Genomic DNA, 56,113 nt, shown 5'->3' with positions numbered 1-56,113 from the left:
AGGGGGCATGGCGGCAGGAGTTGTCTCTTTCATCGCTCAAACTTTAACGTGAAATCTATGCCATGCTTAGATTATACCTTTATTGCTTCTCGATTTTTGTTTAAGTCCCGTTATCCGGGAATTGCTGGATGGAAAACACATTCAAATGGAGGAAATGGGCACCTAGAAATATCGAAGCTAGGCAAGATTCAAATGCGTGGACAAGCAAGGGCGTGGGGAACACCCACAACTTGCACCATCGTTTGGAAAAACAATAAATGGTACGCATCCATAACTGTTAAATGCGATATTCAACGCCAAACTGGAACTGGAGCTGTTGGAGTTGACATTGGCACACTAACGGCTGTTGCTTTCGATAATGGGGACAAGATTGATAATCCTCGTTTTTTAGCCAAGGCTCAAGTAGACATCAGGAAAGCTTCCAGGGAACTGAGGCGTAAACGTAAACCGGAGAAGCGCAAAGCTAAAGCATCTCGCAGGTGGAAAAAGGCAAGGAAGAAAGTCTATAAACTCCAGAATCAAGTGGCAGCTCGGCGTCAAGACTGGGTTCATCAAGTAGCAGCACAAATAACTAGCGCTAATAGCTTGGTTGCTACCGAAACCTTAAAGGTCAAAAACATGACCGCCAAAGCTAAGAAAGACAAAAGAAGACGCCAAAAGACCGGGCTAAATCGGTCAATTCTTGATGTAGGTTTTGGGATGCTACGCAGTGCTATCAAGTACAAGGTAGAGGAAGCTGGTGGATTCTTCGTAGAAGTTCCAGCCCAGAAAGTAAAACCTTCTCAAACCTGTCCTCAATGCTTGGCTCAGAAGAAAAAAGAGCTGAGCGAACGCATTCATTGCTGCGAACAATGCGGATACACGTCCGATAGAGATGTAGCATCTGCATTGGTCTGCATCAATTATGTAAAGGGGTTAGGAACTAGCCTCTTAGACGTAGATGATTCTAGCTCTACTGTAAAAACTCGCAAATCTACGGGAAGCTTACAGCAACTAGGTCAAGCGAAACGTCAGAAACCTCGGACGTAGCGAATGCGGAGTCCGTAGGTAGTTCATAGTTAGAAAAAGTTGCTCACCGATGCAGAATTTTCTCAAATAGGTTATTCTCAACATCTGGACAGTTCTGGCGCGAAAACAGGTGGTTCAATCTTTCCGGGTGAGGAGAGTCCGCTCCAAGAGTCGAGCATCTGACCGTACAAAGTCGCCACTTCCCATGCAATTCGGGCATAAACCATCCCTCTAGCTGAATCTTTCTCGCACTGCTCGATCAGATCCAATCCCATCGCTAGATGATGCAGGTCTACCTCAGAGTGGATTTGCCAATAGCGTCCTACTGGCAGTCCTAGTTCTTTAAGCTTGGGAATCACAGCACTGAAGAAGTCATAAGACACTCCTTCTGAGATTAAATTCATCGTGATGATTTGGTGGGCATTGGATTCACACAAGATAGAGCGCAAGCAATAAGCCTTTAGTGCTAGTGTTTCTTGGGTGGCAGGCACGGTAAGAGGACTCTCGTCTGGTTTGAGAAATTCCTGTTGGCGCATCCAATCCACTAACTGTTGAAAGTGATTGTCTTCTTCCATGGCATGTTTAGCGAAGCAGGCTTTGAATTGAGGCTCCCGGCACATGGCATGGCGTAGTGGTAGCGTCAAGCTGGTGAAGTTGTGTGATTGGTAGTATAACTGACGAACCCATCCTCTAATGTCGGCTGGCGTGGTAGCTCCACCTAAAGCTTTGTAAAAAAGTCCAGAGCGGAGGTTATTTCGGTACTCTTGTGCTAAATCCAGCAGCCATTGCATTTGTTTCGTTATCCCTAAAATTGTGAGTCAACTGGAGAGATTATAAGAGGGTCTGCTCTTGAGGCGTAACGGTGCATTTACTGAGATAGGCTTGTTGGACACAATCCATTCTCAGTAAATTTCAGTAGATGATCGATTATTTCACTGTGCCTGTCAGGAGCAACTAACCCATAGCTTTAACCCACTAGCCAACTTACTACCCGAACGCACCTCACCGGAATTACTTTACCTGAAATCCAAGTATCTTAAGGGGAAGATGGGGGCTTATTGACAGCTTTATTGAGAATGAGCTTTTGGGCGGGTTGGAGGCGGTGAAATAACGTGGTTATAAGGATTTGTAGGGTTGAAAGGGAATAACCCCTTCTTCACTGCCAATCCGGATAAGACACGAAAGTGTTATCCCTCACCCAAAAACGCGATCGCAGGTTTATTGATGCAAAGAGATGCCATGTGAGTAAGGAGTTGACCCTGACTGTATACTTCGACATCCGTCAGCTCAATAAACGTGCGTGAATTATTGAGTAAATCTGAAATCTGGCAAGAATAACCATCATCAAATAGACTGGTTCTCATCTCTCCTAAAATTTCGAGATCATTGTTCGTCAGAACCTTAACTCTCACCTGACTCATGATAAGTCATTCCTCTACTGCAAGCCTCTATGGCTTTATCACGGAGACGGATACAGTTTATGCAGGAATTAGAATATCGGCTGTAAAAAATTACATTTTTAATCATATTTTTGCATTTAATTTTAATATTTAATTTATCTTTATTCACTCTTGCCAGATAATAAAGCTAGAGATTGTTTCAATTTTTTAATTAAAATGTTTTTATGTAAGTCAAACTTTTTCTAGGATAATTTCGGGGTTCTAAATAGAATTTAATAAGAGAAAAATAAGCGGTTTCGCTAACACTCCGCTATCGCTCCGTTCAGAAAGACACATTATAACCCTGCGGAGTATATCTACCGAGAATGTTACAAAACCTCAGATCGAGGAAAATAGAGTTGTAGCCTGTCTTTCCCGGTCTAACCTTGAGTTACTCCAAAACCTCCCCAACCCGAAACCAGCCACAAGAAACACTCTTCAACCGCACTCGTACCAGTTTGCGCGACGCCCTCTCCTGGTATTCCAACCTGCGCCGCCACGGTGACAATCTCCCCGATGTGGAACTGCAAGCGGCGCTACGAACTGAAATCGAGAGTTTAAAATCTTCTCTCGACAAGCTAGACCAGGGAGTGATTCGCATTGCTGCCTTTGGTTTGGTCAGTCGCGGAAAATCAGCCGTCGTTAATGCCTTGCTGGGACAGAAGATTCTGCAAACCGGCCCCTTGCACGGTGTCACCCAATGGCCTAGGTCTGTACGCTGGACACCGGGCACAGAGGGGAAAGTGCAGGTGGAGTTAATTGATACCCCCGGATTGGATGAAATTCAGGGTGAGTCACGGGCGCAGATGGCGCGGGAGGTGGCCTCGCAAGCGGATTTAATTTTGTTTGTGGTGGCGGGTGACATTACGCGCACCGAGTATCAGGCGCTTTGCGAATTGCGGCAAAACCAAAAACCGATCATCCTAGTATTCAACAAAATTGACCTCTATCCCGACCAAGACCGGGAGGCAATTTACCGCCAGCTGCAACAACTAGGTACGGGGAGTCCCAAAGACCGTCGGCTGCAAAAGACGTTGACCGAAGATGAGATTGTGATGGTTGCGGCAGAACCCGCACCTTTAGAAGTGCGCGTCGAGTGGCCTGATGGTCGCGTCACCTATGAATGGGAGACGCCGCCAGCGCAGATTGATGAGTTGAAGCAGAAGATTTTTAAGATACTCAACCGGGAGGGGCGATCGCTGCTGGCCCTTAATGCCCTGTTTCAGGCGCGGAATGCAGAGGCGAACATGGCGAAGAAAACGCTTGAGTTCCGCAAAGCCGAAGCGGAAGAGTTAATCTGGCGTTTTAGTAAGTATAAATCTCTGGCGGTAGCGCTCAATCCCATTGGGGTGGTGGATGTCTTAGGCGGTGCGATCGCAGATTTAGCCCTAATTCGTTCTCTTTCGCGGCTGTATGGTTTACCCATGACCAGTTACGAAGCCGGTAAACTCTGGAAGAAAATTGTCGTTAGTTCCGGTGGGTTACTACTCGGTGAAATGGGTAGCAGTATGGTGTTGGGGTTGGGGAAAAGTGCCTCTGCCGTCACTAGTGTGTTTGACAGTGCATCAGGGGTGACAGCGTATACCGGAAGTGCGATCGCACAAGCGGGGATTGCAGGTTACGGCGCTTATGCAGTGGGTCAGGCGGCGCAAGTTTATCTGGAACAAGGTTGCAGTTGGGGGCCAATGGGGCCAAGTACAGTCATTCAAGATATTCTCAATCAGGTTGAACCCGATACTATTCTCTATCGCTTGCGTCAGGAATTAGGGCAACAATTGGATAAAGTTGGCGAATAAGAATCAATCTATAGCAGTCCTAAATGATTCATAAGAACCTCCCTTTCTCTCCTCTGCGGCCTCTGTGCCTCTGTGGTTTGTTTAAAAAAGCCAATCTCACAATTGATTTAAACTGGCTATATTTAAGGAACCATTACACTAAAGGCTGCATCATCAATACCTTTACGGGGTTGATAAACACCTTTATAAACCTTAGAGAAAAGCATGAAAACGGGCTGTGAATCTGGCAAAAAATACAGTTTACCTATCGCGCCGATAAAGGAGGGTTGAACTAATTTTTTATCATTCCTTCTCAAAGGATAATCCCAATCTTTGAACTCTTTTTTAAGAGCCACAATAGGCTGGTTTGGTTCAGATAAGGATGAAATCTCAAAACGCATAATTCCTGAATAATATACTCCCGTATGCCATCCTCTAGGCTCATTATTCACAAACACAGTACCGAATCGTCGCCGAGTTAGTCTTTTAAAATCTGAAACCGAAAGTTTTGCCTCATAAGTTTTATTGGAAGTATTAAATCTAGTTACCTCCATAATCATCTTTGAAGAAGGAGCCTTTTTGGGGATTTCATAGTCAAGTTGCTGCTGTAAAATCTTCTCTATAGGAGTTGGCAGTTCCCCTGGAGGCTGGGGGTTTAACGCCATAAACTTATCATGAAGAATTGGCTGTATCGATAAGGGATTAAGATTTAATTTCCAAACATATCTACCTTCTTCTTTCCCTGGAGGAAACCACGGAAAAACATAGAAGGGAGAAGACGGACTAAATACAAATTCGTTGTTCTGAGCGGGAAGAGTATAAAGTCTTGCATCTTGGTCAAACCAAGACAAAAATTCAAAACGGGTAACTTTCTCCTTTCCTGTTATTATTTCCCAAGAACTTTCCCTAGCTGGGAGAGGTCTGCTATACAGATAAAAAACTAACAGGAGAGGAAGTGTGAATGAGAGGATAAGAGCGGGAATCAATCTACGCCTAACCTTAAGGATTTGCAAATTTATTCAACTCCCCCTATACAATAACCAAGGAAATTCAACAGTGAATAAACTATCGACCTTCAAACCTGAACTCAAGATATCTAAAGCTCTATAGAGATTTTGTTCGGCAAACCTTGGATATCGAGTTCCAGTCGCGGCTTTTTAGCATCACAGATCAAGCCACCACTGTAGGCGCTTGTGGAAAGTGCAAATGCTAATTGATTCCCACCCACAACTTCTACGGTTGCGTCCCCAATAATGACTTTACATTGTGCCCCATCCACTCGTACTTCTCGACTATTGAGCACATCTTTAATTAAAACTTGTTTACCCTGTCTCATCACCTTGATTACCAGGTGACGAACCCCAAACCGAATGACTCCATCCCCTAGTTGCTCAATCTTGGTTCCATTCGGCAAACCTTTAATCACAAATTTTGTAGGCGTTGACGATTTGGATAGTTCTGGGGAGGTAGCCGTAGACTGAGAAACAGAAACTTGGGGGGTTGGACGCTGTTTGGGTGCGGCTGGGGGATCAAGCGGCACTGAGTCTGGAGAAATTGCCCATTTAACCGCTTTTTTGAGCAATTCTGAGTGATTTTTTGCCGCTTCCTCCATTTGCCCATGAGTTTGGGCGTAATCTTCCTGTTTTTTCTTGATAGCCATCCAACGCTCTTGGGCAAACTGGCGTAATTCGAGGTTGGATTGAGAGACAAATTGCTCGTAAAATTCTAGGGTTTCGACTAGTGAACCAATTTTTTCTAGAGCAATTCCCACTTGCTGCATCAACAGAGATTGCTGCCAGTCAGAGGTTGATAAAACTTGTTCCTTGAGGAATTTTTCATAGAGCTGACGTTGCTCATTGATAAGGTCATTGGGAGTTAATTCTGAAACGGCAATTTCATAGACAAAATCAAATTTTAAATCTGCTTTTTGCCGCTTAGAGCCAATAACTTTATGTGAGTATTTTTCAATGGCTTCAATAGCATCAAACCAACGCTTATTACGATAAAAATACTGCAATAAAACAGTAAATAACTTGATTGTAGGTACCCCCTGACATGCCTTTTCAAAGCATTCTTTAACCTTGGTTAATTCATCCAGCCAAATATAGACAACAAAAGCTTGTTGATATTGCTGGTTGATTTCTAACGCGGTGGCAACGTAGGGGAGCCAGTTGAGCAGACGTGGCTTTCCTGCCTTCTCCCATTCGGCGATGATACTATCATGTTCCCCAACTTGCGCCAGATATTCTAAGCCTTCAGGAATACCTAAAAGTTTTGCTTTTGCACGGTGGTACTCAGGATTTGGGGTGACACCAGATTCTTCCCAAATCCGCACCGCTTCTTCATAGTTTTCGGCACGGTAGAAACACTCAGCCACTAGGGAATTGAGTTGAGGGTTAGGCTCAGAGACAGGGTTATAACCGTGTGTTTCTAAAGCTTGTAATATCTCGCCAAACTGTTGCCATTGAGTTGCTGGGATGTTGGGAACGTTCAGTAAGCCTTCAATGCGGTTCACATATTCTTCGAGCGCTTTTTTCCATTGTTTACTATGAATGATTGACGGTTGAAGGTTCGTCGGTTGGTTAAAATTTTCCGCTATCAACGACTCATTATTACTAATTAAAGAAGTAAACGTGCTAAGAGCCTCTACATCCTTGGAATAGGCAACCATAAACAGGGCTAGAGAACGCTCAATCGCCTGATTGTCAGGGTATATTTTGTACCAAGAGACTAACTCTGACCAGCACATCCCCTGCCAGTAGCAATCCCAAGCTTCTTCGCTTTTGTTTAAGCTGAAAAAGTAGTTCCCCGCCTCCAAAAAACTCTCTTCAAATTTGAGCGCCCAAGCTTCACAAAAGTCGGCTTTTTCAGTGCCGCCAAGATCGTTGTAGAACTGTCGGGCACGTCTAAGTAAATCTGGGTTTTGTGTGTTTAATCCCTTTGTCTCAAACTCATCAGCGATCACGTCTGGGTTATCTTCGCGTAGTTCCTGCACGGTTTTGGGAGTACCTGTACTGAGGGTACGCACATTCTCTTCCCAAGGCTCTTTGCTTTTGGCGTAATAGAGCATGGCTTGCAATAAGGCTTCATCACTGGCGTATTGCCACAACTGGCGATCGCCTTTTTCCGAATCCACCACAAACAGATGTTCGGTTGCTCTTGATGCAGCCACGTAAAGCTTATTGAAAAAGTATTCCACCTTAACTCGTTGGTCGATCCCTTTCCCACTGAGATTCCAGACGTTTTGGTTGCAATCTTCCCCAAACTTGTAGAGAATAACCTTTTTAAACTCCAATCCTTTCGCTGCGCTCGCACTCAAGACATTCTTCAGCGGTTTAGGAGTGTTGGAATTGGGGACTTCTACCAGCGTCATGGTGTCCCCCTCTTCCCCTCGATCAAACTGGGGAAAAATTTCTGAGAGTACCTCATCGGCTTGGGCATAAGCCACTTCTTCCCCTTCTTCGCACGGCACAATAATAATCGTGTCTCTGATATAGTCAGCTAGTGCTTCAGGACTAATATTTCGGTTCAAAATGAACTTTTGCGGTTCGGGGAAATTGCCCTGCTGCCATGCCGTCTGAGGCTTGAGTTCAGGGATGTCAAACAAAACATGACGCCACAACTGAATTAAGTTGGTAACTTGCACGATAGGTGGAGTAGAGCGGTAATTATTAGCTAATTCTTGGAAATTAATCATAAGTTTTAACTGCTCCGCAGGGTCTAGTGCCGTAATCACTTCCGCATCAAAGATAGCTTGTACACTAGACCAATGGAATCCTGTTGGGTTTAAGGTCTGAAAAGGGTCTCCCGCAAAGGCAAAAGGTAGACTCTGAAGCGGCTGGTATCCCAAATGATATTGGGAGAACATCGACAGTCGCATAATTAGCTGAAGTTCCAGGCGGGTAAAGTCTTGGGCTTCGTCGCAGAAAATCGCCGTATACTCAGGACGATAACACTTCAGTTGGAGAACTCTAGCAATTAAATCTTGGTCATCCCAGTAGCCTTGCTCAGTGGTGATGCGCTTATACCAGCGTTCCCAGATTGTGTCATAAATGCCTTGGAATTTCTCAAAAGAGACCGTGTGTTCCTTGCGGGGGACTTCCTGCTGGTAGTCTTCGGGAGTCATGTACTCTTCCAAACCATACCCTTTGATGAAACTGCGGATAACATGCCAGCAGGTTTCTGGGGAATAGCGCCTCCCCTGAGGCAGGTGGAGAACGACTTTGGCTAACGATTCACAGGGACTTTTTCCCTGATACAGTTGTTTGAAGCGATGGAAAGAAATATATTTTTCCGGGTCAAACTGCGCTTTTTCCTGTGACGGTAACAAGTCAAACAAAAATTTTTGGAACGGTTGGAAACAGTGATCGATGTTATCTTTCTCGTTCCCCGGACTCCTCTCGGCGACAAAGCGATAATGGGAGGACAGCAGCGTACTTACTGCATCCCGCGCCACCTCCAGCAATCGCTCGTTATAGGTTAAAAACAAAGGCTCCCCAGGCAGAGGCTGCTCGCGGCGATGTCCTTGCTTGTCGTAATACTTCCGGTAGCAGTAATCGGCAAACAGATAAAGCAGCATGGTAGACTTACCGCTACCCGCTCGTCCATTGATGAATAAGGGCAGCGAACCTTGACCGGGTGCTGCACTGGAAACGGACTGAAGAATCTGCTCTTCTTCTACGGAAAGAGCCAGATTCGCCTCTTTTCCCCGCTCAATCGCTAGCCAACTTCCCTCATCGGCAAGCAGATAGGAGGGATAGGAACGTTGAGCAAAGGGGGTCAACTCATGCAAACTTAAGAGACGTGCCAAGACGTTGCTGGTAGTAGAGCCATCAAATAAGGCGGTTTTCTGACCGATTTGGATAATTTCTTCTCTGGATGGTCGGTGATTAAAAGGTGCCAGTAGAAACAAGACACCCCCAACAAAGGTGTCAGTGGTTTGCATCTCGCTATAAAGCACATAATGTTGGTTCAACGTGCACAACTTGACATTCAGCAGATCAGGAAACCCTTCACAAGGATGGGTTCCGCTTCTAATTCCTGTAACCAGTTGATAATAAGTTTCCCAAGCGTCTCGGATTACGGGTTGTCTAAACCGGGTAACCCATTCTTCACTTTCGTAAATCAGCCAGTCTTCTGTGAGCGTTTCCATCTCCCAACCCGGAGGTTCTAACCAAGGGCGCAGTTCTGGCTGGAGTTGTGGGAGTTTCTGAGCGGGATGCTGCTTATTTTTTTCACGGGTGAGCCAATCTCGGATGTGTTGCGGATTGAGTTGAGGATCGAGGTGCGTTCTGCCATACTCTCGCGGATCTTCGAGGAACTGTTCGTAGTCGTTGTCACCCCGTTTAAAGATATCGAGCAAGCATAACAGTTGCTCGTCACCCACTCTCAGAATGCGTGCAATGAGTCTTCGGTTGAGGATTCGGCGCTTTAAGTAAGGATAGACTCGTTCAAAACGTGCCTGTACCTCATCAATTCTTTGAGTTTCCAGTTCCACACACAGATCATCAATTCGCTCTTGAAGACCATAGAGTTCTGCCTTATCGTTGCATCCAGAGGTGCGATAGACGTACATGGGTGAGTCTCCGCTGTTTCTGCCAAACACACAGCTATTACCGCTATCCCTATTGTCGTCTAGCGCCGAAATTGGTACGGGGATTTTTGGTTAAAGATGATACAGTTAGCAAAATTTTGTCAGTTAGTTGCTTGACTATACTTCAACTTGAACTTACTGCAGGGTGGCGAAAATAATATGCATTTGAAAAAGGTTAAAAAGCTTTCTTTCCTTCTGCCTTCTGCCTTCTGCTTTCTGCCTTCTGTCTTCTGCCTTCAGCCTTCAGCCTTCAGCCTCCTGCCTCCTGCCTTCAGCCTTCAGCCTCCTTGCACTTAGCGACTTCGGAGAACTGCATCCAGGGTTTTCAGTAACTCCTTTGTCGTGTATGGCTTATACAAAAAGGTTTGCACACCAAGGTGACGCGCCTGTGCCAACTTATCATCAGATACGAGTCCTGTCACCGCCACAATCTTGCCTTGAGGGTTCATTCTTCGTAAAGTACGAATCGTCGTAGGGCCATCCATGACGGGCATCATCATATCAATCAAAACCACGTTAATGTCTTCCTTGTGCTGGGCATACACCGCCAGCGCCTCGATGCCATCGCTAGCCGTCAGTACTTTGTAGGAATAAGTCTCCAGCGAGGTTTGGGTAATCTGGCGAATGGCGGCCTCATCATCAACCACGAGAATCAGTTCGCCATGACCTCTGGGCATTTCAGAGTCTTCACTGGTGGGTATAGGTGTTTCCTGTAATGCGGGCAAATACACCTCAAATTTGGTACCTTGCCCCAGTTTGCTCAATACATTGACAAAACCCCCGTGACTTTTGACAATGCCGATCACGGTAGAAAGACCTAATCCTGTCCCCTTACCTACTTCTTTGGTGGTGAAAAACGGCTCAAAAATTCGATCCAAAATCTCCGGCGGGATGCCCGTTCCTGTATCCGAGATGGTAATGACAATATAAGAACCCGCTTTCGCATCAATATTCATCCGAGCCGATTGTTCGTTTAGGAACAAATTGTGGGCGGAAATGCCCAAAGTCCCGCCATCGGGTAGGGCATCGCGAGCATTAACACACAAATTCATCAGTACCTGATGCAGTTGGGTGGCATCTGCGGAAACCGTCCATAAATCCGGTGCTAGATCGGTATGCACTTCAATGGATTTGGGAAACGTCTCTTTGGCAATCTGTCTAATTTCTGAGATGATGTGCCTGACCTGTACCAGGGTGCGATCGCCTTTAACTCCTCGTGCAAAGGAAACCACTTGCTTGACTAATTCTGCTCCCCGTCTGGCATTATCTTCTAAAATTTTCAGCCACTGCCGAGCTTGCTCATCGTGGAGTTTGAGCGCCAAAAGCTGAACCGACATTAAAATCGGGGCGAGGACGTTGTTCAAGTCATGGGCGATACCGCTCGCCAGTGTGCCAATACTCTCCATGCGTTGGGCACGCAGAAACTGAGCTTCGAGTTGCTTCTTTTCGGTGATATCCGTATTGACGATTAAGATTGAGGTGGGCTGCTCCTGCTCATTTTGCACCAATGTCCAGCGACTTTCGACAATGATGGCAAAGCCATCCTGGGTGACTTGCTGCAACTCCCCATACCAGTTACCTTCGAGAGCCACTAGGGTTTGCACCTCTTTGAGCCGAAGGCAATTTTCATCTGAACACAATAGCTGATGGGCATCTTGGCCCATTACTTCCTCTGCCTTCCAGCCGTACATGCGCTGGGCACCTTTATTCCAAAATAAGATTTGATTTTGCAGATTTTGCACCAGAATGGCATCGGTCGCAATATCCAAAAGAGCCGCCTGTTCGCGAATTTTTCGTTCAGCTCGCTTACGCTCGAGCGCGTAACGGATAGAACGCTCTAACAGTGGCGCTCTGAGCTGACTTTTGTCCAGGTAATCTGCCGCTCCCGCTTTCATCGCTTCGATGTCAATTTCGCGATCGCCTTGCCCGGTGAGTAAAATCATCGGTGCTCTACATCCTTGGGCAACCGCTTGCTGCAACAGTTGCAGTCCATTATGCTCGCCGAGACGATAGTCCAGCAGATAGATATCATGCTGATTTTCCCCCATCATGTCTAAGGCACAATCCCAATCACTCGCCCATTCCACCTGGAAGCGAGTGCCCTGGCTTTCAGAGAGTAAATCGCGGGTCAAAATATAATCATCTTCGTCATCATCAACCAGTAAAACTCTGACTGGGTGGTTGTCCATCTCAGTCCCTAGCCTCTTTAGATGGTCGTTCAACAATCTCACAACAGCATTGGCTCAAGGTCTTCACCTTAATTAAGCAGCTAAATGTAAGGATCGAAATCTCTCAGAGTAGAGAAGTTCTTTTATTCCATGGGTTTTTCTCCTTTGGCTAGCTGTTCAATCATCCAAGCCTCACCTACCATTACAAGTGAGAAACCGTTGCCCGACTTACCAGCCCTGTGTGTAAGTGCTATTGACGTTGTTGCAGGGGCAGCGTGACGATAAAGGTTGACCCTTGCCCTTGTGTGCTGTGGGCGCTGATGCTGCCTTTATGGCGTTCAGCAATCTTACGGCAGATCGCCAAACCCATGCCAGTGCCCTCATAATCGTTACGACCGTGCAGCCGATGGAAAGCTTGGAAGATGCGCTCCAGATACTGGGTATCAAAGCCAATACCGTTATCTTCGACGCAGATTTGACAATGTGTAGGCTTAGCCGCATCTCCTAAGGCTGGCTGGTTTTCACCCTTGAGCGGTTGACTATAAATCCTGACTTTCGGCGGTTCGCCCTTGCGGTGGAATTTCAAAGCATTGCCAATTAAGTTTTGCATCAGTTGACGCATCTGTAAGGGATCAGAATTAAGGGTTGGCAACTCACCGACTTCTACCTGTCCCTGAGTCTGCTCCAGGCAGACTTCCAAATCGGATAACACCTCTTGCACAATCTGAGCCAAATCCACCGCAACGAAGGGTTGAGCCTGGGTAGTAATGCGCGAGAGCGTGAGCAAATCATGGATTAACGTTTGCATCCGTTCTGCGGCTTTGTGCATCCGCTCTAGGTAGTCGTATCCTTGCTCCGTCAACACCTCACCATACTTGGTTTGAAGTCGTTCGCCGAAGGTGAGAATCTTCCGTAAGGGTTCTTGCAAGTCGTGGGAGGCGACACGGGCAAAGTTTTCCAGCTCGGTATTAGAACGAGCCAGTTCCTGACGCTGATGGGTTTCTTGTTCTAAAAGTTGAGCTTGAGCTAAGGCAATGCCAATTTGATCCGCTAGCTGTTTGAGCAGATCGGTTTCAAAACTAGACCAATGCCTGGGACGGTTACACTGATGAGCCACCAGTAAACCCCAGAGTTGTTCCTTCAACAGAATCGGTACAGCTAGCTTGGCCTTGATATCGAAATTTTGCATAAATTCCATGAAACAAGGTGGCACATCCGCCTTTTCTACGTTATCAATCGTGTAAACTCGGCCTTGACGATACTGACTTAAGTACTCCGATGCTAAATAACCATCCGTAACCTTGTGGCCTAAAACAGAAGAATAGCCAGGAGCCACCGCTTCTGTAACGATTTTGCCCAATCCATCCGATCCCAATTGAAAGATCAAGACGCGATCGCTCGCGAGAATCCGTTGCACTTCGTTGACAGCGGTTTGGAGAATGTCCTCAATATGCAAAGACTGGCGAATCTTGAGCGTCACTTCAGCAAACAATTGCGATCGCACGTTCTGTCGCTGTAATTCTTCTTGGGCTTGCTTGCGGTCGGTAATATCCATATTAATTCCGGTCATCCGCATAGGCTGACCCCGTTTGTCGTAATAAACTTGACCTTTACTCGCGACCCAGTGGATACTACCGTCAGGCCAAATCACGCGGAACTCAATATTATAGTCGGCTCCCTCCACCAAGGTAGACCTTAGTGCTTGAGTGACTCCTTCCCGATCATCCGGATGAAGACTTTTGAGGAAGCTTTTAAACGTACCCTCAAAGGAACCTGGGGCAAGCCCATGAATGGCTTCCGTCGTCTCAGAGTGAATCACTTCGTCGAGTTGGAGATCCCAATCCCAAGTCCTCATCTGAGCCGCCTCTAGAGCTAACCGGAGTCGCTCCTCGCTCCGTTGTGCCCGTTCCGTCTGCTGGCGTAGTTCCTCTACCGCACGACTCGAAAGAAGCAGACGGCGCACTCGTTGGCGCAGAACCGCCCAGTGAATCGGCTTGGTAATGTAATCCAGTGCCCCGGCCTCAAAGGCTCGATCCACCGATTCTCGGTCTTCAAGAGCCGTGATCATTAATACGGGGATGCGATCGCCACCCGGAAGCGATCGCATTTGAGTACAACAGGTAAAGCCATCCATCACTGGCATGAGAGCGTCCAAAAGCACAATATCGGGCTGTAGGCGCTTGTAGGCCGCTAACCCTTCCTCGCCATCACACGCTTCTGCTACCCGATAGCCGACTTGTTCCATCGCTCGCTGTAACTGAATCCGCATGAACTTGTCGTCCTCAATCACGAGGATTAACGGATCATCTTTCTCTGGGGGGGTGATGTTCATGTTTGAGCGTTTTGGCGTTCTAATTGCAAAGCTACCTTGACTCTTTCATACTCAGCTTCTAGCTGTGGCAACTTATCTACCCCATACTCAGTATTGCCAATCCGACTCATAACTTCTAACTTGCGGCATATATTCGAGAGGGTGATAGCACCTAGAGTTGCACTGCTGGCTTTGAGATTATGTGCGCTCGATCGCAACTGTACGGCATCGTTTTGGGCAATCGCTTGGGCGATCGCACTTAGGAGTTTTGGCGCTTCTTCGAGATAGCAATCAATCATCTCTACCAAGACCAAATCAGCCATGTCACCCGCCATTTCCCGAAATGATTGCAGCACTTTGGCTTCAATCGGCTCAGAGGGTGTAGGTGGATTGAGGTGCGTGGGTTTGACTGGCGAGAATTCCCCCATCTCCCCATCTCTCTCCAGGGTTGTCTTTGGGTTCCCTTTTAGAGTACGTCCCACGCCACTCTCACTTAACCCCCAACTCTCCATTTCTCTCTCTCTCAGGGGTTGACACTGGCTCAACACCCGGATTAAATCTTTAAGGCTTATGGGTTTGCAGAGGTAGTCATCCATACCTGCATTCAGGCACTCCTCCCGATCCCCTTGCATAGCATTTGCCGTCATGGCAATAATCCGAGGGCGCTTGTTAGCTCTTGGAGGTTGGAGGTTAGAGGGTGGAGTGTTAGATTGTTTGTTCCTATCTGAGTTTTTGGCCTTCTCACTGACCTCCCCTAATTCCCCATCCCCAAGCGCCTCTTGACAAATACACCTTGCGGCGGTTAATCCATCCATCAGCGGCATTTGTACATCCATCAGCACCACGTCATAGAACTGGCGTTTTACAGCATCGAGTACTTCTAAGCCATTACTCACTACATCTGCTTGATAGCCGAGCCGTTTCAACAGATGCAAGGCAACCTTTTGATTCACGCCATTGTCCTCCGCTAACAAAATCCGCAAGGGCAACTGTGCGGCGAGTTGCACAGGGTTCTGCGGAAGAGGCGCGGGGGGAGGATTCACCGAGATGGACGACCCAGCTAAAATCTGATTCAAGACGGGGTAAAGCTGGGACTGTTTAATGGGCTTTGTCAGAAAAGCGGCTAAATCTACAGGTGCAGGGGTCTGTCTAGCCCTTTCTAACCCGTTGATCGAGGTCAACAGGACAAGGGGTAATGTTTGATAATGAGGATTGCTGCGGATTTTCGTCGCCAGCGTCAGACCATCCATTTCGGGCATCTGCATATCTAGAAGTGCCATATCCAGAGGTTGCCCTTGATTGAGCCAGTCGATCGCTTCCGTTGCCGATGCCGCCGCATAAGTGAGCATTCCCCAAGACTGGAGTTGCTGGGTTAAAATTTGCCGATAAGTCTCGTTATCATCCACAATCAGCAGGCGCTTACCCTGTAATTGAAGCTGAACGTTGTCACAATTCTTAGGGGATAAATCGGGAGCCGCCGCCGCCACCAGGGTGAAATAAAATGTGGAACCGCGCTCTACTTGGCTCTCAACCCAAATCCGACCGCCCATCATTTCGCTCAACTGTTTGCCAATCGCTAGTCCCAATCCGGTTCCCCCATATTTACGGGTGGTGGAAGCATCCACTTGACTGAAGGATTTGAACAATCGGTCGATGCGATCGGGGGGAATGCCAATGCCTGTATCTCTAACAGCAAATTGGATCTCGAACCTGGTTGCAGGTTGCCGATGAGAAGATGGGGTGGAACCTTCCACCTGCGCTTCATCCTGTTGCTCTAATAACGTTTCACCCTCCAACTCTCTGGCTGTCACTGAAACCACCACTTCTCCTGTCTCCGTGAACTTAACGGCATTACTGACTAAATTCACTAAAATTTGGCGTAAACGAGTGACATCTCCCACAATGAGACGGGGCGTTTGAGGATGCATCCAGTAAGCCAATTCGATGCCTTTTTCTGCGGCCTTAAGCGCTAAGATATCGAGGGATTCTTCAATGCAACTTTGCAAATTAAACGCCTGTTTTTCCAGTTCGACGCTGCCGGACTCAATTTTTGAGAGGTCAAGAATATCATTAATCAGGGCAAGTAAAGCCTCACTACTGCTCTGAGCGGTTGTGACAAAATCTTGCTGCTGGGGTGTTAATTCTGTGGTCAAAAGCAGACCCGTCATGCCGATGATCGCATTCATGGGAGTGCGAATTTCATGGCTCATATTAGCCAGGAATTGACTCTTGATGCGAGTAGCTTCTTCAGACTTGGCCTTGGCCTTTTCCAGTTCTTGATTCGTCTGAGATAATTTTTGGGTGCTAGCCACGAGATCCAATTGGGCCAAATACGGTTCGGTAATATCGTCTAATATCCAGAGACGACCGGGTACATCGCGTATACGGGTGGGAGCACTAGAGATACTCAGCACTTTAGGTTCTGGCTGAGTGAAAATCCAGTTCCAGTTACGAATCTCGGCCTGAGGCTGGGAAAAAAATTGTGCGGCTTGTGCCACAATTTCAGTCTGATTATCCGCACGGGTACGTAACATGGCCATCGCCTGAGCGAGCATCGGGGGTTCTACAGCTCCTGGGGACAGCTCCAATTGCTCGGCGGCGGCCTGATTGAGCCAGCCTTGTTCCCCACTTTCATCAATGAACACCACGCCTTGATGAATTGTTTGTAACATGGCCCTGAAGCGTGCGCGTAATTTGTCCAGCCGTAAGGTGGTATCACTAAAGCTCAGCAGGGTGCGTAACTCACCCTGTAAGGATTCGATAAAGTCTTGCAGGTGGGAGGGAAAATCCGTCGGGCGCTTCCACAGCAGCAGAATTGCACCCTCTCTCCCATCGGATAAGGTGAGGGGCACGACTGCAAGAGACTGGATGCCTTGGGCGAGCAGAACATGGGAAGCCCCCGGAGTTGCGGAGTAATTGGAATAGTAGAGACAACGGTTTTCCCGCGTGGCTTCTTCAAAAAGTGTGGGTGTCGTCAGTGGATCGGGAAGAGCATTGGGGGGCAGACAGACCAAGGCTTCAGCGGTTACCTCATCGAGTCGGCGCAGAGCGATCGCGGCGTCGGCACAGACAATGTCACGTAGGAGGGCGACGGCTTGACTAATCAGGGTATTGGAGGTATCTGTGGTGTCGGGATGGGTGAGGGTCGTGAGTACCCATTGAGAGGCTAAGCGCCACTCCAATCCCAGGAAAAACTGGCGTAGCCCCATGCCCAGCCCAGCCGCAATCCCGAATTCCAGGGATGGGCGTACTGCATTCACTCCATCCCCATGCAACAGTCCCACCAGCAGGGTACATAGCCCCGCTAAGGGTATTACTTGCATAAAGCGTAAGGGCAACAAGGTAAAACCGAGCAAACCCAGCAAGGTTAAAATCTGCATCGGTGCCCATCCATCGAGGCACGCCCAGGCGCTTAGGACGAAGGTTAGTCCGAATAGGATCGGTCGAAATGTAGGTAGCCCGTCAGGAGGACGAAGCTGTAACCATGACATAAAGGATTTCCGATTAAGCGGCAAGACATGAAGCGATCGCATGGGTGACCACATCGGGTGCGCTGATATGCGGTAAATGCCCCCGTGCCTTGATGGGAATCAGTTGACTGTCCGCAATCTGATTAGCCATATACTGACCGACCTCAAGTGGTACCGCGATGTCATCACTCGCTTGTAGAATGGTTGTGGGTAATGTGAGTCGCGGCAACTCCGCTCGGTGATCAGATTGGAAGATCACGCGCGCGACCGCTTGCGCGATATCGGGGCGGATTGCTGCCAGGGTATTGGCAAACTCTAGCGCTAGTTCGGGTTTTTCGGGGTTGCCCATGGCGATGGGCGCAAAACCACTCACCCAAGCATAGTAATTGGATGACATCGCAGCATACAGGGCATCCAGGTCAGACTGCTCAAAGCCACCGAAATACCCCTCATCGTTGAGATAACGGGGAGACGCACTAATAAAGATCAGTTGGCTGAAGCGCTGGGGTTCAACCAAGGCTGCAAGCAGACTCACCATGCCGCTCACCGAGTGACCCACCAGAATGCACTGGGTCAACTTTAATTCGGCGCACAAATCCAGCAAATCCTCAGAATAGCTGTAGAGGCTACTGTAGCGGCGGGGACTATAGGCCGAAAAATCTGACTTCCCTGCTCCAACATGATCGAATAGGACAATGCGATAATTAGACGCAAATGCGGCGACCTGATGCCGCCAAGCGGTTTGGTCGGAGCCAAAGCCGTGGGCAAAGATCATGGTTTTACTACCATTACCGAGTATTTTTACATTATTCCGTTCAAGGATGCTAGTTCCCATTACCGATTCTCGATTCCCGATTCCCGATTACCCGCCTCCTATCAGTCTCCACCCTCTTGGGAGGGCAGTTCAACAATTTCAAACCAGTATTTACTTAAGGTCTGCATGACTTCGATTAAGGAGCTAAAAGTCACAGGCTTGGTGATGTAAGAGTTTGCGCCCAGATAATAACTACGAAGAATATCTTCTTCCGCCTGCGAGGTGGTCAGTACTAAAACGGGAATTTGTCGCAAATGCGGGTCTGATTTCAGCTCGTTGAGTACCTCACGCCCATCTTTTTTCGGCATGTTCAGGTCTAGCAGGATGAGGCTTGGACGCGGCGCACTGCCCGGAACTGAATATTTGCCACGTTGGTAAAGATAATCCATCAGTTCTTCGCCATCACTGACGATGTGCAAATCATTGGCTAAGCGGCTTTCAGCCAGGGCTTCTTGGGCTAACATGCAATCATCTGGATCGTCATCTGCCATCAAAATCGTCACAGGGTGTCGCCGTCCTCTCACTTTGCCCTATCTCCTTGACGTTGTTGGAGGGGTAGTGTTATGATAAAGGTCGATCCACGGCTGGGTAAGCTTTGAGCCGTAATACTGCCATCATGGCGTTCGACAATCTTACGACAGATTGCTAAACCCATTCCAGTGCCTTCGTATTCGCTGCGACCGTGCAGGCGTTGGAAAGCGTTGAAAATTCGGTCAAGATACTTTTCATCAAATCCAATGCCGTTGTCTTCAATCAAGATTTGACAACGTTCCATTTTGTTAATCCCCGGAGTGGGTGGTTGTTCCCCATCGGTTAGCTGTCGGCTATAAATTTTAATAACGGGGGGTTCCTCTTTTCGGTAAAATTTTAGGGCATTGCCGATCAGGTTTTGCAGCAACTGACGCATTTGGATGGGATCAGCTTCTAGGATGGGGAGTTCGCCGACCTCAATTCGTCCAGCCGCCTGCTGAATGCTGACTTCTAAATCCGATAAAACTTCTTGTACCACCTGCGTTAGCTTCATTGTCACAAAAGGCTGCGCCCTGGTTGTTACGCGCGAAAGAGTTAGCAAGTCGTTGATCAAAGCTTGCATCCGTTCGGCAGCATTTTGCATCCGTTTCAGGTAATCGCGCCCTTGCTCGGTTAACACCTCACTATACTTGACCTTAAGCCGATCGCCAAATGCCTGAATTTTGCGTAACGGTTCTTGCAGGTCGTGGGAGGCAACATAGGCAAATTCTTGCAGTTCTGCATTGGAGCGTGCAAGTTCTAATCGCTGGCGAGTTTCTCGTTCCAAGAGTTGGGCTTGAGCCAAAGCGAGGCCAATTTGCTCGGATAACTGTTGCAACAGTTCCGTTTCAAAACTCGTCCACGGTCTGGGACGGGTACAATGATGGGCAATCAGCAGACCCCAGAGTTGTCCGGAGAGCAAAATTGGCACGACTAACTTAGCCTTAACTCCCCAAGGTTCGAGAAATTCCAACAAGCAAGGCGTCATTTCTGCATAGGCTTGTTCTACATCCGCGATCGCACGAATCTGCCCCTGTCGATAAAGTTCCTGGTACTTTAAAGGAAAGACTTCTTCAGCAAAGGAGATGCCGAGAATTGCAGGCCATCCAGGCTGAACCGCCTCTGTTACCGTACACCCCGTACCATTAGGCCACACACGATAAATTAACACCCGATCAACCTGAAGAATTTTTTGCACCTCTGTGACAGTGGTTTGCAGGATGTCTTCAAGCTGTAAGGATTGCCGAATCTTCAGCGTAATTTCGGTAAACAGTTGCGATCGCCGATGCTGACGCTGTAACTCCTCTTCCGCCTGTTGACGTTCCGTGATGTCATGACCAATTGCCAAAAATCCGGTAATGTTGCCCTCTAAATCCCGAACAGCCGTGATGGAAACCAATACGGGAAAGCGCGAACCATCTTTACGGATGTAAGTCCATTCGCGCTCATCGATTTTCCCCAAGCGAGTTTTGGCGACAAAGGATTCAAATCCCGGTTCATGGGGAAATCCCAGTTCCTCAGTTAATTCTTGCGCCCGTTGCACCACTTCTGAATAATCGTGGATGACAAGAGGCGTAAGTTTACCCACCACTTCTTCTGCGGTATAACCCAACAAACGCTGAGCCGCCGCGTTAAAGGTGCGAATGATGCCATCGGGGGTAGTGGAAATAATCGCGTAATTGGCACTGTCTAATATCGCACGCTGAAACTGAGTCGTTTCGATCAGCGCCTTCTCGGCTCGCCTGCGTTCCGTGACATCGTTAGCTAAAACAAGTTGAGCTTGTCTGCCGACGAAAGTGAGCCTGTAGGCGGTAATTTCAACCTCAATCAACGAGCCATCTTTCTTGCGATGTCTCCAGACCCCTTTTTGGTTGAGTCCAGGAGTAACTTTAGCCATATCCGCTAAAGCCGGAATGTTGACGGCAGGGCCAATATCCGCGCTCGTCATGGCGAGAAACTCCTCTCGCGAGTACCCGTAGTGCTGAATTGCCGCTTCATTTACGGCTAAAATCGCTAAAGTTTCCAGGTCATTCACCCACATCGGGTGAGGATTGTTTTCAAATAGCAGCCGATAGCGTTCCTCGGAACTCCGTAGTGCTTCCTCTGCGTGTTTCCGCTCGTTGATATCCTCAAAATAAACCGATAATCCTTGCTTTCCAGGGTAGGCATGGACAGAGAACCAAGTTTTGAGGGGAGGATAAAAGGCTTCAAATTCAACGCTAACTTCTTCTATTACGGATCGGTGATACTCCTGATAAAACAGGGACGTGACAGCTTCCGGAAACTTATCCCAGATGCATTGTCCCAAAAGTTCTGAGCGCTTTCTTTGTAACAGACGTTCGGCTTGCTGATTGACATAGGTAAATCGCCACTCACGATCTAAAGCAAAAAAGGCATCGGTGATACTCTCTAGAATTTTTGTAATCTGGTTATGTGCTGCCTGCTCCCTGTACAAAAGTTGAAGCCGCTCTTGCTCAGCTTGCTTGAGTTGGGTAATGTCGCGGCCTACACAATAGATGAAACCGTCTTGAACATGGGGAAATGCCGTCCAAGCGAGCCACTTGTACGAACCATCTTTACAGCGATAGCGATTCTCCAAGTAGATGGTGGGCGCACCGGTCGCCAGCTTCTGCACTTCGGCAAGGGTTGCGGCTTTGTCGTCCGGATGAACAAAATTTAGGAACGGTTGGCTTTGAATTTCTTGACAACTGAATCCCAGCGTTTTTTCACAGGCTGGGTTTAAGTGTTTGAAATAGCCATCCAGACCGGCTATACAGAGTAAATCAAGAGATAGGTTGAAAAATCCTTGCAAAGCTGTCTGTAAGGCATTGCGTTCTTCTTGTGCTTGCTGATACTCCGTAATGTCACGAGTCAACTTTTGAAGTTGCTGGCTCTGTTGCTGAGTCTGCGCCAATTCGACTACGGTGCGTCTGAGTTCCAGTTGCGCCATCACTTGGCGGCTTAAACTTTGTAAGGCTCTTAACTGCTGGGGACTCAGTTCTCGTGGCACGTAGTCAATGACGCAAAGTGTACCCAGTGCATAGCCACTAGCCGTCATAAGAGGTGCGCCTGCATAAAACCGAATGTGAGGCTCAGCGGTGACTAAAGGGTTCGTGACAAATCGTTCGTCAGTCCAAGCATCTTGGACAACCAAGATTTCATTTCCTAGGATTGTATGGGCGCAAAAGGAATTGTCACGGCTTGTTTCCGGGATTGTCCAACCAATTTTTGATTTAACCCATTGACGATGATGATCAACCAGCGTAATCAGAGCAATTGGCGTTTCACAAATTTGCACGGCTAAACGGGTGAAATCATCGAATGCCTCTTCAGGAGCCGTGTCGAGAATGTTGTACTGACCAAGAACCTCAAGTCTTGCTATTTCATGAGCAGGCAGGGGGGCTTTCATTCGGTTGAAACATATTTCCTGAGTTGAGAAACTGTAATAGGTATGATTTTAAATGTCATATTTAAACCCTGGTACTCTTCAGTATATTTCAGCCCTCAGCAAGTCAACACGAGCAGGATGAAGTATACCAAGAGTGAGTGAAAAACAATTAAGAAATTTAGGATTAACCATGTCTGTTGTCTCTCCCACTCAACAACATACTCAAGATAGTTTTTCTATTACTTTTGCACCATTATCCGTGGCAGAAATCTATGCACTCGCCGATGATCCAGCCAATGGGGCAGTTGTAGTGATGAGTGGTACGGTTCGCAATCAAACCGATGGAAAGCCCGTCGTCGCCCTAGAATATCAGGCTTATGAACCGATGGCGGTGCGAGTGTTCGAGGTGATCGCAGATGATATCCGCAACAGGTGGACAGATGTCAATCGCGTGGTGATTCACCATCGCACGGGGCGGTTACAAATTGGCGAGATTAGTGTCATCGTTGCGGTAGGCTGTCCCCATCGCTCAGAAGCGTTTGCCGCTTGCAAGTATGCGATCGATACTTTGAAACACAACGCCCCCATCTGGAAAAAAGAACACTGGGCGGATGGTTCCACTAGCTGGGTGAGTATTGGGGCTTGCGAACAGGTTGAGACTCCATGCTAGTGTTCAGTACTTACTCCCTTGGGAAGTAGAACAATACCGATAGTTCAAGTGTTTTTGCATTTCCAAGTAGGGTAGGTCATGCCCACCCTACTGCAAGGAGACTCTTCGATTAACGAGGACGAAGCACTATGCCTGGGCTAGAAAAGGAATCAGCGACCAACGCTTGACCCTGAAGAGTGGTATTAGCCGGGACTGCTGGCTGTACTGAGGGATTGCCTGGATAACTGCGACCATTAAACCGGGTGCGGGTATACTGCGTGGTTGCGCCACCTCCGCTGACTAGGGTGACTAGGTCTTTCCAGCCTGCGGTTTTCTGAGGTGTTACTACAATCGGAGCGTTGACCACCGTATGCTCGGAGAGCAAGCGATAGCCCTGACGTGTTGGCGTGAAAATCAGGGTTGTGCAGCCGCCAGAGCCACATCCATAAGAGCCAACTAGATAAACCACTACTTCACGCTTACCATCGTCATTGAGGTCAGCCCGATTGTAGTAGTAGCGCACATACTGATCGGGACTGCTCGGACTGTAGCCCTGTAGCTCTCGCAGGATCGCTTGTTCTAGTTTTGCATCTTTGGCAGTCTCTGAGTTTCGGTACTGAATCTTGCCAATTTTGACACCGCGAACGACAGGAAGGGGTTCTGCTAAGCTTGCGATCGCTCCTAGCGTCAACTGCATTATTGCGGTGGTACCGAGTGTCAGTGCTGCTAACGTGAACTTTCTCATCTATCTAAATAATCCTTACCTCACAGGAGGCATTGCCCACTGTAATAAGACACAGTTTCCCAGGACAGTTTTTCGGACTGGAATACACTTTTTCCTTAAGGTTCTTCTGCACCTGAATCCTGCCGATCCAGTGCTGCGTAAAATGCGATCGCCTCTAGCACTGGCAGAACTCATCGCAAACCTGATCGTTAGCACCAGTGGGCACAGGACTAGCAGATACTCTTTAAGGCTTCCATTTTGCCGGTGAAATATACTCGCCTGTAATGGCATCTAAAACGGTAACTGCACCTTGCGTGGAAACATGAAACCAGTCAAGAGTTGTGATGTGATCGGGACGCTCTTCAAATAATTGAATGACATAATAAGGTTCAGCAGTTGTAGGGGAACGATCAACTCTCAACCTGGCGCGTGCCTTTCCATTCGATAAGCGATTAATCGTCTGAACTTTTTGTTGGACTTGCCGCAACCGCCAGACAGCATCAAGTGCGCTCTTTTCATTGATCTTACGTTGGGCTTGAGAAACCTTTTGAGAAGCAGGCGGCTGGATTTGGCTGGCATCCGCTTGAGTGTTGATTGATTTGCCAGTGATGGCAGTAACCACCATAATTGCAGCACTCGCGATCACAACAAAAGATGTTTGTAGTTGACTCATATCAATTATTAATGTTTTAGGATGCATGGAGTTGTACTGGTAAGGCACCCTACAATCAATAAAATTAGCTCGTCTTCTCAACCCTGAGAAACTTGCGTTCAGCGTTTCAAAACTTGAGCGATCGCCTCTTCTAATTCACCTTTACTCAAAAGGGTAATAATAAATACCTCTTGATAGGTTTTCCCAGACCGAGCAATAATCTTAAAGCCCCCGCGAATCGGCACCGATACTTTTAATTGCATCCGAGGGCAATGACTTTTAGCCCGTCCAATAACGGCAGGGGTAATCGTTTGAATTCCCGTGTATTTGGTGAGACGTTCGAGAACTGGTATCAAACCCGGAATGTGAGTTGAGTGATTCCAAACCAGCCTGCCGTTGTTGGTATTGCTCATTAAGTTATGCTGCTTCTATGGGAGCCATCGTTAACCCTGCACGGCTCAACTGTTGGTGGTAAAGTTCCGCCTGTTCTTGCGGGCCAACCCAAACAATGGCTTGGCCTTCAAAATGAACCTGATTGGTGAGTTCCCAGGCGCGATCGCTCGTCATTCCAGGAATATACTTCACCAAACAGTCGTGAACGTGCTGAAACGTGTTGAAATCATCGTCGAGCACAATCACCTTGTAATTGGGATAGTGCTGGCGAGTCACTTGACCCGATTTTTCAGGAGCTATAACTGGCGATGCAGATGTCGCGTAAGAAACCGCTAATTGTACCATAGTCATAGGGCAGTTACGAAAATCTTTCACCTTAAATTAAGCAACCTGCATTCTTTTCTAGTTTACCTACCTATGGTTGTTTCTCACCCTAAAAAGGGGATAAGAACTTCCAACGGCTAATCGGTTGGATAGCTTCAGGATGGGTAGTTCATTGAGTCGTGTCCAAAAACGTTGCTTATAGGCTTCGAGAGACTGGCTTGCGTCGCCTCATCTGCCGGAAACAGACTTTCAATCCGCAACTCCTGCAACGTAATATCATGAGGGGTGCCTAACGTGGCGATTGTTGAAAATAAGTTAAGGCTCAGTCCGTCTTTGACAAACTGTACTGTCAATAAGGGTAATTGCCAGGTGCGAGGTAGGGATTGCTGCCACAAGTGGGGGACATCTGGATAAGCTTCTAGCTCTTGGAAAAGAGCCATCGATTCGTCGCTATGTCCATCGACGAACGCTTCTCGATACACCCGTTGAATCAGATGGCTACTGATTTCTTCCCAATTCGCCACAAACCGCTTGAACCCTTGAGGATGAAACATCAGTCGCATCAAATTGATTTTGCCGTCGATGCAGAAGCGGCGTTGCAACTCGTCTGGATGAATTAACCAATTGGTTAGTCGTTGCGCTGACGTATTGCTCTGGAGCAAATTCCAGTAGCGATCCATCACTAATGCCGGATAGGGTTCTTGCTGGCGCAAGATAAACTCTATCGCTTTGCGGATGGGTTCAACTTCAGGCGCTGATAAATCGCTTTGGGAATAAATCGGCGCAAAGCCGGCTGCCGTCAGCATGATGTTTTGATCGCGCAGGGGAACATCTAGCACAGCCGCCAGTTGCAGCACCATATCCCGGCTGGGATTGGCTCTACCTGATTCTAAGAAACTGATATGCCGCTGAGAGACATTGCCAGCTAAAGCCAAATCGAGTTGACTCAAACCCCGTTGATTGCGCCAGTGTTTCAGCAAATTAGCAAAGGAGGCATCTCGGTTAGGAGACAATGGTGTTGAGGTTGAAGCGATGCCCATTTCACTGTCCTTATTACCTGGCAGGTAATTGTTTCTATTATCTCCTGGGGTCACAATCAAAGCAACAGGATCGATAGCGAACTTTTTAGGCTTCGCCACACCAAGTTCCTGTTGAAGTGTTGATCACAAAAGGAAGTGAACTGATGTCCAATGCAACTTATTTACAGCGGCAAATCCCTACAGGTCAAAAAAATCTATCAGTTAAATCCCTCTATCTGCTGCTGACGATTGTTGGTGCGATCGCACCTTGGAGCGTTCTGCTGACTTTCTTTCTCCAGAATGGTCTTGCTATCGATTTGTTTTTCCAGAATGCATTCGCTAATCATGTCGCTTCTGCCATAGCAATAGATTTGCTCATTTGTGCAGATGTCTTCTTCTGTTTCTCATTTATTGAACTGAAGCGATTAGGTTTGTCTCGTCGCTGGTTGTCTATTTATGTTGTCGTTACCTTTGGGATTGGTGTATCTTGTGCCTTGCCTTTATTTTTATATTGGCGGGAGCGAACGTTAGAAACCATGACCTTTAAGGAGGCGTAAAACTTAGCTAAAAACCCAACCTTGTGACATCCTCAATGCCTATCTGTCCTACTCCATGCCTGCCATAAATTAATAGAACTTTGGGTCATGGGTAATCGAGAATTGGTACACTGTGCTGGTTTTCTTATTACCCATTACCCATGCCCTATTACCCCAACAATTGATGTGTAGCAGGCTTAAACGATCAAGCTATCACTGCCATTTATCCCAAGTTTCATTGAAAATCGAAGTATCAGGAAACGCCGTAGGATTGCCAGTTTTTTCGATTCGCTTGCGTAACTCTTGTAGTTGCGGTTCTTGTCGTGGCAGTTGATCCACCAGTTCATAAGGGGCTATCCCCTTGTCTAAGGCAAACGCGGCTGTAATCCCTGCGGCTGCACCGGATGACCATTCAAAGGAATGTACTCGATAAGCGGCGGCGGCAATGTGACTGGTGGCAATGCTTTTCCCAGCGACTAACATGTTGTTGATTTTTTGAGGAATCATCGCCCGCAGGGGAATTTGGAACGGGTATGCTTGACCGGCTCCCTGCCTTTCCCCCTCACGCTCTTTGTTCCCAGGGGCTTCCGGGGGACTCATCACCATACAGGGATGGAAATCGATCGCATAATGCCCAATCCCCACAGAATCGGGATAAATCGTGGATCGAGTGCGTCTTTTAACCTCTTCCGGCGACTTTTTGTCCCCAAGTACAGAGATAGTTTCGAGTCCAGCCAGAGCTGCCCGCAAGTTGCGATACATGTCCGGCGGGAGCGTCTTGCGGTAATACTCATCCTTGTAGTCGCGGCGGGAGATATCGATTTCCCAAACACTAAAACCATTGGGATAGCCAAAAGCAGGGCGTCCAATTAGTCGCCGTCCTTCCCGCATGTAGGGATACTTGGATAAGCCATGTACCGTTCCCATGGGGGACTCTAAGCCAGAGAGGAACTTGTGGTTGGGTTGTGGCTGCTTCACACCCGCACCGAGTTGAGAGTCCGTATTTCCCGCCACCAGCCAGTGGAAATAGCCTTGGGAAATTTCCTCCCCCTTGCGTAACGCATCGGTTCGCAAGCCACCCATCCAGCCTCCGGGTTGCAACTGTCCCGCCGCTTGCAACTGATCGCGAGTGTAAACCAAGTTATCTTGTGAGGTGCCTGGACGGTAGTCGTTACCCCACGTCCAGTTTTGCATGGAAATATCGCCGGGAGTGGGAGCGGTGTACGTGATGCCACCAAACTTTTTGGTTTCACCCTTTTGGGGACTCCAAATGCGCCGATAGGTGTACACCAACCCAAAGTCTGCCAATCGCTTGAGCTCATAGCTGTAGTAAGGTTCGTACTGAGGATAGAACGAGGGCATCTGATGGGTTTGAGGCTCCTTGGTGGCTTGCATGGCAAAGGTATAGGTAAAACCTTGGGTGCAATAGGCATCACCCGTCGCGCTAGAGGAGGATGGTTCTACGTAGGAGCGAGGATCGATACCCAGGCGGTGGGGAACGTCCGCCAAACCAATCAGTTCCCCCGTTTCAGTGGCATCGATCACGTACCAAGTCAGTGCTGGGCCTTTCAGTGCGCGTTTGGGGACGAAGCGGATAATGTTTTTATCAAAGCGGGAGGAATTGTTGTAGCTGTACGCATCTTCAATGGTTTGAGAGAGGGGGAGGGTGTTGAGGGGAGGGGCACCTTTCGTGGGTTTATGCTGAATCGCGATCGCACTATTAATCCGATCTCCATTAATATCCAGTTCCTTCACCACCGTGGACGGGTACCACTTGAGCGTGCCTTTGCCGCGTTTGGCGGCATCTCTTAAAATGCCCTCTAGAATTTTGTCCGCATCGCGAGGAAGAAAGCAGGATTCACTCACCCAGCAGTCTCCAGGATTGAGTTTGCCATAGTAGCGTTTGATGTGCTCCCGCAGTTCCAGGTAGCCGCGAGAATAGAAAAGGCGCGATCGCTGGGTGGGGCGTTCGTCGAGTGCAGAGGTTCCTTGAGCAGAAATTTGTCCGCCAACCCAGTCGGTAATCTCTGTTAAGCACACCGTTCGCCCTGCCATTAAGCCTTCATAGGCACTAGCAGCACCAGCCAGCCCACCCCCAACGACTAAAATGTCACAGGCTTCTTCTTTATCCGCAGTTCTTGGTGGGGCAGAAAAGGCTGGTGGGGTGAGGGAGGTGAGGGAGATGAGGGTAAGAGTCAGTGTTATTCGCTTTCGCTTCATTTTTTGCAGAAATTCAGGTCGTATCAGATGCTAGATTATGTTAGCTCTGTGACGTTACCATCTTCCAACAAGTTCATTTTCCGCTAAATCTCCTCTTAATACCGTAAGCGGGTATCGATTAACAACAACTACACACTGATTCTTCCCTTACATTTTCTATCCTGTTTCTTTCTGGGATTGTCTCAAGAAAGCAGTTTCATTTCAATGGAGTCATTGCCTCTCCACTCGCTGAAAGTGTAACCAACAACACCAACATGAACCTATAGCCAAACATATCTAAAGGGAGAGGTCGTTAATCCAGGGATGGAAGCACATGGAAGGAAGATAAATAATTTTAGGAAGGCCAATCATGATGAAAAAAGTTATAGCAACCACGGCTTTGATGGCATTTGGAGTTGTTGCCGCTTTGGGTAATTCGGCTTTAGCTCAGTCAAACCGACCCACTACTGAGCCAAACCCCACAAACCGACCCGCTAATCGCTCCAACTCCAATCAATTAAGTAGCTTTGACACACAATTTATGGCCCAAGCTGCTCAAAGTAACATGGCGGAAATAGCACTGAGTCAACTAGCATTGCGACGGGCTACTAGTAATGAGGTGAAACAGTACGCACAGCGCATGATTCAGGATCATTCGCAGGCAAACGCTCGCCTTGCCCAATTGGCACGGCAGAAGCGTGTCACGCTGCCCACACAGTTGGATGCCAAACATCAAGCCATTAGAGCGCAACTTGAACAGCTATCTGGTGAGCGTTTCGATCAAGAGTACATGATGGCGATGGAGAACGATCATGCCGAGGCAACAGCGTTGTTCCAAAACGGCGCTCGACAGGCTCAGGATCGCGATGTGAAAGCTTTTGCTAGCACTACACTGCCTAAGGTTCAAGGTCATTTGCAAATGGTTCGCACCATGACAGGCAACAGTTCACCACAAAATCAAAATTCTGGGCAGCGGTAAGATAACTCAATGGAAAAAGCGCAGGGTGATCGGAAGTTTGAGTGGCAGTAATCACCCAATCAGGTGAGTTTCATCACCCTATCTAGTACCGCTAACAGGTGAAGTGGCCTGAGTTTTTTGCCGATTAACTTGATTACAAAACAAGTTAATCATGCAAATGAATAAACTCTTTTGTGCCACTCTCCTTGTTCGATAATTTACCTTGCGATTTCCTCAACACCTACACCAAGCGAAAAATAAACGGGTAACGGTAGGGTTTATTGGGATAGTTGACGACTTTTACAATGGCAATAATGGGCATGACAAAGCTGATAATGCCTAACAAAATCAGCAATGGAAACCCAATAACCACGACGACTAATAAGGCAGATATGAAGAAATAGATATAAAGATTGATGTGAAAATTGAGGGATTCTTTGGCATTTTGTTTGACAATTGGGTCTTCATTGGTTAATAAAATGGCAATGGGTATGCCAATCGACACAAGAGTAGAGCTAAAAAAGACGGCTCCATGACAGATTGCCGATAAAACCTTGCGCTGCTCCTCCAAGTTGTTCATACTGCTACCCTCAGAGTCTGTTGAGTTTTTGGGCGATACTCCGATGGTAGATGATCGAAACTTAGTGTTGCCATCAATCTTCAGAACGATCGCACCTAAATCGCACGGCTATTCTTGGTGTTTGAATCTCTCAGAAAATAACCCTGCAACGCCTGCTAACCCCAACAAAATTTTAGTTAACCAATCTCCCCAACGGACATAGGGTGTTTCCGTCTGCCGTCGATAAATGGTTTCTGCATGAGTTTCATAGGTATTAATCCCAGACATCCAGAGGGTTCTACCGTGAGGGTCTACAATGGCGGAATAGCCAGTGTTTGTGGCACGCACAGCCCACCTGTCCGTTTCGATCGCTCGCATTACATCCTGAGCATGGTGCTGAGCTGGCATCTCTGAGCTGTAATGGGCATCATTGGAAGAACTGAGAATAAACTGACCCCCAGCTGCCGCTTGACGCCGGAAATGTTCAGCAAAGGCTGACTCGTAACAAATTCCTGCGATCGCACGACCAAACGGCGTCTCAAATAGTTGGGTTGGTGAACCCGCTACGAGGTGAGCATCCAGAGGAGAAAGGCGATCAATCAAACCGCCTAAAACTGACTCAAAGGGAATATATTCCCCCAACGGCACTAACTTAGCTTTGTCATAGCGGCTGAACGTTTCGCCGTTACCCATAATCGTAAACAGACTATTCGTGTAGCTACGTCCCCGCTCACCAAAGGCTCCCACCCAAGCCACAACCCCCTGCTCCAAAATAGCTGCGTAGAAGTCCTGACGTTTCAAGTCACTCAAAAAAAAAGGTAAAGCCCCTTCTGGTGTTAACACCGCATCAACGCCCTGATTGGCTAATTTCAGATAGCCATTAGTGTATCTTTCCAGAGCGCGACGCTTACCTTCTGTGTACAGTTTAATGTCGTTGCCGATATTACCTTGAACAATACCAACGTTTAAAGCCACTTCTTGGGGTTGAATTAAGGGGCGACTTTCCAGTCCAAAACCAATCAGGTGCAGAGCAATCAAGAGTCCCGCTGCCATGCCGAGAAGGGTTGCAGGTTGCAGCTTAAAACGCTCAACAGGAGACGCTACCGCCTCTGGCTGCACTAACAACCTTCTACCATTCAACTCTTTGGTGTCCTTTCTGTGTTGATAGCTAATCCACGCTTCGGCAACTAAACCATTCACCGCCACAATTGCCGCCGTCACGGTCGCAGGGCCAGATAACTGACCCAGGTGTAAAATTACTAAGTTATGAGGACTCTGAGTATAAGACAAGGAAGTCCACCATAACGACCCAGCACTCCAAATCGACTCCAAGCCACACCAGAGGGCTGTGCCCATCAGAACGCGAACCAAGGCTGAAATTCTCAGCTTTTGATGAATCCAAAATAACAAGGCTGCCCAAATCGCGACTAAGGTAGCGCCCCAGAGGGTAAGGAACGTCCAGCAGAAAATGGCGATCGCTAAACTAGCTAGCCACGGTACTCCCATCCAAGTCATCGGGTGAATGCCGGTAATCCAAAACCCTGCTAAGCCGTGATAGCCAATCCCCCATACTAAACCCGACAAAGCACCTTGACGAATACTCTGAGCCTTGGCAAGCCAAAACCATAGGGGCACCAGCGCTATCCACGCTAAAAACCAAGCCTCTACGGGGGCTGGCGTCACTCCCATTAAGATACCACCCAGTAAGGGCACCAGGAAACGAGAGGCTGAAGAGAATTGCTTTGAAGGTTTCATTGCAAATCAATGTCAAGGTTTGTGGCTTGACACAATAGAGACACAAAATACAAGGCGCTAACTTGCAAAGGCAGGGGGGGTGACTGCCTATTGTTGTAGGGGCAGGATAATATTGTGCCCCTACCTTCCAACGAAATCGAGCTACCTTACAACGTCTCCTCCAGCGCTTCCACTTCCTCTTCCTCACCGGAGAGAGGAACTAAGGCAACCGCTGCGATCGCATCATCGTCATCCAGTCGTTGCACTCTCACCCCTGTTGCCATCCGGGACTGGGGCGAAATCGCATTAATCGCCTGACGAATGATAATCCCTCGACTCGTGATGATCATCAACTCATCCCCTTCATTAACCACCCGTAACGCGGCTAATTTGTCTTTGGGCAAACGGAACTTCGTCGCCAGGATTCCCATCCCTGCCCGATTCTGCAACCGGAACTGAGAGACAGGCACCCGCTTGCCATAACCCCCCATCGTGACCACAAGTACCCAAGGGCCTTGACCTGCGGTTACGACCAACTCCTGATCTTCGGAAACAGCTTCGTTGACACTCTCGTTCACCTCATTGAGGTCTTCGACTTCTTCTTCAACGCCGACATCAATCGCGCTTGCCATCTGGGCGACAACCTGACCGGGGATAATATCCATGCTGATCAACTCATCTTGAGCGCGCAGCTTCATGGCCTTAACACCCCTGGTAGCACGACCGAGGGGGCGTAGTTGCTCGTTATCCGTCTTGAAGTGAATCGCCATCCCCTGACGCGACCCAATGATGATGCTGTCGGTTTGGGTGGCGCGTTGTACCCACCGCAACTGGTCGCCTTCTTCCAGGGAAATGGCAATCAATCCATTCGCTCGGATATTACTGAAGGCATCCAAGGCTGTTTTCTTGATGTAACCTTTGCGGGTCAACATCACCAGATACTCATGGTCGGTGAACTCAGACACCGGCACAATGGAGGTAATTTTTTCCTCGCGGGGAATCGGCAGCAACTGCACAATGGGAACACCTCGTGCCGTGCGCGAAGCCGCTGGGATGTGGTATGCCTTGAGGCAGTAAGTAACGCCGCGCTCACTAAAGAACAGAATGCTGTCGTGGTCGCAACAAGTCAGGAAATGCTCAACCCCGTCATCCTCTTTCATCCGGGTGCCTGCCTTGCCGCGAGTGGCTCTGGCTTGAGCGCTAAATTCGTTAACGGCCATCCGCTTGATGTAACCTTGCTCTGTGAGCAGAATCACCGCTTTCTCATTGGCAATGAGGTCGGTGTCATCAATCTCACCTTCCATCGGTTGAATGATGGTACGGCGTGGCGTGGCATGGGTCGCTTTGAGCTGAGTAACTTCTGCTTCAATAATTTCCAGGATGCGACTTCTGCGGGCGAGGATATCTTCTAAGTCGGCAATTCTGGCTTGTAATTCTTCGTGTTCTGCTTGAATCTTCTCAGCTTCTAGAGCGGTTAGGCGTCGTAGTTGCATTTGCAAAATTGCGTCGGCCTGGGCTTCTGAAAGTCCGTAGACTTGCATTAACTCGGCTTTGGCGGTGGGAGCATCAGCGGCATGGCGGATGAGTTGAATAATCCGATCAAGATTGCCCAGAGCAATCAATAACCCTTGGAGGATGTGGTCTCGTTCTTGGGCTTTTCGCAGTTCGTATTGAGTCCGCCTGGTAATCGTCTCAATCCGGAAATCTAAGTAGACGCTCAAGAACTTCTTGAGGCTTAATAGCTGGGGTTCATTGTTCACCAACGCCAGCATATTTGCCCCAAAGTTCATCTGTATGGGCGTCTGTTTGTAGAGGTTGTTGAGAACGACACGAGGATAAGAATCGCGCTTGAGTTCAATTACGATCCGCATCCCGTCGCGATCGCTTTCATCCCGAATATCGGAAATGCCCTCAATTCGCTTGTCGTTGACCATTTCCGCAATCTTCTCGATCAGCGCTGCTTTATTGGTTTGGTAAGGCAGCTCTGTGATAATGATGGCTTCTCGGTCTGGACGCCCGCGATGTTCAATGGTTTCAATCTGGGCGACGCCCCGCATCGTAATGGAACCGCGACCGGTGGTAAAGGCTTCTTTGATCCCGGAGGTTCCCAGAATCTGACCTCCTGTGGGAAAGTCAGGGCCAGGGATATACCGCATTAACTCCAGATCCGTCAGGTCGGGATTATGAATTAATGCCACCACGCCATCAATCAATTCTCCCAGGTTGTGGGGAGGAATATTGGTTGCCATCCCCACTGCAATTCCACTGGAACCATTGAGCAGTAACTGCGGGATACGGGCGGGTAAGACGGTGGGTTCTTGCTGGGAACCGTCAAAGTTATCGATGAAGTCTACGGTTTCTGACTCAATATCCCGCAGCATGGCGTCTGTGGATATGGGGCGCAAGCGACACTCGGTGTAACGCATTGCGGCTGGTGGGTCGTTGTCCACCGAGCCAAAGTTGCCGTGCCCATTGATAAGGGGCGATCGCATGGAGAAATCCTGAGCCATCCGCACTAAGGCGTCATAAACGGCTGTATCTCCATGAGGGTGATACTTACCCAACACTTCTCCCACGACACGGGCGCATTTCCGAAAAGGGCGGTCTGGTGTAAGACCCAGCTCATGCATGGCATAGAGAATCCGCCGATGTACTGGCTTGAGTCCATCCCTAGCATCCGGCAGCGCCCGACCTACAATCACGCTCATCGCGTATTCTAGGTAAGACTGTTGCATCTCGTTCCGCAGATTTGTCGGGACAATTCGCTCCTGGGAGGTACTCATAGAACGAAAAACTCCATTAAAATTAAAGAAAATGGCAGCAAAATAGAGAAAAGCTGCAAAAAATGCCACTTTTCCAGCATAGAGTTGCCAAATATTGTTACTTTCTTTTAAAATTTTAACACAATTCGGGACTCTCAGTCGGTGCCGCTGGGAGTCATGAGCCATGCAACGACGACTGCTTAAAAAATAAAACCAGCGTTACTTTCTGAGAACTTCGGCACTGTTTTGAGATATTTTTGGAGATTAGGAATTAAAGTAAGATTGCAGGGCACCAGCAAAGCGCGAACGCATTAATTTCGCTCCGGAGAAAACAACCAAAATGGAAACAGCCATTGCATTGATCGCCTTTTTTATTATCACGACCCTTGTGATGCCAAATCTTCTGTCCAAGGAAATTATCCTGGGATTGGTTGTATTGGGCATCATCGCTATTGCACAGCCTACGCTCTTGAATCGGGAACAAGTGATTGCGTTAGTTGCGTTTGGCATTTTGTTTAGTCTGATTATTCCCGAACTCATGAAAGGGAAGTAACGTTACCTGGATTGGCATAGGTGTCCTCGTGTAGCAGTGTTTAACGTTAACAACACAGTGATGACGAGAATGCCTAATCACCTTGTTTTTGTCCCCACAGGCGCATCGGAGCGGATAGAGACCGTTTTCAGAAGGGAATTATATCCTGTGGCCTCTTCCCAAACATCCTTGTTGGCTAGGCGGATCGCATATTCCTTTCGGGGATAGAGTTGGGGTTCGGGGTCTGGCAGGTTTAAAAGCACGGCGTAGTCACCGGAGGGCATGGAGTCCGGAAGGTCGGTGTTGGTCGTGATTTCGACAGCTTGACCGCCCAGCCATAACCTAGGGTCTTGGTTTACTTTCAGGTAATATTTTTTCTTGGTTCGCGTGTGGCGCAAAACGATTTCGATCCGGCGTGGGTTATACAACTTGCCCCAGCCCTCATTGACCAATTGAATTTTGAGCCTAAACGCGCTTCCGGGTCTGGCAGCGTCTTGAATTTCGGAGCGGATGAGGCGGAACCGATAACCCAAGCGGCGGCTGATTTCCTCATGGCACCCCTCCCGTTTCCAGCGCTCCAAAACCTTCAGGTGGAATTTGAGGTTCAGGGCATCCCAGCGCAGGCGCTGTAAATCTTTCAAGGCGGTTGGACAACCCGAAAAGAGGCTGGGGTTGCAGGTTTCCCCCTCTTGAACCACATAGCGGTTATCTTGCTCCAAGTACCTTTTTTCAGCTTCCTCCGCACCCTTAGGATAGGTTCCCCAATCGTCTGCGGCTGCCAAAAAACAGTCGTTGTGGTGACCGGTGCGGCTTCGGGGGCTGCTATTATAGGCTTCCTCAGGGGTGATGGGGTTGGAGTTGTTATAGATTGCCTTTTTATCCTTGGGATAGCGGAGGGCGACCATCCTCTGAGGAGGTAGGGAGGCCAAAAGTTTTTCTAGGACTTTCTTTTTTGCCTCTGTATGGGTGTGCAGTCCGTGGGAAGAACTGTGCCACTCGCCCCAATAACCGATAAAGCCGGCCTCCACTAAGGCAATCACGTCATAGTTGGCTAAGAGGATGGGTTTGACTTGGTCGATATGCGACGATATGCGGTCTAAGGGCGCATCGGGGCCGTCCCCCCAGTTGTAAGCGAAACGGATAATAGTTTTGAGTCCTGCCTTACGCATGTTCTTCATATCCCTGGTCATGTTGTCCAGATAAGATTTCGGCAGGGGCTGGTTCCGGTATTTGTCGATGCGGTAATAGCGACGCACTACAGTGATACCCCTACGGCGTATGCGACGCAGGGCGTTAAGGCTGAGGCTGTGATCATATTGGTCATACCAACCTCTTTCGGGGTTAGCAAAATTCTCCTGGCTACCTTCGTAAGTTACGGGAGTGGCTGACAATTCTTGGCTGGTGCAGGGAAGTTGGGTAAAAAGCACAAGAGCAACCATACTGATGGGTTGCATAAACTTGAACACGCGCTTAGTTCTCCGCTTTTAACGTTGGTGTAAAAAACAGTACACTCCAGTCATGAGGTTGTCCATAGAAAAGCGGTTTGTTTCACCAACTGTTGTTAGAAGAAGTCTGCCTCAATTACCTTACATAGCAGACGTGCTTAAAAAGGTTTTCACTCAGCAATGGCTTCTGAAGGCGATTTGAGTTGTGAGGTGATCAGGGGCACTTTAGGCGCGAGAAAAAACCCGACTAAACTGGCAAAAAGGATGGGGGTGAAAGGGGCAAAATTAGTGAGTTTGGAGAGGAGTAAGGTTGTACTAATCGGTGTGCGCGTCACGGAGGCATTCAGCGCTGCCATTGTGCAGATCATCGCCAAAGCCGGATTAATTCCTGGTATCAAAGCCGCTATCGCCTTACCCAGACAGGCACCCGTGAAAAAGATGGGGATGATAAACCCGCCTCGCCAGCCGCCTGTGACGGTAAGGCTGATCGTCACCATTTTGGCAAATGCTAAACCCAACAGAAAGAGAACCGGAAATGAACCATCGAGAACCGCTTCTAACTCGTGGTGGCCAAAATAACGGGTGAGAGGTAAAACAGCCGCAAAACCCCCCAATCCCAAGCCTGCAACAGTGGTTCGCACATAAATGGGGCCGGGAATCTTGGCAAATAGGCGATCGCATCCTCGAAAAATAGCCATGAAAATCCATCCAGCTATGGCTCCAATAATGCCGAACACAATAGCCAGAGCAAAATCATCGATGTTATTGAGGGTGTAATGAGGGAAATGCCAGGTGGGTGCAATTCCAAGTTTGGTAATGGCGGCAAAAACTAAATAACTGGCGCAGCTAGAGACAATCGCCGGAAGTAAGGCTTCGTAATACTCCACAACGTGCTGGTGATGGAGAATCTCTAAGGCAAACATGGCACCGCCAAGGGGTGCGCCAAACAGAGCAGTGAAACCTCCTGCCATTGCGGCTAGACTCATAGATCGAAGGTCTTCACCGTTGAGATTGAGGCGATCGGCAAACCAAGTGCCAAAAGAGCCAGTGACTTGTACTAAGGGTGCTTCTGGGCCAGCACTGCCGCCGGCGGATATGCTGACTAAAGAGGCGAGGAGCATGGACGGATTTTTGCGAGCATCCAAGCGTCCGCCGCGAAAGTGGATATTATCGACAATTACCGCAATTTCACCCGGATTTCCCAGAAAATAAATCACAAGGCCAATCACCAATCCCGCCAACGGCATCACAATTAACAGGTTTGGGCCTGTAAACTGTTCCAGAGCGTGAGTGATGAGTTCCAATATATACCAGTACAGCCCAGCGAAAAGACCGCAAGCTGTACCAACAACGGCCCAGCGGATCACCCAGCGTGACAGCATAATCGGATTACGCTTGACGAGGCCAAAAAGTTGAGGGAATGTCCAACGGTGAGAAGGTTCAGTGGGCTGAGGCTTTTGAGGTAGCACTGGTTGTTCCCTGATTGTAATAAAGTGAAGCCAAAGATACAGAATGTTTCTTTTCTTAATGCTAGAAGTTTAACCTCAAAAAGCTAGCGATGAGTTTGGCTGGAAGGTTGTTATTGCCTCAAGTAGGGGGCTGGGTTTTGTCGGTGTAGTGCTGCCGCCTTGCCGGATAAAAGGCTAGAACACTGATTCGACTCAATCTCACGTTAGTTGGGCGCTTGTAAGCGCAGCACCAGAAAAACGGGATTTTTCCAACTGGCTCGGCAAAATATAAAAAAGAAGTGGAGCATCAATCAATGAACGACAAAACAACAAGACGCACATTTTTAACAACAAGCCTTGCCGTTGCAGGTGGCATCATCGGATGTGCCACGCTTAAACAAGACCTCACATCCACAGCAAAAGATCAGCCACCTGTAACAACAAACTTGCTATCGACTGGGACAACCATGCAAGAACGAGAGTTAGGCAAGACGGGTGTCAGAGTTCCCATCTTCGGTTTGGGGGGTGCAGGACAAACACCACTATCCTGGGAGAACCGTGAAGGAGATGCTGTAGCGATTATCGAACGTGCTTTAGAATTGGGGATTCGCTACTTTGATACAGCGGCTGAATATGGGCCGAGTGAAGATAATTTAGGTAAAGTACTACCACCGCACCGAGATCAGATATTTTTAGCCAGTAAGACATCGAAACGCGATCGCGATGGAGCTTGGAGGGAATTGGAGCGATCGTTAAAACGGCTTAATACCGATCACCTCGATCTTTGGCAACTACACCACGTTTCATTCGACCAAGAATTGGACACAATCTTCAGTAAAAACGGCGCAATTCAAGCGGTAGAAGAAGCTAAAGCCCAGAAACTGATTCGCTTCGCTGGCATTACTGGACACCACGAGCCAAATATCATCATTGAAGGGTTGCGTCGATATGCATTCAACACCACACTCATCCCCATTAATGCCGTAGAAATACACCATCCCCGCTCCTTTATTCCTAGCGTACTGTCAGTCGCACGCGAGAAAGGAGTAGGTGTGATTGCCATGAAAGTCCCAGCCTATGGGCATTTGTTTAAACCAGGCGTTTTGGATGGAATGCACCAAGCTATGGGATATACTCTGTCTCAGCCTGGAGTGCATTGTTGTGTGATTGCGGCTGAAACCGTTGCCCAGCTAGAGTCGAATGTGGAAGTAGCACGAGCTTTCAAGCCACTCAATGAGGCAACCCTAGCACAGATTGAGCAACGCACTGTTGCTAGCTGGCAAGACAACACCTTCTACCGCGCTTGGACTTAGCATAGGTTAAAGCTTATAAAGTTGAACATTGAAAGTTTGGATATTAGGAGCAAGCTCCCTGTTAGGAAGGGTTGAAAGTAGAACGTTGAACGTTGAAAATTTGGAAGATAATTCTATTTCCTGATAGTCAGACTACAGATTCCACTCTTGCTGTCCCTTACTCAGGGGGGATGGTGGTTCCCATAAATAGGGCTATTGTTCTTCATGTGTTTTACTTTTTTGTCCGGGAGAGCTAAATGAGACACAACTTTCTCAAACTTAGCCTTGCACTACCAATCCTCACGGTCGCAGGACTGTTCGCGGCTCGACCCGCAACGGCGGTATCTTTTTATACCATCACCAATCTCGGCTCAACTGATTACGACAGCTTCAACTACCTCGGCGAGTTAGCTGCTGCTGGAAAAACCTACAACGCTACAACTTATGTAGCCGGGAGTAATGTCTTTTTGAATGACGATACTGTAATAGACCTTAGCACTTTTGCTCCAAGCTATAGTCCTGATGGTACTACAGCCGTTGCTATTAACAACCTTAACCAAGTGACCGGAAATACAGGTTTTGCTGAATCCTTTTTCTGGAGCGAGGAAACAGGCTTTACTTTGATTAACGCACCAGGCCCTGGAGGTTATATTTCGGCATCGGACATCAACAATCTCGGTCAAGTGGTAGGGACTGCGGGAGCGCCATCTGCTGGCACTGAGGGTTATGTTTGGAGGCTCAATGGTCCAGACTTCAACATTGGACTTTTACCGGATATTGACCCTGGCTTAGGCGGTACTTCTGCTATAGGAATTAACGACAACAGTCAGGTCGTGGGTGTTTTTGGTAGCAGTAGTTTGGATAACTACTATCGAGCGATTCTCTACGAGGAAGGCACGTTATACAACCTCAATAATCTAATTCCTGCTAACTCTGGCTGGACTCTAGAAAGGGCATTTGACATCAATAATCAGGGACAAATCGTAGGTACTGGTGTTGTCAATGGTCAAGAGCAAGACTTCCTACTAACTCCTACCAATGGAACTGACCCCCAACCGGTACCTGAACCTTCTACAACTTTAGCTACCTTAGCGTTGGGTACTTTCGGTGCTTTAAAGATTCTCAAACACAAACGGAAACAGCCGCATTTGTAGCCTTTTTTAGGTTGCATTGGAACGGGAGCATCCAGTTACAGTAAATTTGTAGAGCAGGCAAGATGCCTGCTTTGGTTAAATAAGGGAGCAAGACGTAGCTGATTAGCTTATCAGTTATAGATTGTGATTAAAAAGCCGAGGGAGGGAATCGAACCCCCAGCCTACGTAAACGAGACGCAGGTGCCACCTTGGCAAAAAATGAGCCTTGCACAGTTCCTACGATTAAAATTAATGAGGACGCGCGGCAAGCACTTCAATTTTCTTGTTAGCCTCGGCAAGAAAAGGTGGCTTTAATTGCAGTTTTAACCAAGCAATAAGCCGATGAATCAAAATTAGAGCATGAAGACGTAGGACAGGCGGTCAGCGCAAGGACGTTTTTAGGTGTTGATTTGGAATCATCTATTAACGTTGTGCCTGACACAGTTCCTAATGATTTGTATGAGCAGCTTTTAGGAAAAGGCATGAATAGATTAGTTCAGGACAGGTGGTCAGCGTGCAGACGTTCTTTAGTACCTGCTTGGAACCGGCTAGTTTACGTCGATTACCTGAATCAGTTCCTGATATACTACATCATATTACATGACTACTTAATCCGTCAAGCTGTTTGATAAAGATACCCAGGCTTGGCAAACAGCGAAGCATACAGCAGACGCCCTTCCTCTTCCACAAACTGACCTGCAAAATTCTTGCCCTTTACTGTTTGCAAACGAAGGCTCATGAACCGTTCTTCTTCCTTAATTCTAAACTTCTGTTTCGGTGTCTGTGCTAACCAATTGCGGACTTGTTCTTGGCGTTCAATGCGACTTTGATTGAGCTGTTCTCTCAATTCCTGGAGATTGCCAGCAGAGAAAGGAACCAAAGGCTTTTTCACCTCTATATCTTTCTCTGCATACATTGCCGCTACACCGTAGCAGAAGCAAACCAAAGGCATCCACAACTCTTGGAAGTAAGCTGCACTGGGGGCAATTTCTATCCCAGCTAACTTATCTTGAATGAAAAACATGGCACCCGTTTGCTGGGGCAATAATTCCAATCGGCTTTGATATTGGGTTAAAAATGCCCGTTTCCGACTGAGAATTTGCTCCAAATGACCTCGATTGGGTAAACCAAACTGCTCATTGAGGCGGGTAATCCCATTCCAAAGTTTGCTGTAATCTTCCTTACCCCGAAGTTCGAGCGCCTCTTCCCGCAGTTGCAAGGGTAGGATGAAGAACCACTGTTCGCGCCCTTCCAGGTAGCCGCCTTGAGAGGCTTGCACGCAGCAGGCATCTTCAAACATCAGTTTTTGACCACCGGCGATAAACGCAGAACGGCACAGAGCATGGTTTTGCGCTCGGTCTTGAATATAACCCATGTGCAGGGGAACGATCGCAACTCCGGTTTCAGATGGGTTGGAAAGTTCCATATTCCCATAGCCGCGCACTTGAGTTAGCTTCAATCCAGAGAGAGGGCTAACGAATCGACTATCGATATCGGCACCGAACATAGGCAACACCGTCAGTGTTCCCGACTGCTGCGGCATTCCAAAACGATAAGTGGACAAGTCAAATTGAGTGGGAATTAATTGATGGTAGTCCAAGGTGCTACCTCCTTTTCGACCTTGTAGAGTTTTTCGAGTAGAAACTCCCGCAGGCACTCTGACGCACCTTTACCGTCAGCCATCAAGAACAACGACAGCACTATGTCTTCAAAGTCATCTTGATGCCAGAATTCCAGTTGCGGCAGGTTCTCGGCAGGACGCCGTAAGCTTAAGTCATCGGAGGGCGTAAACTTGCTATGGCACAAAACAACAGGCGTCTGCACACCAGCATTCGGCAAAGAGGCCACAACACGTTCCAAGTCTCCGGGATAGACATTCTCATACCCATCCGTAACAATTGCCACTACATCCGGTTCACCTTCCAGCGCATCCAGGAGAGCCGTTGCTAAATCCGTGCTACCTTCCGGTAGTGGCAGATATCCAGAACCCCCCACCGTATGAACTTGCAAATTAGTACAGCGTTTTTCGAGTACCCGTTGCAAGGCGATGGATTGAGCCAGAGCACAATATTCGCGTTCGCCATAGCTACGAGTCGAGGCAGAAGTATCCAGAACTAGCGCCACTTTCCCCGCAAATTGAGGCAATTCCCGCGCCGCTTCCTCAACGTAGCCCTCTACAGCCTGTTCCAACTGTGCCGAGCTACCACCCCGGTAGAGGTGAACCAGCGTTGCGGCAATATCACCGCGATTGGTTGCCGTAACCGTTTTGGGGCGTTCTTGGTGCTGCTCTATCTTCTCGATATACTGCTGATGAGCCTGCTGATACTGACCGTTACCCGTTTGGCGTGTCCCCTGCTTGTAAACAAAGGGCAGGACGAGGTTTACCCACTGAGCATCGCGGACAAACCGCAGCAAGTTGCGACGCAGATAGGCTTCGTTAGCCGTTACCTCTTCACTGAGCATCTTGGCACAAGCTCGTGCCACATTCTTACCCAGTGCATGTTCCAGGCAATCCACCAAAGTCGGACGACGACGGCTTGCCATGTCTTCAAACTGGGGATGATTGAGAATGTACTTGAGGATGGCTTTTGTAGTATGTTTGTGATTCGACCGAACTCGTCGCAGCGCCAGAAACACCGTCAACACTTGGTCGGGGTGCAAAACTGCCAGCAACAAATCTGTAACACGCTCTAAAGTGCAACGGACTTCGTTCGACATCCCTTTGCGAGAGCGTTGCAGCAATTGAAACAACATCCGCACACGCTGCCAAGGTTGAATGGTTTCTGCTACAGCCAAAAGAGCATAAAGCTCTGGATTTTGGTCATAGTTCGACCGATGCAACGCTTCATCATTCCACTGAGGTGGTGCTGCATTTCGCCGCAGAATAAAGGGCTGATTTTCTGTACGCAAATGCTGAAGGAAATTTGCGAGGGTTGGTTGGCTAATATCCATTGGACGCCTCCTCTCTCCAAATTTGAGGCGCGGGAAGGTAATGATGAAAGAATGTTACCGCCGCTTGATTACTTTTATGTTACATAAATACTACAAAAGTGTCAAGAGGCTGTCAAAATTTAAGAACTTACGTATTGACCCTAGTTGGTTAAACTCAATCTATCAGTATCAAAGGCTGTGGTGGGCATCGCCCACCCTACCTGACCACTCAACATGAAGCTGCAAAGTATACAAAAATGTTCACCGAAGAGGCTCTCAAAGCAATTATTGCTGGTGGTGAAACTCTCACCGTCGAGTTCAAGAGTGATCGAGGACCTCTACAAGACACAGATCTATTAGAAGCTGTTGTTTGTCTCGCTAATACGAAAGGTGGAAAGCTGATCGTTGGTGTTGAAAATGACGGGCGTGTGACAGGTTTACATCCACGTCATTCGGATTCTGCTTCTCATCTTCTTGCTGCTCTTGTAACCAATCGCACGGTACCACCTCTGGCAGTAGAGGCGGAATTTGTTGATCTCTCAGAGGGACGTATTGCGATATTGGATGTACCAGCCGTTCCACAAATGGTATCGACCAGTGATGGACGAACTTTGATTCGTCACTTAGATACACATGGACACCCAAAATGCAGACCTCTCTACCCAACAGAAATAAATAGCTGGTACGCTGATCGTGGTCAACGTGACACAACAGCACGGCTTATGACGAATGCCAAGTGGGAAGATCTCGATCCTCTTGAGTTTATCCGTCTACGTCGTTTACTGAACGAATATCGAGGCGATGCATCTCTTCTAGATTTGTCAGACAAAGAGCTAGCGCGTGCTTTAGGCTTTGTGCAGAGACATGATGTAATACCAACGCTGGCTGGATTGCTTGTAGTAGGTCGAGAAGAGGCTTTACGTGAACAAGTTCCTACTCATGAAGTTGCATTTCAGGTGTTACGTGGGCAAGACGTTGCTATCAACGAGTTCTACCGTTGGCCGCTACTGCGGGTATTTGAACGGATAATGGAAGCTTTTAGCCTTCGCAATGAAGAGAGTGAACTGACAGTAGATTTATTTCGTGTAGGAATTCCTGCTTATGATCCGCGTGCTTTTCGTGAAGCCGTCAATAATGCTCTAACTCACCGCGATTACAACCGGATGGGAACCGTGCATGTTCAGACTCACGACAATGCAATCGTGATAAGGAATCCGGGTGGTTTGATGGAAGGTCTTCGATTAGATAACTTGTTAAATACTGGCCCTGTTCCAAGGAATCCACTACTCGCTGATATTTTTAAGCGTTTAGGGCTTGTAGAGCGTACTGGGCGAGGAATTGGGCTGATATATTCTGGGCAATTACGAACTGGGCGGTTACTTCCCGATTACTCAGGAACTACTAATCATAGCGTTGCTGTCCGTCTACCTGGCGGAGAATCTGATCTCGACTTCGTAAAAATCATATTGTTAGAGGAAAAACGGCTAAAGAGATCTTTCAGTCTTGATGAATTACTAATGCTCAGTCTTCTTAGACGAGAGCGAGAACTCAACCTAGCCGAAGCAGGGCGTTTAATACAAAAAGGTGAGGATGAGGCTCGTCGTGTGCTTGAAGAACTCACGGAAGATGGTTTGATAGAAAGATTGAAAACCTCACGCCAGCGAGAATACATGCTCAGTGCTTCTATGTATCGACACATGGGTAAGCCTGAAGCTTATATTCGTCGTAGAGGCTTTGAGCCATTACAGATGGAGCAGATGGTTTTGCAATATACTACTAAACACGGACGCATTACACGGTCTGAAGTAATGAATTTGTGTAAGATTAATAGGAATCAAGCATCTCATCTCCTCAGGAAACTTGTACATCAAGGTCTTCTTCAAAAGATGGGTACTAGTGGTACTGGTCGTGGTGTACATTATGTTCTTCCACAAGCTGCAATATCGGAAGAGGCTACGGTCAATATGTCTATTAATTCTCAACAAAGGCTTAGTTTAAACAATACTAATGATATCGATATATCCATATACTCTCAGGATGTTCTTTCCAAATCTGCAATGTCTGAAGACGCTAAGGAAGATACGTCTATTAATTCTCAAAAAAGACTTGATTCAAAGAACACTACTGATATAAATATACCCCTGTTCTTTCAACTAGAACTTGACTTAGAGAACACCATTGATGAGTAGGAGCGAAGTAAGCAGGGTAAGCAGGAACTGCTTTTTGGTGTCAACTTGCTTCAACGTTCGCTTGAGTGCACTCAGGATTGCAGGTAGCTATGCCGTTTCCATATTCGAGTGGATAGCGATGCTGTGCATTGAACTTTGAATAAACTCGTCTGCAATCTCGACAGATGCGATCGCACTAAGGAAGAACGAATCGAGGGAAAGGTGCGATCGCGTGAGAATGCTCTTCCTTGAATCTAAACTCTTATTAGCTACGTTAAACTCGGTTTAAAGCTCTCAACGTTTGCGGTTGAAATCTAGATGGCTACCACTACCCAACGTACACTGCAAGACTTCCTGAAACTACCCAATATTGAGGAATCGCCAGCTTGGGAGTTTGTGGATGGACAAGCCAATCAAAAACCCATGCCCACAAGTCACCATAGCATCTTGCAGAAACGCCTAACTGCTGCAATTGACCAAGCTGACTCAGCTTACGAAGCTTTTCCAGAACTGCGTTGTGTCTTGAGTAACAACTCTGTTGTTCCTGACATCACAGTGATTCGCCGAGAACGAATTCCCTCTCGGAATATTCCTGTCGAAGGTGCACCCGATTGGATGATTGAAATCCTCTCCCCTGACCAAAGTACTACTAAATTGATTGCCAAAATTCAGAATTGTTTGCAGGAAGGGACACAACTAGGATGGCTAATCGATTCAGAGGAACAGGTGATTATAGTACTGTGGCCTGATAGTCGTATGGGTTTACTGAAAAACAGCGCTCGCTTGCCTGTTCTCGATGATATTCCATTAGATTTGACCGTCGAGCAAGTGTTTAACTGGGTGCGATCGCGCTTGCGCCCATAGAACAGAGTAACTCGCTCCAATGAATCGAGGAAAAATGCGATCGCAAGCTCAACTCATTACATTCAAAATAGATCGGTGATCGCATAATTAAAAATTGACCCTATCCTATTCTCCTGTGTGAGTCTAACCACTATCCACTACAGCGTCGAGTGCATACCCGCCAGAGGCGCGATCGCTAGTGTGATGCTAAAATCGACCCAACGAAAGGGAACTACCTCCACTTGAATATGGTCGCCTCACCCACTCGCTTCTCTGATATTCAAAATCACTGGGCACGTTTATTTATTGAAGGTTTAGCCCATAAGGGCATAATTAGCGGGTTTCCGGATGGCACGTTTCGTCCTAATCAAGCGATGAATCGAGCTGAGTTTGCTGCTATCTTACAGAAAGCCTTTACCCAACCCAAGAAGCGCCCCTACGTTCCTTTTGTCGATGTTCCAGCCAAGTTCTGGGCAGCCCCAGCCATTCAAAAAGCGTATGAAGCTGGATTCATCTCCGGGTATCCGGGTAATCGATTCCGCCCCGAAGCCAGTATTTCCCGATTAGAAGTATTACTCTCTCTCGCCACGGGCTTAGATATTCCTGCCAATAGTACATTCGCGCTCAAAGTTTCACTGCCAGAACGCTATCAAGATGCAGCTCAAATCCCCGCCTATGCCACCGATAAAATTAGAGCGGCTACAGGGGCAAACCTGGTCGTGAATTATCCAAATTTGAAGCAACTCAGACCCCTTGAGGCGGCGAATCGTGCAGATGTGGCAGCGTTTATTTACCAAGCCTTGGTGTATTTGGAAAAGGTGCCTGCCATTACTTCTGAATATATTGTTCTTGTTCGCCCAAAAACAGTTTCAGTGAGTCATAAACGGGAGTTTAGAGCGGTTTGGGTAACAACAGCATGGAATATCGATTGGCCTTCTCAACGTGGACTCCCCGTCGAACAACAAAAAACTGAACTCATCCAGATTCTTGATCGGATACAAGCCCTAAAGTTCAATGCGATAGTCTTACAGGTACGACCCACAGGAGATGCTTTATATTCATCTCAATTAGAACCTTGGAGTGAATGGCTAACAGGGACTCAGGGCAAAGCACCGGAACCCTTTTATGACCCCTTAGAATTGGCGATCGCCGAAGCTCATAAGCGTAATATTGAACTTCATGCCTGGTTCAATCCCTACCGTGCTGGAACCTCTTCCCAACGTTCCCCCAATGTTCGCCCTCATATCACCATTAGCCATCCAGAATATGTTTACCAATACGATACGAATGTGTGGATGGACCCAGGAGCGAAAGTTGTTCAAGATTGGACGTACAACGTCATTCTCGATGTAGTCCGCCGCTATGATATCGATGGGGTTCACCTGGATGATTATTTCTATCCCTATCCCGTATCTGGAGTGAAATTCCCAGATGACAAAACCTATAGCGCTTATCAAACAGCAGGCGGTAAACTGGCGCTCGCAGACTGGCGGCGAGATAATGTAAATCGCATGATGGAGCGCCTATCCTCAGGAATCCAAGCCACAAAACGTCACGTTAAATTTGGCATTAGTCCCTTCGGCATTAATCGCCCTGGACAACCACCTCAGATTAAAGGATTAGATCAGTATGAAGCGATTTATGCTGACCCGAAGAAGTGGCTAGAAGAGGGTTGGGTCGATTATATGTCCCCTCAACTCTACTGGCGGATTGACCCCCCAGAGCAAAGTTACTCGGCTTTGCTGCAATGGTGGGTTGATAATAATCCTAAAGGTCGCCAAATTTATCCCGGTAATAACCTCAGTAAGCTGGATGGCAAAGACTGGCCGATTTCTGAGTATGAAAGACAGGTAGCAATTACGCGGAATCTCGCCTCAAAACTGGCTTTGGGAAATATTTTTTATAGTATGAAGCCATTGACTCAAAATCGCTTAGGGGTTTTTGAGCGATTCCAAACCTCGCTCTATCCCGAATTGGCATTGGTTCCCAATATGCCGTGGCTGGGTACTGTAGCACCGACTATTCCTGATGATGTAAGGGTGAAAGATGGCAACCTAACCTGGAAAGCTCCCAGTTCTGGAAATATTCGTTCTTTTTCGCTCTATAAACAGAATGCGGATGGCTGGAAGCTGGTGGGAATCATTGACGCTGCCACCACCACTGTTACTATAGATCCGGGAACTTATGCCTTGTGTGCGGTGGATATCCTTGCTAATGAAAGTGCAGGCGTTGTTATCTCAATCACATAAGATGACCCGACCTAAAATTTCGACTAAAATTGAATTTTCTTGAACAAAAGTAATTATTTAATATATATTAAATAATATCTCAAAGACTTGTACCCATTGAAAGGGACATAGTTAAGTCTATTGAGAGATGATGTTCGATGTGATTTCAGGAAATCTTTATTAAGAAGACTTATTCTTTACTCGTGATACTCATCTGGGATGGCTACCCATTTTTGGGTAGGCTCTATATTAATTCGGCAACAGCTTAACAGGTTTACAATATCTAGCATTACCATTTACCCAATATTTGCATTTGGAAAAGTTTACTGTTTAACTAACTATAAAATGTCCTTTGGTTAATGCTGTTTTTAACAGGAGTACTCTTGTGTCTAGTAGCCTAAAATTACTGATTAGACCAGCTAGATTGGGAAGAAATTTATCACAAAAATCACTTCAGGGATTGCGGTTTGTATTTGTAATGTGGCTGCTGAGTCGGCTGTTGATTATCATTGCAATGCAGCTAATCGCTCCTCATTATGCCGCTACTCCTGCGGAACATCCTACACCATTTCCCCTAGATTTCGTCCCCGGTTTTGTTCCTACCACGAGCTTGGAACTGTTCGCCCATTGGGATGGGGCTTGGTTCAAACAAATTGTCACTCAAGGCTATAACTATGTGGATGATGGAAAAATGCATAATATTGCTTTTTTTCCCGTCTTTCCTTTAGTCGTTCGAGCAGTCATGAGTCTCGGTTTCTCATTTGAGATAGCGGGTCTACTGGTGAACAATTTAGCGCTTCTGGGTGCCATGATTCTTCTATACCGTTGGGTAGAGGAGTGTCACGGGGATAGTGCGGCTAAGTGGGCAACGGCAGTGATGGCTTGGTGTCCCTTCTCTTTATTCGGGACAGTCATCTACTCAGAAGGGCTATTTTTGTTATTCAGCACAGCCGCTTTGAGAGCGTTTGAAAAGCACCAGTATGCCAGAGCCGCGCTGTGGGGGGCACTAACGACAGGAACACGAGTCACTGGAGTGGTGCTGATACCGACCTTTCTTTTTGTAGCGTGGAGAGAGAAAAGACCCCCAATTGCTTACTTGGTTGGTCTGGCTACCAGTGGAGGGCTGTTGCTGTTCATGCTGTTTTGTTGGATTCGTTTTGGTCATCCTTTGACCTTTGTCCATGTGCAGAAGGCATGGGGTACGGCGTCTGGAATCAACTGGCAGGGTTGGTGGAGTATGATTGTGAATCTTTTCCACTGGCGATGGGGGGCTGTCAAAGAATTCACGAAGTTGTTTATGGTCTTTGGTAGTGCTTATCTGTTTTGGCACATGCGCCATCAGATGACGCGAGTTGCCACTGCCTATGGGTTTTTCTCTTTCTTGCTGATTATCAACTCTGGCGCAGTCTTATCTGTCAACCGATACGTTTATGGTATGGTGACGGCATCTCTGGCGTTAGGTCTGTTGCTTTCTCGTCACCCACGTTGGGGATTCGCGACGATGGGCTTGTTTGGTACGATGCTGGTCGGCTTTGCCATTCGTTTTGCCTGGTGGCGTTGGGTGGCATAAGCAAGTCATATCGAATTTGTTTGCATTGGAATCATATTTTTTTAACGCTCCAGAGCGCTTCAGGGGACGCCGAGGTTTTTGCAGAATTCCGATGCAAATTGAAAGGAGATCACAAGGCTAAGAAGGAAGGATGAAATTGTTACACGACACTTCATCCTTCATCCTTTACACTTATATCCTTCCGTTAGCGTAGGGTAACGAACTCTTCCGCTGTGGAAGGATGGATACCAACAGTAGCGTCAAAGTCTTGTTTCGTGGCTCCCATCTTGAGGGCGATGGCAATTCCTTGTATGATTTCTGCGGCATGTTCGCCCACCATGTGAGCGCCCAAGACTTTCTGAGTGTCCTCCTCGACGACTAATTTCACCATTGTCTTCTCCGCCCGACCACTGAGAGTATGGTACATGGGTCTAAAGGCAGCGCGATAGCACTTCACCGCTTCACCCCAATTTTTCCTGGCTTGAGCTTCTGTTAAACCGACTGTCGCCCCCTCAGGGGTGGAAAAAATGGCGGAAGGGATGTTATCGTAAGCCATTGTCCGAGGTTGACCGCCAAATACGGTATCGGCAAAGGCACGACCTTCATTAATCGCAACTGGGGTTAGATTTATGCGGTTGGTGCAATCCCCGACGGCATAAATATGCGGCTGGTTGGTGCGACTATACTCATCGACTGCAATGGCATCCTTTTTAACTTCCACCCCAGCATTCTCTAGACCCATATTTGGCAAATTGGGCTTGCGACCGGTCGCAGAAAGAATCACATCTGCGGTTACTGTCAGGTTGCTATTCGCGATCGCCAGTTTAAGACCTTCTGGAGTTTTTTCAATAGAGGCGGCTTGAGAGTGGTTAAGAATCTCAATCCCGTGCTGTTGCATTCCCTCTTGAATGCCTGAACGCAGATCATCATCAAAGCCTCGTAAAATTAGATCGTTGCGATCGAGCAGAGTTACCTTAGAACCCAGACCGTTCATAATACAAGCAAATTCCACGCCGATATAGCCAGTGCCAATAATGGCGATGTGCTTGGGTTGCTCCTTGAGGTGGAACATGGCATCAGAAACAATTGCATGTTCAATGCCTGGAATATCAGGCTTATAAGGCTCTCCCCCAACCGCAATTAAAATTTTATCGGCTGTAATCTTGCGGTCATTGATTTCTAAGGTATGGGGATCGAGGAACTTCGCATAACCATTAATTAGATCCACCCCCGCATTGTCAATCATTCGCTGATAGACCCCATTGAGGCGTTCAACTTCCTGATTAACGGCAGAAATCATTTTAGGCCAGTCGAGGGTACTGTGTACGGCACTCCAACCATAGCCTTGTGCATCCTCAAACTGGTGAGGGAAGTGAGAGGCGTAGACCATCAATTTTTTAGGGATGCAGCCACGATTCACACAGGTGCCCCCTAATTGGCTAAATTCCGCAATCCCTACTTTTGCCCCATATTGTGCCGCCCGTCTCGCCGTAGCGATTCCTCCCGAACCCGCACCAATCACAAACAAATCGTAATCGTAGGTCATCATTTGATCAGCTCCTTTTTATTTAGTGTAAGAACTGGCGTGGTGGGATCGGAGCTTGAGTGAGGATGAGGCCGGATCTTTTAATAGGATGGGAGAAGTTTTGCACTCCATTGCGCGATATGAGTAGACAATCCCCCCCTCTCCCTCTCCCCCCCTCTCCCTCTCTCCTCCTCATTGCTTAGGTGGAGGCGATGAGGGTCGTGAGCCAGACGTTGGGGGGTCTATTTCAAGTGGATAATCGGGAGGCGGTTCTCCTTGCAACTGGTGACGTCCATTGCGAATTACCCGGAGCATTTCGGTTAGTTGCTGCTCGATACTGGTGAGAACAGCGTCGGCGTAGTCATCAGCACCATTTTGAATATCCTCACACTCGGTGAGTGCCATCAGGCGCATCTGCTCTAATTCTTGTTGTGCTTGCAGGCGCATCCGCTCAATTTCAGCTAAGGTTTGCTCTTGGATGGCTTCACACTCTTGCTGCACGCGTTTGCGGATTTGGTTGGCTTCCATTTCTGCCTGCTGGATAATGCCCATTTCATCCAAAATCTGGTCAGCCCGTCGTTCGGCGGCTTCCATAATTTCTTGGGCATATTCTTCGGCTTGCAGGAGAATTTCCTCCCGTTGGCGGACGATTTTTTCCGCGTCTTCAAACGCTTTTGGTAGATTTTCCCGGACTAAATCGAGTTGAGCCAACATCAGTTCTTCATCCACCACCGTGCGTTTGGTTAAGGGGATGTGCCAGCTATCGACGATTAGGATCTCTTCCATGCGGTTGAGTTCCTGCTGGATATCTACACCTCTCGATCCATTGGACGGTGGTTCACCTGAGTTGTTGGATTCGTCTCGGTCGGGGGGGTCGCTCCGGGATGGGTCTCGGTGTAACATCGGCAAATATCTAGCGCAACCTGCTGAGGAACAAGATGATCGACGGAGCCGCCAAATTTGGCAATCTCCTTAACTACGCTACTACTTAAGAAACTGTACTCGTTCGAGGTAGCGAGAAAAACGGTTTCAATCTCATCCCAGAGGGTTTGGTTAGTATGAGCCATCTGGAGTTCTTTCTCAAAATCTGAAACGGCTCGTAGCCCGCGCAGTAGCACTTTAGCATTCTTCAGTCTCGCATATTCCACGGTCAAACCGTTAAAGCTGTCTACTTCAACGTTGGACAGATGTGGGGTACATCGGCGTATTTGCTCAATTCGCTCTTGTACCGTAAATAAGGGCGATTTATCGGGATTGCGTAGCACGGCGACAATCACATGGTCAAAGACCCTTGAGCCACGTTCGATAATGTCGAGGTGCCCTAAGGTGATGGGATCGAAACTGCCTGGGTAGATTGCAATCACTTGAGGAGTATCAGGAGAAGATACTGAGGCATTATAGCGAGCGATCGCTGTTTATGATTAAGTCCAGTTAATAGTGTCAATCCAACCTAAGGCGAAAAGCGCGATCGCACTTGCAATTTGGGCAGAGGGAGTCATTGGCGGGAGTTACTGCCTAAGGGGCGATCGCACCTTTGCTGCTAGTGCTGACATTGGCTACGCTACGGAAAGAGCCAGATGGAGTTTAGGGTTGGGAGTGAGGAGTGCGATCACGCTTCAATACCAGTGAGTCAGTAATCGAGTTAGCTGTGTAAAGGATATAGGTAATATGAGCAATACAAGAACTCTCACATGGAGTAAAGTAGAGTACACAGCTCAACTTGCTTTTGATGTATGGGGCGATCAACGAGAGGTAGAATGGGCAAAACAAGCTTGGGAGAGCTTAATTAAAGCCGGACTTACTACCTACTCTACTAAGACTGAATACTGCCACGTCATAATTCGTTTCTTTGCTCTTATTGATTTATACCTCGGATTTTCTAGGATTGCTTGGGGAAAATACATCGAACCGGATTACTTTCCGTGGGCGAAAAAACTGCAAATCCACCCATTTCAAGTTGGACAACTAATTGCTGGCGATCCTAATTGGAACCTCAGTGACAATGAAAATAGATACGAAATTGGGCTAAAGTTTTTAGCTAAAAAATATCGTTCTCATGTTACAGTGGCGCTGCTAGACGATTTTGGCAGTGAGTCAAAACTTTTTGTTTCCCTTTATCGAATTGGTGAAACGTACACAGATCCTGTGGACTGTGATGAAGGTCAGGAAGAGAGTTACTCCTACAAAACTGACCAAGAAATCATGAACAAAGCCACGGCAGAAAATTCATTGGCATTTGAGTGGCTTACCACTATATGTTCTCATAAAGTAATTAGAAAGCTCAAACTGCCACCTGAACCGCAATCAATGGTTGAGGAGTTCAGCCTAAACCCAGAATACAGTTTGTTTGAATGTGCTGATGATACTGGCTTTGAGGAAGCAGAGCTAGAAGACTGGGTAAGTGCTATTGAACGCAAAGGACAAGCAATTATACATGGATCACCAGGAACAGGCAAAACATACATTGCTGACAAACTCGCAAAACAGATAATCGGCGGCAGTGATGGTTTTATGGAACTAGTGCAATTTCATCCAGCCTATGCTTACGAAGATTTTATTCAGGGCATTCGTCCACAAGCTAGGCTAGATGGACGGCTTGATTACCAAATAGTTTCAGGTCGCTTTCTAGAATTCTGTAAAAAAGCAGAGTTTTGTGAAGGTTTGTGTGTTCTGATTATTGATGAAATCAACCGCGCAAACCTAGCTCAGGTGTTTGGAGAGTTAATGTATTTGTTGGAATACCGCGATAAAAAAATACCTCTAGCTGGAAGTAGCAAACCATTTGGCATCCCGGAAAATGTTCGCATCATCGGCACAATGAATACAGCTGATCGCTCTATTGCCCTAGTCGATCATGCCTTACGCCGTCGGTTTGCCTTCATCGAACTTCGTCCCAATTATAATGTGCTGCGACGGTATCACCAAAGGAATACTGGTTTTCCAGTGGATGGATTGATTGAGACGCTGAAGCGGTTGAATAAGGCGATCGCAGACAAACACTACGAAGTTGGCATCTCCTATTTTTTAACAGAAAATCTGGCTGAAGAAATTGAAGACATCTGGCAAATGGAGATTGAGCCGTATCTGGAAGAATACTTTTATGATCAATTGGACAAAGTAGACGAGTTTCGCTGGGGCAAAATCAAACCGCAGCTTGATCTATGAGTGCGGCACGAATTATTCAGCTAACTGAATATATCCCTATAAAGCTTGAACGGGAAGAAATTCCACCAGCAATTGAAGAAGCCTTGTGGCGTAACTATAGAAATCAGGTCAAGGTAGAATCTCCATCCTTTCAGAATGGCAGAAAGTGGAAACTCACATCTCAGGGATGGGTTGGTCATATTCCCTTAACTCCAGAATTCCACCTTACGCTACTTCCCAAAGTTCAGCTAAAAAATCTCTTCGGGATGTTGGAGTATGCCTACCAACTGAAAAAGAAAAGTTTTCGTTTTCTTGAAGGATTAGTTGATTGCCAATCCCTAGAAGACTTCTACAGCCGATTAGCTCATCTCTTAGCCCGTCGCATTCTTGAGCGCGGACGTAAGGGATTTTACCGCGCCTATGTCCCGAAAACGGGTAAGCTAGCGTATGTTCGAGGCAGGATGAATATTCGGCAAGCTATTCAAAAGCCTTGGGATGTTAAACTTAACTGCCAGTACGAAGAATATAGCGGCGATATTGAGGAAAATCAGATTCTCGCTTGGACTCTTTTTATCATTGGTCGCAGCGGTTTATGTTCGGAACGAGTATCACCAATAGTGCGACAAGCCTATCACACTCTACAAGGTTTTGTTACGCTTCAGCCTATCTCTCCGGAAGATTGTATTGGACGAATCTATAACCGCCTGAACGAAGATTATCGACCTTTACACGCGCTTTGTCGATTCTTTTTAGAAAGCAGTGGAGCGAGTCATGAAAGGGGAGCATACACAATGCTACCCTTTTTAGTTGACATGGCTCGTCTTTACGAACTTTTTGTTGCCGAATGGCTTAAGGAATACTTACCACGACACTTATTGCTCAAATTTCAG

At 47.6% G+C, this 56,113-nt stretch carries 41 protein-coding genes (1 of these 41 running past the window's edge); 15 read left to right on the top strand and 26 right to left on the bottom strand.

What is annotated here, in order from left to right; all coding sequences use genetic code 11:
- A partial coding sequence (locus NDI48_23615) for a transposase (protein MEP0834157.1) occupies positions 1-1,029 on the top strand: 1,029 nt, incomplete at its 5' end.
- 77 nt (positions 1,030-1,106) lie between these two features.
- On the opposite strand, the gene NDI48_23610 is transcribed toward NDI48_23615, so the two are convergent.
- Both NDI48_23610 and NDI48_23605 read right to left on the bottom strand, forming a co-directional pair.
- Positions 1,107-1,799, bottom strand: coding sequence for an iron-containing redox enzyme family protein (locus NDI48_23610; protein ID MEP0834156.1), 693 nt, complete (start codon positions 1,797-1,799; stop codon positions 1,107-1,109).
- A gap of 396 nt (positions 1,800-2,195) precedes the next feature.
- Positions 2,196-2,429, bottom strand: a complete 234-nt coding sequence (locus NDI48_23605) for a hypothetical protein (protein ID MEP0834155.1) — start codon at positions 2,427-2,429, stop codon at positions 2,196-2,198.
- 404 nt (positions 2,430-2,833) lie between these two features.
- On the opposite strand from NDI48_23605, the gene NDI48_23600 reads away from it, so the two are divergent.
- The gene (locus tag NDI48_23600; protein MEP0834154.1) at positions 2,834-4,243 is read left to right on the top strand and encodes a GTP-binding protein; all 1,410 of its coding nucleotides are present in this window, start codon (positions 2,834-2,836) and stop codon (positions 4,241-4,243) included.
- A gap of 122 nt (positions 4,244-4,365) precedes the next feature.
- On the opposite strand, the gene NDI48_23595 is transcribed toward NDI48_23600, so the two are convergent.
- The 8 genes from NDI48_23595 to NDI48_23560 all read right to left on the bottom strand — a co-directional run bounded on the left by NDI48_23595 (position 4,366) and on the right by NDI48_23560 (position 22,497).
- Positions 4,366-5,073, bottom strand: coding sequence for a hypothetical protein (locus tag NDI48_23595; protein MEP0834153.1), 708 nt, complete (start codon positions 5,071-5,073; stop codon positions 4,366-4,368).
- A 245-nt stretch (positions 5,074-5,318) separates the two neighbouring features.
- Positions 5,319-9,797, bottom strand: a complete 4,479-nt coding sequence (locus NDI48_23590) for a hypothetical protein (GenBank protein MEP0834152.1) — start codon at positions 9,795-9,797, stop codon at positions 5,319-5,321.
- A gap of 311 nt (positions 9,798-10,108) precedes the next feature.
- The gene (locus NDI48_23585; GenBank protein ID MEP0834151.1) at positions 10,109-12,004 is read right to left on the bottom strand and encodes a response regulator; all 1,896 of its coding nucleotides are present in this window, start codon (positions 12,002-12,004) and stop codon (positions 10,109-10,111) included.
- A 229-nt stretch (positions 12,005-12,233) separates the two neighbouring features.
- Entirely contained in the window at positions 12,234-14,315 is a 2,082-nt protein-coding gene (locus NDI48_23580) for a response regulator (GenBank protein ID MEP0834150.1), read from the bottom strand.
- Positions 14,312-17,785: a response regulator gene (locus NDI48_23575; protein ID MEP0834149.1), complete on the bottom strand. Its 3,474-nt coding sequence runs from the start codon at positions 17,783-17,785 to the stop codon at positions 14,312-14,314. Before NDI48_23575 ends, NDI48_23580 begins: the two co-directional genes overlap by 4 nt.
- A 13-nt stretch (positions 17,786-17,798) precedes the next feature.
- Positions 17,799-18,599 carry an alpha/beta hydrolase gene (locus NDI48_23570; GenBank protein MEP0834148.1) on the bottom strand — a complete coding sequence of 267 codons (801 nt, stop codon included), beginning with the start codon at positions 18,597-18,599 and terminating at the stop codon, positions 17,799-17,801.
- A 41-nt stretch (positions 18,600-18,640) separates the two neighbouring features.
- A complete protein-coding gene (locus NDI48_23565; protein ID MEP0834147.1) occupies positions 18,641-19,102 on the bottom strand; it encodes a response regulator in 462 nt (153 codons plus the stop codon).
- Positions 19,099-22,497: a PAS domain S-box protein gene (locus tag NDI48_23560; protein ID MEP0834146.1), complete on the bottom strand. Its 3,399-nt coding sequence runs from the start codon at positions 22,495-22,497 to the stop codon at positions 19,099-19,101. Before NDI48_23560 ends, NDI48_23565 begins: the two co-directional genes overlap by 4 nt.
- A gap of 169 nt (positions 22,498-22,666) precedes the next feature.
- Here NDI48_23560 and NDI48_23555 point away from each other — a divergent pair, with 169 nt between their 5' ends.
- Positions 22,667-23,146 carry a molybdenum cofactor biosynthesis protein MoaE gene (locus tag NDI48_23555; protein ID MEP0834145.1) on the top strand — a complete coding sequence of 160 codons (480 nt, stop codon included), beginning with the start codon at positions 22,667-22,669 and terminating at the stop codon, positions 23,144-23,146.
- Between the two features lie 109 nt (positions 23,147-23,255).
- On the opposite strand, the gene NDI48_23550 is transcribed toward NDI48_23555, so the two are convergent.
- The 5 genes from NDI48_23550 to NDI48_23530 all read right to left on the bottom strand — a co-directional run bounded on the left by NDI48_23550 (position 23,256) and on the right by NDI48_23530 (position 26,357).
- Complete coding sequence (locus tag NDI48_23550) at positions 23,256-23,870, bottom strand: hypothetical protein (protein ID MEP0834144.1); 615 nt, start codon at positions 23,868-23,870, stop codon at positions 23,256-23,258.
- Between the two features lie 223 nt (positions 23,871-24,093).
- Positions 24,094-24,522, bottom strand: a complete 429-nt coding sequence (locus tag NDI48_23545) for a hypothetical protein (GenBank protein MEP0834143.1) — start codon at positions 24,520-24,522, stop codon at positions 24,094-24,096.
- 98 nt (positions 24,523-24,620) lie between these two features.
- Entirely contained in the window at positions 24,621-24,914 is a 294-nt protein-coding gene (locus NDI48_23540; GenBank protein MEP0834142.1) for a DUF2103 domain-containing protein, read from the bottom strand.
- Positions 24,915-24,918: 4 nt separating this feature from the next.
- Positions 24,919-25,239: an ATP-dependent Clp protease adapter ClpS gene (gene clpS / locus NDI48_23535; protein MEP0834141.1), complete on the bottom strand. Its 321-nt coding sequence runs from the start codon at positions 25,237-25,239 to the stop codon at positions 24,919-24,921.
- A 134-nt stretch (positions 25,240-25,373) separates the two neighbouring features.
- Positions 25,374-26,357 carry a helix-turn-helix transcriptional regulator gene (locus tag NDI48_23530; protein ID MEP0834140.1) on the bottom strand — a complete coding sequence of 328 codons (984 nt, stop codon included), beginning with the start codon at positions 26,355-26,357 and terminating at the stop codon, positions 25,374-25,376.
- Positions 26,358-26,401: 44 nt separating this feature from the next.
- Here NDI48_23530 and NDI48_23525 point away from each other — a divergent pair, with 44 nt between their 5' ends.
- Positions 26,402-26,794 (top strand): DUF2834 domain-containing protein, encoded by a 393-nt coding sequence (locus NDI48_23525; protein MEP0834139.1) that lies wholly within the window; start codon positions 26,402-26,404, stop codon positions 26,792-26,794.
- A 192-nt stretch (positions 26,795-26,986) separates the two neighbouring features.
- On the opposite strand, the gene NDI48_23520 is transcribed toward NDI48_23525, so the two are convergent.
- Positions 26,987-28,993: an FAD-dependent oxidoreductase gene (locus tag NDI48_23520; GenBank protein MEP0834138.1), complete on the bottom strand. Its 2,007-nt coding sequence runs from the start codon at positions 28,991-28,993 to the stop codon at positions 26,987-26,989.
- 349 nt (positions 28,994-29,342) lie between these two features.
- Between NDI48_23520 and NDI48_23515 the strand changes: the two genes are divergently transcribed.
- Positions 29,343-29,951, top strand: a complete 609-nt coding sequence (locus NDI48_23515) for a DUF4142 domain-containing protein (GenBank protein ID MEP0834137.1) — start codon at positions 29,343-29,345, stop codon at positions 29,949-29,951.
- 220 nt (positions 29,952-30,171) lie between these two features.
- Here the strand turns inward: NDI48_23515 and NDI48_23510 are convergent, their stop codons facing one another.
- The 3 genes from NDI48_23510 to gyrA all read right to left on the bottom strand — a co-directional run bounded on the left by NDI48_23510 (position 30,172) and on the right by gyrA (position 35,006).
- On the bottom strand, positions 30,172-30,510 hold the full coding sequence (locus tag NDI48_23510) for a DUF4870 domain-containing protein (GenBank protein ID MEP0834136.1): 339 nt from the start codon (positions 30,508-30,510) through the stop codon (positions 30,172-30,174).
- A 108-nt stretch (positions 30,511-30,618) separates the two neighbouring features.
- Positions 30,619-32,244 carry an apolipoprotein N-acyltransferase gene (gene lnt / locus NDI48_23505; protein MEP0834135.1) on the bottom strand — a complete coding sequence of 542 codons (1,626 nt, stop codon included), beginning with the start codon at positions 32,242-32,244 and terminating at the stop codon, positions 30,619-30,621.
- A gap of 146 nt (positions 32,245-32,390) precedes the next feature.
- Positions 32,391-35,006, bottom strand: a complete 2,616-nt coding sequence (gyrA, locus tag NDI48_23500) for a DNA gyrase subunit A (protein MEP0834134.1) — start codon at positions 35,004-35,006, stop codon at positions 32,391-32,393.
- Positions 35,007-35,325: 319 nt separating this feature from the next.
- On the opposite strand from gyrA, the gene NDI48_23495 reads away from it, so the two are divergent.
- The gene (locus tag NDI48_23495; protein ID MEP0834133.1) at positions 35,326-35,538 is read left to right on the top strand and encodes a hypothetical protein; all 213 of its coding nucleotides are present in this window, start codon (positions 35,326-35,328) and stop codon (positions 35,536-35,538) included.
- A gap of 77 nt (positions 35,539-35,615) precedes the next feature.
- Here the strand turns inward: NDI48_23495 and NDI48_23490 are convergent, their stop codons facing one another.
- Both NDI48_23490 and NDI48_23485 read right to left on the bottom strand, forming a co-directional pair.
- A complete protein-coding gene (locus tag NDI48_23490) occupies positions 35,616-36,971 on the bottom strand; it encodes a DUF4832 domain-containing protein (protein MEP0834132.1) in 1,356 nt (451 codons plus the stop codon).
- Positions 36,972-37,132: 161 nt separating this feature from the next.
- Complete coding sequence (locus tag NDI48_23485; protein ID MEP0834131.1) at positions 37,133-38,431, bottom strand: chloride channel protein; 1,299 nt, start codon at positions 38,429-38,431, stop codon at positions 37,133-37,135.
- A 293-nt stretch (positions 38,432-38,724) separates the two neighbouring features.
- Between NDI48_23485 and NDI48_23480 the strand changes: the two genes are divergently transcribed.
- Together NDI48_23480 and NDI48_23475 are read left to right on the top strand one after the other, a co-directional pair.
- A complete protein-coding gene (locus NDI48_23480; GenBank protein MEP0834130.1) occupies positions 38,725-39,723 on the top strand; it encodes an aldo/keto reductase in 999 nt (332 codons plus the stop codon).
- Positions 39,724-39,959: 236 nt separating this feature from the next.
- Positions 39,960-40,856, top strand: a complete 897-nt coding sequence (locus NDI48_23475) for a PEP-CTERM sorting domain-containing protein (GenBank protein MEP0834129.1) — start codon at positions 39,960-39,962, stop codon at positions 40,854-40,856.
- A 595-nt stretch (positions 40,857-41,451) separates the two neighbouring features.
- Here NDI48_23475 and NDI48_23470 read toward each other — a convergent pair.
- The gene (locus NDI48_23470; protein ID MEP0834128.1) at positions 41,452-42,435 is read right to left on the bottom strand and encodes a hypothetical protein; all 984 of its coding nucleotides are present in this window, start codon (positions 42,433-42,435) and stop codon (positions 41,452-41,454) included.
- Positions 42,417-43,787 (bottom strand): VWA domain-containing protein, encoded by a 1,371-nt coding sequence (locus NDI48_23465; GenBank protein ID MEP0834127.1) that lies wholly within the window; start codon positions 43,785-43,787, stop codon positions 42,417-42,419. Before NDI48_23465 ends, NDI48_23470 begins: the two co-directional genes overlap by 19 nt.
- A gap of 236 nt (positions 43,788-44,023) precedes the next feature.
- Here NDI48_23465 and NDI48_23460 point away from each other — a divergent pair, with 236 nt between their 5' ends.
- The 4 genes from NDI48_23460 to NDI48_23445 all read left to right on the top strand — a co-directional run bounded on the left by NDI48_23460 (position 44,024) and on the right by NDI48_23445 (position 50,575).
- A complete protein-coding gene (locus tag NDI48_23460) occupies positions 44,024-45,955 on the top strand; it encodes a putative DNA binding domain-containing protein (protein MEP0834126.1) in 1,932 nt (643 codons plus the stop codon).
- Between the two features lie 297 nt (positions 45,956-46,252).
- Positions 46,253-46,798 carry a Uma2 family endonuclease gene (locus tag NDI48_23455; GenBank protein ID MEP0834125.1) on the top strand — a complete coding sequence of 182 codons (546 nt, stop codon included), beginning with the start codon at positions 46,253-46,255 and terminating at the stop codon, positions 46,796-46,798.
- Between the two features lie 227 nt (positions 46,799-47,025).
- Positions 47,026-49,026: a family 10 glycosylhydrolase gene (locus NDI48_23450; GenBank protein ID MEP0834124.1), complete on the top strand. Its 2,001-nt coding sequence runs from the start codon at positions 47,026-47,028 to the stop codon at positions 49,024-49,026.
- 364 nt (positions 49,027-49,390) lie between these two features.
- Entirely contained in the window at positions 49,391-50,575 is a 1,185-nt protein-coding gene (locus NDI48_23445; protein MEP0834123.1) for a hypothetical protein, read from the top strand.
- Between the two features lie 184 nt (positions 50,576-50,759).
- On the opposite strand, the gene gor is transcribed toward NDI48_23445, so the two are convergent.
- From gor to coaD, 3 genes are all read right to left on the bottom strand, one after another.
- The gene (gor, locus tag NDI48_23440; GenBank protein ID MEP0834122.1) at positions 50,760-52,100 is read right to left on the bottom strand and encodes a glutathione-disulfide reductase; all 1,341 of its coding nucleotides are present in this window, start codon (positions 52,098-52,100) and stop codon (positions 50,760-50,762) included.
- Positions 52,101-52,271: 171 nt separating this feature from the next.
- Positions 52,272-52,865, bottom strand: coding sequence for an ATP synthase F0 subunit B (locus tag NDI48_23435; GenBank protein MEP0834121.1), 594 nt, complete (start codon positions 52,863-52,865; stop codon positions 52,272-52,274).
- 23 nt (positions 52,866-52,888) lie between these two features.
- Positions 52,889-53,443: a pantetheine-phosphate adenylyltransferase gene (coaD, locus tag NDI48_23430; protein ID MEP0834120.1), complete on the bottom strand. Its 555-nt coding sequence runs from the start codon at positions 53,441-53,443 to the stop codon at positions 52,889-52,891.
- Positions 53,444-53,516: 73 nt separating this feature from the next.
- Here coaD and NDI48_23425 point away from each other — a divergent pair, with 73 nt between their 5' ends.
- The 3 genes in view from NDI48_23425 to NDI48_23415 are tightly spaced (at most 39 nt apart) and all read left to right on the top strand, a layout consistent with a single transcriptional unit that may run on beyond the window.
- Positions 53,517-53,708, top strand: coding sequence for a hypothetical protein (locus NDI48_23425; protein ID MEP0834119.1), 192 nt, complete (start codon positions 53,517-53,519; stop codon positions 53,706-53,708).
- A 39-nt stretch (positions 53,709-53,747) separates the two neighbouring features.
- Positions 53,748-55,244: an AAA family ATPase gene (locus NDI48_23420; protein MEP0834118.1), complete on the top strand. Its 1,497-nt coding sequence runs from the start codon at positions 53,748-53,750 to the stop codon at positions 55,242-55,244.
- Positions 55,241-56,113, top strand: partial view of an McrC family protein gene (locus NDI48_23415; GenBank protein MEP0834117.1) — the 5' portion only. It continues 327 nt past the right edge of the window; 873 of the gene's 1,200 nt are visible here — the first part of the coding sequence; it begins with the start codon at positions 55,241-55,243; the stop codon falls past the right edge of the window. The genes NDI48_23420 and NDI48_23415 overlap by 4 nt, the downstream gene beginning before the upstream one ends.

It is taken from the genome of Microcoleus sp. AS-A8, assembly GCA_039962225.1.
In the GTDB taxonomy this organism is placed as follows: Bacteria; Cyanobacteriota; Cyanobacteriia; order Cyanobacteriales; family Coleofasciculaceae; genus Allocoleopsis.
This window is presented reverse-complemented; position numbering and strand designations above follow the sequence as displayed.

What these genes read in the sequence shown, in the direction of transcription:
- NDI48_23610 (MEP0834156.1), bottom strand. Translation starts at nt 1,799, where the DNA reads ATGCAATGGCTGCTGGATTTAGCACAAGAGTACCGAAATAACCTCCGC.
- NDI48_23605 (MEP0834155.1), bottom strand. Translation starts at nt 2,429, where the DNA reads ATGAGTCAGGTGAGAGTTAAGGTTCTGACGAACAATGATCTCGAAATT.
- NDI48_23590 (MEP0834152.1), bottom strand. Translation starts at nt 9,797, where the DNA reads ATGTACGTCTATCGCACCTCTGGATGCAACGATAAGGCAGAACTCTAT.
- NDI48_23585 (MEP0834151.1), bottom strand. Translation starts at nt 12,004, where the DNA reads ATGGACAACCACCCAGTCAGAGTTTTACTGGTTGATGATGACGAAGAT.
- NDI48_23580 (MEP0834150.1), bottom strand. Translation starts at nt 14,315, where the DNA reads ATGAACATCACCCCCCCAGAGAAAGATGATCCGTTAATCCTCGTGATT.
- NDI48_23575 (MEP0834149.1), bottom strand. Translation starts at nt 17,785, where the DNA reads ATGTCATGGTTACAGCTTCGTCCTCCTGACGGGCTACCTACATTTCGA.
- NDI48_23570 (MEP0834148.1), bottom strand. Translation starts at nt 18,599, where the DNA reads ATGGGAACTAGCATCCTTGAACGGAATAATGTAAAAATACTCGGTAAT.
- NDI48_23560 (MEP0834146.1), bottom strand. Translation starts at nt 22,497, where the DNA reads ATGAAAGCCCCCCTGCCTGCTCATGAAATAGCAAGACTTGAGGTTCTT.
- NDI48_23555 (MEP0834145.1), top strand. Translation starts at nt 22,667, where the DNA reads ATGTCTGTTGTCTCTCCCACTCAACAACATACTCAAGATAGTTTTTCT.
- NDI48_23550 (MEP0834144.1), bottom strand. Translation starts at nt 23,870, where the DNA reads ATGAGAAAGTTCACGTTAGCAGCACTGACACTCGGTACCACCGCAATA.
- NDI48_23545 (MEP0834143.1), bottom strand. Translation starts at nt 24,522, where the DNA reads ATGAGTCAACTACAAACATCTTTTGTTGTGATCGCGAGTGCTGCAATT.
- NDI48_23540 (MEP0834142.1), bottom strand. Translation starts at nt 24,914, where the DNA reads ATGAGCAATACCAACAACGGCAGGCTGGTTTGGAATCACTCAACTCAC.
- clpS (MEP0834141.1), bottom strand. Translation starts at nt 25,239, where the DNA reads ATGGTACAATTAGCGGTTTCTTACGCGACATCTGCATCGCCAGTTATA.
- NDI48_23525 (MEP0834139.1), top strand. Translation starts at nt 26,402, where the DNA reads ATGTCCAATGCAACTTATTTACAGCGGCAAATCCCTACAGGTCAAAAA.
- NDI48_23520 (MEP0834138.1), bottom strand. Translation starts at nt 28,993, where the DNA reads ATGAAGCGAAAGCGAATAACACTGACTCTTACCCTCATCTCCCTCACC.
- NDI48_23515 (MEP0834137.1), top strand. Translation starts at nt 29,343, where the DNA reads ATGATGAAAAAAGTTATAGCAACCACGGCTTTGATGGCATTTGGAGTT.
- NDI48_23510 (MEP0834136.1), bottom strand. Translation starts at nt 30,510, where the DNA reads ATGAACAACTTGGAGGAGCAGCGCAAGGTTTTATCGGCAATCTGTCAT.
- lnt (MEP0834135.1), bottom strand. Translation starts at nt 32,244, where the DNA reads ATGAAACCTTCAAAGCAATTCTCTTCAGCCTCTCGTTTCCTGGTGCCC.
- gyrA (MEP0834134.1), bottom strand. Translation starts at nt 35,006, where the DNA reads ATGAGTACCTCCCAGGAGCGAATTGTCCCGACAAATCTGCGGAACGAG.
- NDI48_23495 (MEP0834133.1), top strand. Translation starts at nt 35,326, where the DNA reads ATGGAAACAGCCATTGCATTGATCGCCTTTTTTATTATCACGACCCTT.
- NDI48_23490 (MEP0834132.1), bottom strand. Translation starts at nt 36,971, where the DNA reads ATGCAACCCATCAGTATGGTTGCTCTTGTGCTTTTTACCCAACTTCCC.
- NDI48_23480 (MEP0834130.1), top strand. Translation starts at nt 38,725, where the DNA reads ATGAACGACAAAACAACAAGACGCACATTTTTAACAACAAGCCTTGCC.
- NDI48_23475 (MEP0834129.1), top strand. Translation starts at nt 39,960, where the DNA reads ATGAGACACAACTTTCTCAAACTTAGCCTTGCACTACCAATCCTCACG.
- NDI48_23465 (MEP0834127.1), bottom strand. Translation starts at nt 43,787, where the DNA reads ATGGATATTAGCCAACCAACCCTCGCAAATTTCCTTCAGCATTTGCGT.
- NDI48_23460 (MEP0834126.1), top strand. Translation starts at nt 44,024, where the DNA reads ATGTTCACCGAAGAGGCTCTCAAAGCAATTATTGCTGGTGGTGAAACT.
- NDI48_23455 (MEP0834125.1), top strand. Translation starts at nt 46,253, where the DNA reads ATGGCTACCACTACCCAACGTACACTGCAAGACTTCCTGAAACTACCC.
- NDI48_23450 (MEP0834124.1), top strand. Translation starts at nt 47,026, where the DNA reads ATGGTCGCCTCACCCACTCGCTTCTCTGATATTCAAAATCACTGGGCA.
- gor (MEP0834122.1), bottom strand. Translation starts at nt 52,100, where the DNA reads ATGACCTACGATTACGATTTGTTTGTGATTGGTGCGGGTTCGGGAGGA.
- NDI48_23435 (MEP0834121.1), bottom strand. Translation starts at nt 52,865, where the DNA reads ATGGAAGAGATCCTAATCGTCGATAGCTGGCACATCCCCTTAACCAAA.
- NDI48_23420 (MEP0834118.1), top strand. Translation starts at nt 53,748, where the DNA reads ATGAGCAATACAAGAACTCTCACATGGAGTAAAGTAGAGTACACAGCT.